59 protein-coding genes and 1 riboswitch (2 of these 60 cut by a window edge) are annotated in these 54,350 nt (G+C 67.2%); of the genes, 37 read left to right on the top strand and 22 right to left on the bottom strand.

The features are described 5' to 3' along the window. From GTH22_RS12415 to fabA, 9 genes are all read right to left on the bottom strand, one after another. Positions 1 to 718: the 5' portion of an alcohol dehydrogenase catalytic domain-containing protein gene (locus tag GTH22_RS12415; protein WP_252945540.1), read on the bottom strand. It extends 365 nt beyond the left edge of the window; only the first 718 of its 1,083 coding nucleotides appear in the window; it begins with the start codon at positions 716 to 718; the stop codon falls past the left edge of the window. A 133-nt stretch (positions 719 to 851) separates the two neighbouring features. Beyond that, complete coding sequence (locus GTH22_RS12410) at positions 852 to 2,042, bottom strand: endonuclease/exonuclease/phosphatase family protein (protein WP_252945539.1); 1,191 nt, start codon at positions 2,040 to 2,042, stop codon at positions 852 to 854. Beyond that, positions 2,039 to 3,028: a threonine/serine dehydratase gene (locus GTH22_RS12405; protein WP_252945538.1), complete on the bottom strand. Its 990-nt coding sequence runs from the start codon at positions 3,026 to 3,028 to the stop codon at positions 2,039 to 2,041. The genes GTH22_RS12410 and GTH22_RS12405 overlap by 4 nt, the downstream gene beginning before the upstream one ends. Further along, complete coding sequence (locus GTH22_RS12400) at positions 3,007 to 3,828, bottom strand: alpha/beta fold hydrolase (protein ID WP_371928349.1); 822 nt, start codon at positions 3,826 to 3,828, stop codon at positions 3,007 to 3,009. Before GTH22_RS12400 ends, GTH22_RS12405 begins: the two co-directional genes overlap by 22 nt. Then, complete coding sequence (locus tag GTH22_RS12395) at positions 3,828 to 4,514, bottom strand: haloacid dehalogenase type II (RefSeq protein WP_252945537.1); 687 nt, start codon at positions 4,512 to 4,514, stop codon at positions 3,828 to 3,830. Before GTH22_RS12395 ends, GTH22_RS12400 begins: the two co-directional genes overlap by 1 nt. A 60-nt stretch (positions 4,515 to 4,574) precedes the next feature. Then, the gene (locus tag GTH22_RS12390) at positions 4,575 to 5,360 is read right to left on the bottom strand and encodes a metalloprotease (RefSeq protein ID WP_252945536.1); all 786 of its coding nucleotides are present in this window, start codon (positions 5,358 to 5,360) and stop codon (positions 4,575 to 4,577) included. 54 nt (positions 5,361 to 5,414) lie between these two features. Then, the gene (locus tag GTH22_RS12385; protein ID WP_252945535.1) at positions 5,415 to 6,203 is read right to left on the bottom strand and encodes an enoyl-ACP reductase; all 789 of its coding nucleotides are present in this window, start codon (positions 6,201 to 6,203) and stop codon (positions 5,415 to 5,417) included. Positions 6,204 to 6,208: 5 nt separating this feature from the next. Continuing rightward, on the bottom strand, positions 6,209 to 7,435 hold the full coding sequence (gene fabB / locus GTH22_RS12380) for a beta-ketoacyl-ACP synthase I (RefSeq protein WP_252945534.1): 1,227 nt from the start codon (positions 7,433 to 7,435) through the stop codon (positions 6,209 to 6,211). Positions 7,436 to 7,465: 30 nt separating this feature from the next. Beyond that, positions 7,466 to 7,975 (bottom strand): bifunctional 3-hydroxydecanoyl-ACP dehydratase/trans-2-decenoyl-ACP isomerase, encoded by a 510-nt coding sequence (fabA, locus tag GTH22_RS12375; RefSeq protein WP_252945533.1) that lies wholly within the window; start codon positions 7,973 to 7,975, stop codon positions 7,466 to 7,468. Positions 7,976 to 8,154: 179 nt separating this feature from the next. Here fabA and irr point away from each other — a divergent pair, with 179 nt between their 5' ends. Then, complete coding sequence (gene irr / locus GTH22_RS12370; protein WP_252947633.1) at positions 8,155 to 8,571, top strand: Fur family transcriptional regulator Irr; 417 nt, start codon at positions 8,155 to 8,157, stop codon at positions 8,569 to 8,571. A gap of 87 nt (positions 8,572 to 8,658) precedes the next feature. Here the strand turns inward: irr and GTH22_RS12365 are convergent, their stop codons facing one another. After that, positions 8,659 to 9,531 (bottom strand): hypothetical protein, encoded by an 873-nt coding sequence (locus tag GTH22_RS12365; protein ID WP_252945532.1) that lies wholly within the window; start codon positions 9,529 to 9,531, stop codon positions 8,659 to 8,661. A 119-nt stretch (positions 9,532 to 9,650) separates the two neighbouring features. On the opposite strand from GTH22_RS12365, the gene miaB reads away from it, so the two are divergent. The 14 genes from miaB (at position 9,651) to GTH22_RS12295 (ending at position 22,220) form a co-directional block, all read left to right on the top strand. Beyond that, positions 9,651 to 10,958: a tRNA (N6-isopentenyl adenosine(37)-C2)-methylthiotransferase MiaB gene (miaB, locus tag GTH22_RS12360; RefSeq protein WP_252945531.1), complete on the top strand. Its 1,308-nt coding sequence runs from the start codon at positions 9,651 to 9,653 to the stop codon at positions 10,956 to 10,958. 209 nt (positions 10,959 to 11,167) lie between these two features. Further along, positions 11,168 to 11,737, top strand: coding sequence for an OmpA family protein (locus tag GTH22_RS12355; RefSeq protein WP_371928348.1), 570 nt, complete (start codon positions 11,168 to 11,170; stop codon positions 11,735 to 11,737). Between the two features lie 14 nt (positions 11,738 to 11,751). Next, entirely contained in the window at positions 11,752 to 12,048 is a 297-nt protein-coding gene (locus GTH22_RS12350; protein WP_252945530.1) for a hypothetical protein, read from the top strand. A 165-nt stretch (positions 12,049 to 12,213) separates the two neighbouring features. Then, the gene (locus GTH22_RS12345; protein WP_252945529.1) at positions 12,214 to 13,248 is read left to right on the top strand and encodes a PhoH family protein; all 1,035 of its coding nucleotides are present in this window, start codon (positions 12,214 to 12,216) and stop codon (positions 13,246 to 13,248) included. 121 nt (positions 13,249 to 13,369) lie between these two features. Beyond that, positions 13,370 to 13,864 (top strand): rRNA maturation RNase YbeY, encoded by a 495-nt coding sequence (gene ybeY, locus GTH22_RS12340; RefSeq protein ID WP_252945528.1) that lies wholly within the window; start codon positions 13,370 to 13,372, stop codon positions 13,862 to 13,864. A gap of 36 nt (positions 13,865 to 13,900) precedes the next feature. Next, on the top strand, positions 13,901 to 14,812 hold the full coding sequence (locus GTH22_RS12335; RefSeq protein WP_252945527.1) for a transporter associated domain-containing protein: 912 nt from the start codon (positions 13,901 to 13,903) through the stop codon (positions 14,810 to 14,812). Next, entirely contained in the window at positions 14,796 to 16,358 is a 1,563-nt protein-coding gene (gene lnt, locus GTH22_RS12330; RefSeq protein WP_252945526.1) for an apolipoprotein N-acyltransferase, read from the top strand. Before GTH22_RS12335 ends, lnt begins: the two co-directional genes overlap by 17 nt. Before the next feature lie 12 nt (positions 16,359 to 16,370). Beyond that, positions 16,371 to 16,419: riboswitch (SAM-SAH riboswitch) on the top strand. 9 nt (positions 16,420 to 16,428) lie between these two features. Then, positions 16,429 to 17,598 carry a methionine adenosyltransferase gene (gene metK, locus GTH22_RS12325; RefSeq protein WP_252945525.1) on the top strand — a complete coding sequence of 390 codons (1,170 nt, stop codon included), beginning with the start codon at positions 16,429 to 16,431 and terminating at the stop codon, positions 17,596 to 17,598. Positions 17,599 to 17,859: 261 nt separating this feature from the next. Continuing rightward, the gene (locus GTH22_RS12320; protein WP_252945524.1) at positions 17,860 to 18,183 is read left to right on the top strand and encodes a hypothetical protein; all 324 of its coding nucleotides are present in this window, start codon (positions 17,860 to 17,862) and stop codon (positions 18,181 to 18,183) included. A 43-nt stretch (positions 18,184 to 18,226) separates the two neighbouring features. Next, entirely contained in the window at positions 18,227 to 18,949 is a 723-nt protein-coding gene (gene trmB, locus GTH22_RS12315; protein ID WP_252945523.1) for a tRNA (guanosine(46)-N7)-methyltransferase TrmB, read from the top strand. Between the two features lie 52 nt (positions 18,950 to 19,001). Beyond that, positions 19,002 to 20,354, top strand: a complete 1,353-nt coding sequence (aroA, locus tag GTH22_RS12310) for a 3-phosphoshikimate 1-carboxyvinyltransferase (protein WP_252945522.1) — start codon at positions 19,002 to 19,004, stop codon at positions 20,352 to 20,354. After that, a complete protein-coding gene (locus GTH22_RS12305) occupies positions 20,351 to 20,755 on the top strand; it encodes a GFA family protein (protein ID WP_252945521.1) in 405 nt (134 codons plus the stop codon). The genes aroA and GTH22_RS12305 overlap by 4 nt, the downstream gene beginning before the upstream one ends. A gap of 74 nt (positions 20,756 to 20,829) precedes the next feature. Then, positions 20,830 to 21,441, top strand: a complete 612-nt coding sequence (locus GTH22_RS12300; protein WP_252945520.1) for a d(CMP) kinase — start codon at positions 20,830 to 20,832, stop codon at positions 21,439 to 21,441. 284 nt (positions 21,442 to 21,725) lie between these two features. Then, complete coding sequence (locus tag GTH22_RS12295) at positions 21,726 to 22,220, top strand: BLUF domain-containing protein (RefSeq protein WP_252945519.1); 495 nt, start codon at positions 21,726 to 21,728, stop codon at positions 22,218 to 22,220. Between the two features lie 35 nt (positions 22,221 to 22,255). Here GTH22_RS12295 and GTH22_RS12290 read toward each other — a convergent pair whose 3' ends face one another. Beyond that, entirely contained in the window at positions 22,256 to 23,143 is an 888-nt protein-coding gene (locus GTH22_RS12290; protein ID WP_252945518.1) for an alpha/beta fold hydrolase, read from the bottom strand. A 242-nt stretch (positions 23,144 to 23,385) separates the two neighbouring features. Between GTH22_RS12290 and rpsA the strand changes: the two genes are divergently transcribed. Beyond that, complete coding sequence (gene rpsA, locus GTH22_RS12285) at positions 23,386 to 25,065, top strand: 30S ribosomal protein S1 (protein WP_252945517.1); 1,680 nt, start codon at positions 23,386 to 23,388, stop codon at positions 25,063 to 25,065. 248 nt (positions 25,066 to 25,313) lie between these two features. Here the strand turns inward: rpsA and GTH22_RS12280 are convergent, their stop codons facing one another. Continuing rightward, entirely contained in the window at positions 25,314 to 25,751 is a 438-nt protein-coding gene (locus GTH22_RS12280) for a GNAT family N-acetyltransferase (RefSeq protein WP_252945516.1), read from the bottom strand. 219 nt (positions 25,752 to 25,970) lie between these two features. On the opposite strand from GTH22_RS12280, the gene GTH22_RS12275 reads away from it, so the two are divergent. From GTH22_RS12275 to GTH22_RS12255, 5 genes are all read left to right on the top strand, one after another. Continuing rightward, positions 25,971 to 27,188, top strand: coding sequence for an MFS transporter (locus tag GTH22_RS12275; protein ID WP_252945515.1), 1,218 nt, complete (start codon positions 25,971 to 25,973; stop codon positions 27,186 to 27,188). A 220-nt stretch (positions 27,189 to 27,408) separates the two neighbouring features. Then, positions 27,409 to 27,690 (top strand): integration host factor subunit beta, encoded by a 282-nt coding sequence (gene ihfB, locus GTH22_RS12270; protein WP_074256588.1) that lies wholly within the window; start codon positions 27,409 to 27,411, stop codon positions 27,688 to 27,690. Between the two features lie 9 nt (positions 27,691 to 27,699). Then, complete coding sequence (locus tag GTH22_RS12265; protein WP_256471582.1) at positions 27,700 to 28,059, top strand: LapA family protein; 360 nt, start codon at positions 27,700 to 27,702, stop codon at positions 28,057 to 28,059. Position 28,060: 1 nt separating this feature from the next. Continuing rightward, positions 28,061 to 28,711 (top strand): phosphoribosylanthranilate isomerase, encoded by a 651-nt coding sequence (locus tag GTH22_RS12260; protein ID WP_252945514.1) that lies wholly within the window; start codon positions 28,061 to 28,063, stop codon positions 28,709 to 28,711. Beyond that, positions 28,708 to 29,154 (top strand): GNAT family N-acetyltransferase, encoded by a 447-nt coding sequence (locus tag GTH22_RS12255; RefSeq protein WP_252945513.1) that lies wholly within the window; start codon positions 28,708 to 28,710, stop codon positions 29,152 to 29,154. Before GTH22_RS12260 ends, GTH22_RS12255 begins: the two co-directional genes overlap by 4 nt. A gap of 48 nt (positions 29,155 to 29,202) precedes the next feature. Here the strand turns inward: GTH22_RS12255 and GTH22_RS12250 are convergent, their stop codons facing one another. The 5 genes from GTH22_RS12250 to GTH22_RS12230 all read right to left on the bottom strand — a co-directional run bounded on the left by GTH22_RS12250 (position 29,203) and on the right by GTH22_RS12230 (position 32,907). Further along, positions 29,203 to 29,865: a GntR family transcriptional regulator gene (locus GTH22_RS12250; protein ID WP_252945512.1), complete on the bottom strand. Its 663-nt coding sequence runs from the start codon at positions 29,863 to 29,865 to the stop codon at positions 29,203 to 29,205. 127 nt (positions 29,866 to 29,992) lie between these two features. Beyond that, the gene (locus GTH22_RS12245; protein ID WP_252945511.1) at positions 29,993 to 31,285 is read right to left on the bottom strand and encodes a flavin-dependent oxidoreductase; all 1,293 of its coding nucleotides are present in this window, start codon (positions 31,283 to 31,285) and stop codon (positions 29,993 to 29,995) included. Between the two features lie 75 nt (positions 31,286 to 31,360). Beyond that, positions 31,361 to 31,762 (bottom strand): hypothetical protein, encoded by a 402-nt coding sequence (locus tag GTH22_RS12240; protein ID WP_252945510.1) that lies wholly within the window; start codon positions 31,760 to 31,762, stop codon positions 31,361 to 31,363. 105 nt (positions 31,763 to 31,867) lie between these two features. Further along, positions 31,868 to 32,350, bottom strand: coding sequence for a hypothetical protein (locus GTH22_RS12235; RefSeq protein WP_252945509.1), 483 nt, complete (start codon positions 32,348 to 32,350; stop codon positions 31,868 to 31,870). Next, positions 32,347 to 32,907 carry a hypothetical protein gene (locus GTH22_RS12230; protein ID WP_252945508.1) on the bottom strand — a complete coding sequence of 187 codons (561 nt, stop codon included), beginning with the start codon at positions 32,905 to 32,907 and terminating at the stop codon, positions 32,347 to 32,349. Before GTH22_RS12230 ends, GTH22_RS12235 begins: the two co-directional genes overlap by 4 nt. A gap of 164 nt (positions 32,908 to 33,071) precedes the next feature. On the opposite strand from GTH22_RS12230, the gene GTH22_RS12225 reads away from it, so the two are divergent. The 7 genes from GTH22_RS12225 to GTH22_RS12195 all read left to right on the top strand — a co-directional run bounded on the left by GTH22_RS12225 (position 33,072) and on the right by GTH22_RS12195 (position 43,012). Further along, a complete protein-coding gene (locus GTH22_RS12225) occupies positions 33,072 to 34,232 on the top strand; it encodes an ABC transporter substrate-binding protein (RefSeq protein WP_252945507.1) in 1,161 nt (386 codons plus the stop codon). A 79-nt stretch (positions 34,233 to 34,311) separates the two neighbouring features. Beyond that, a complete protein-coding gene (locus GTH22_RS22260) occupies positions 34,312 to 37,215 on the top strand; it encodes a methyl-accepting chemotaxis protein (RefSeq protein ID WP_252945506.1) in 2,904 nt (967 codons plus the stop codon). A gap of 1,126 nt (positions 37,216 to 38,341) precedes the next feature. Beyond that, complete coding sequence (gene phnC, locus GTH22_RS12215; protein WP_252945505.1) at positions 38,342 to 39,190, top strand: phosphonate ABC transporter ATP-binding protein; 849 nt, start codon at positions 38,342 to 38,344, stop codon at positions 39,188 to 39,190. 63 nt (positions 39,191 to 39,253) lie between these two features. Then, positions 39,254 to 40,159 carry a phosphonate ABC transporter substrate-binding protein gene (gene phnD / locus GTH22_RS12210; protein ID WP_252945504.1) on the top strand — a complete coding sequence of 302 codons (906 nt, stop codon included), beginning with the start codon at positions 39,254 to 39,256 and terminating at the stop codon, positions 40,157 to 40,159. 68 nt (positions 40,160 to 40,227) lie between these two features. Continuing rightward, complete coding sequence (gene phnE, locus GTH22_RS12205; protein ID WP_252945503.1) at positions 40,228 to 41,100, top strand: phosphonate ABC transporter, permease protein PhnE; 873 nt, start codon at positions 40,228 to 40,230, stop codon at positions 41,098 to 41,100. Next, positions 41,100 to 42,404: a phosphonate ABC transporter, permease protein PhnE gene (gene phnE / locus GTH22_RS12200; RefSeq protein ID WP_252945502.1), complete on the top strand. Its 1,305-nt coding sequence runs from the start codon at positions 41,100 to 41,102 to the stop codon at positions 42,402 to 42,404. Before phnE (GTH22_RS12205) ends, phnE (GTH22_RS12200) begins: the two co-directional genes overlap by 1 nt. Next, entirely contained in the window at positions 42,401 to 43,012 is a 612-nt protein-coding gene (locus tag GTH22_RS12195) for a chloramphenicol acetyltransferase (RefSeq protein WP_252945501.1), read from the top strand. Before phnE (GTH22_RS12200) ends, GTH22_RS12195 begins: the two co-directional genes overlap by 4 nt. 40 nt (positions 43,013 to 43,052) lie before the next feature. Here the strand turns inward: GTH22_RS12195 and GTH22_RS12190 are convergent, their stop codons facing one another. Beyond that, complete coding sequence (locus tag GTH22_RS12190; protein WP_252945500.1) at positions 43,053 to 44,237, bottom strand: alpha-D-ribose 1-methylphosphonate 5-triphosphate diphosphatase; 1,185 nt, start codon at positions 44,235 to 44,237, stop codon at positions 43,053 to 43,055. A gap of 92 nt (positions 44,238 to 44,329) precedes the next feature. Next, positions 44,330 to 45,046 carry a phosphonate metabolism transcriptional regulator PhnF gene (gene phnF, locus GTH22_RS12185; RefSeq protein ID WP_252945499.1) on the bottom strand — a complete coding sequence of 239 codons (717 nt, stop codon included), beginning with the start codon at positions 45,044 to 45,046 and terminating at the stop codon, positions 44,330 to 44,332. A gap of 103 nt (positions 45,047 to 45,149) precedes the next feature. Here phnF and phnG point away from each other — a divergent pair, with 103 nt between their 5' ends. The 8 genes from phnG (at position 45,150) to GTH22_RS12145 (ending at position 51,366) form a co-directional block, all read left to right on the top strand. Further along, positions 45,150 to 45,590, top strand: a complete 441-nt coding sequence (gene phnG, locus GTH22_RS12180) for a phosphonate C-P lyase system protein PhnG (RefSeq protein WP_252945498.1) — start codon at positions 45,150 to 45,152, stop codon at positions 45,588 to 45,590. Then, a complete protein-coding gene (gene phnH, locus GTH22_RS12175; RefSeq protein WP_252945497.1) occupies positions 45,587 to 46,153 on the top strand; it encodes a phosphonate C-P lyase system protein PhnH in 567 nt (188 codons plus the stop codon). Before phnG ends, phnH begins: the two co-directional genes overlap by 4 nt. Positions 46,154 to 46,156: 3 nt before the next feature. After that, a complete protein-coding gene (locus tag GTH22_RS12170) occupies positions 46,157 to 47,242 on the top strand; it encodes a carbon-phosphorus lyase complex subunit PhnI (RefSeq protein WP_252945496.1) in 1,086 nt (361 codons plus the stop codon). Then, a complete protein-coding gene (locus tag GTH22_RS12165) occupies positions 47,239 to 48,075 on the top strand; it encodes an alpha-D-ribose 1-methylphosphonate 5-phosphate C-P-lyase PhnJ (RefSeq protein ID WP_252945495.1) in 837 nt (278 codons plus the stop codon). The genes GTH22_RS12170 and GTH22_RS12165 overlap by 4 nt, the downstream gene beginning before the upstream one ends. A 127-nt stretch (positions 48,076 to 48,202) precedes the next feature. Then, positions 48,203 to 48,973: a phosphonate C-P lyase system protein PhnK gene (phnK, locus tag GTH22_RS12160; protein ID WP_252945494.1), complete on the top strand. Its 771-nt coding sequence runs from the start codon at positions 48,203 to 48,205 to the stop codon at positions 48,971 to 48,973. Position 48,974: 1 nt separating this feature from the next. Further along, the gene (gene phnL, locus GTH22_RS12155; RefSeq protein ID WP_252945493.1) at positions 48,975 to 49,658 is read left to right on the top strand and encodes a phosphonate C-P lyase system protein PhnL; all 684 of its coding nucleotides are present in this window, start codon (positions 48,975 to 48,977) and stop codon (positions 49,656 to 49,658) included. Further along, entirely contained in the window at positions 49,655 to 50,221 is a 567-nt protein-coding gene (gene phnN / locus GTH22_RS12150; RefSeq protein WP_252945492.1) for a phosphonate metabolism protein/1,5-bisphosphokinase (PRPP-forming) PhnN, read from the top strand. Before phnL ends, phnN begins: the two co-directional genes overlap by 4 nt. Next, positions 50,221 to 51,366 carry an alpha-D-ribose 1-methylphosphonate 5-triphosphate diphosphatase gene (locus GTH22_RS12145; protein ID WP_252945491.1) on the top strand — a complete coding sequence of 382 codons (1,146 nt, stop codon included), beginning with the start codon at positions 50,221 to 50,223 and terminating at the stop codon, positions 51,364 to 51,366. The genes phnN and GTH22_RS12145 overlap by 1 nt, the downstream gene beginning before the upstream one ends. A gap of 13 nt (positions 51,367 to 51,379) precedes the next feature. Here GTH22_RS12145 and GTH22_RS12140 read toward each other — a convergent pair whose 3' ends face one another. From GTH22_RS12140 to kduD, 3 genes are read right to left on the bottom strand one after another with little or no spacing between them, the layout of a single operon-like run. Further along, entirely contained in the window at positions 51,380 to 52,627 is a 1,248-nt protein-coding gene (locus GTH22_RS12140) for an AGE family epimerase/isomerase (RefSeq protein ID WP_252945490.1), read from the bottom strand. Further along, a complete protein-coding gene (locus GTH22_RS12135) occupies positions 52,624 to 53,088 on the bottom strand; it encodes a DUF3237 domain-containing protein (RefSeq protein WP_252945489.1) in 465 nt (154 codons plus the stop codon). Before GTH22_RS12135 ends, GTH22_RS12140 begins: the two co-directional genes overlap by 4 nt. A gap of 20 nt (positions 53,089 to 53,108) precedes the next feature. Beyond that, positions 53,109 to 53,843: a 2-dehydro-3-deoxy-D-gluconate 5-dehydrogenase KduD gene (kduD, locus tag GTH22_RS12130; protein WP_252945488.1), complete on the bottom strand. Its 735-nt coding sequence runs from the start codon at positions 53,841 to 53,843 to the stop codon at positions 53,109 to 53,111. A 103-nt stretch (positions 53,844 to 53,946) separates the two neighbouring features. Between kduD and GTH22_RS12125 the strand changes: the two genes are divergently transcribed. Further along, positions 53,947 to 54,350: the 5' end (the start) of an amidohydrolase gene (locus GTH22_RS12125; protein WP_252945487.1), read on the top strand. The gene runs 424 nt beyond the window's last position; 404 of the gene's 828 nt are visible here — the first part of the coding sequence; it begins with the start codon at positions 53,947 to 53,949; its stop codon lies off the right edge, out of view.

The raw sequence follows: 54,350 nt of genomic DNA, 5'->3' as shown, positions 1-54,350 counted from the left end.
GGTCGCGCCAGGGTTTCTCGGCGCTGGCCAGAATGCCGTGTGTCGCGCCGAACTCCATCGCCGCGTCCAGCTTCTCGGCGCTCATGTCGATGGCCACGATCTTCGCCGCGCCGCTGATCCGCGCACCCTGAATCGCGTTCAGCCCCACGCCGCCCGCGCCGATCACCACCACCGTCTCGCCGGGGCGCACCTTTGCCGTGTTCACCACTGCTCCAACCCCGGTGATGACCCCGCAGGCCAGAAGGCAGGCCGAGGTGGCCGGAATATCCTCGGGCAGGGGGGCAAGCTGGCTCTGGTCCACCACCACCCGTTCGGCAAAGGCCCCGGTGCTCAGCCCGTGGTTCACCACCGCGCCGTTCTGGCTGATCGGGCTTTGCGCCTGCCGGTCGTATCCCGTTTCGCAGTAAACCGGCGTACCGCTGGCGCAGCAGCCACAGTGCCCGCAGGCCCGCAGCATCGTCACCAGCACCCGCGCGCCTGCGTCCAGCCCCTGCACGCCCGGCCCCGTCGCGGTGACGCGTCCCACCGCCTCATGGCCATAAACCGCCGGAAGCCCGCCGCCCCAGGCGCCCTCGGCAAAGTGGATGTCCGAATGGCAGATCGCCACGGCCTCCAGCGCCACCTCCACCTGTCCTGCGCCGGGGGTGGCAAGCTCGACCTCCTCGATGGTCAGATCGCTCCCGAAGCTGCGGGCCACCGCTGCCCTGATAGTCGTCATACCACTTTCATCCTGCTAAAATGCCCATGCACGGGGTGTGCACAGGAAGTGTACGAGGTGTGACACCCTGCAATTCGGCACTTTCCGGCATTTGCGGGTTGGTTTGCGCCATCGTCATGCAAACCTGCAAGGCTCAGTCGCGCAACCGAAGATGCGCCATGATCTGCCCGTGGTCCGAGGCCAGCTTGTTGTAGGGCGCTTCGGGGTGGGATCCGTCGGTCAGATGGTCGTTGAAGACGCTGAAATATTCCATGCTTCCAATGGCTTGTTCCGCCTCCGGGTGGAAGTGGCGCGACAGCAGGATCTGGTCGATGCTCTCGTAGACGCCGCCGAAAGCCGCCGTGTAAACCATGTCGCGCAGGCTCTTGCGCACAAACAGCTTCTCCGCCGAATGCAGCCGCATCGAGTCGACGCTTTCGGTAATTTGTGCAGCCTCTTCAACGCTGTAGCGGTCACCCTGGTGCTTGGCGTCATGCCGCCGCATCCAGGCATAATTCTTGAACGGCGCCTCCCCGGTGATGATCTCGCTGCTCACCGCGTTCTCACTGTCGTTCAGATCCCCTAACACGATGACAGGATTGCCTTTTTCCAGCTCCGCCACCACCTCGCGCCGCAGCACCCAGGCCTCTGCCACCCGCCTCAGCGCCGCGCGCAGCGACCCCATCGCCCGCCCCACGGCGTCGTAGTCCAAGAGGTTGGCTTCATTGGCAAATTCCGCCCCCTCCGGGGTGATGAACTCGCCCAGCTTGCTCTTCAGGTGGCAGTTGAACACCGTCACCACATGCGAGCCCACCGGCACTTTCACCTTCAGAATAGGCCGCGAAATCCGGCTCAACCGAAAGCTCCCCGCGCTCCCGCCCCCAAGGTCGCGCAGCGGAATTTCCAGTGGAGTATCAAGCTCTTGCACCACCACCGGCGGCTCCGCGAACCCGTTGCGCGAAAGCACCGCCACCCCCGGCCGCCGCTCGCCCGGCCCGCCGTCATTGAGGTTGGGGGCAAAGGCCAGCGTCGCATCGTGATAGGTCTCATAGGCGAGCTTCCGGAAAATTGCCTTTCGATGGTAGGGCTTATCCCGATCCGGCACCGAAACCGCGTTCGAGGCCTCCCCCATCCGGTCCGCCTGCGCCACCACGGCCTGAAGCGCTTCCTCCTCGAAAATCTCTTGAAAACCAACGAGATCGGCATTCAGCGAGGCAATCTGGTCAGCCAGCCAGTTGGCCTTCCACGCGTATTCCTCGGGCGTGTATTTCTCGTAGCGGTAATACTCTTTCTCCGCCCCGATCAGGTTTTTCACGTTGAAACTGGCAACCGTCCAATCCGTCACGCCGAACCCCCGTAAGTCTTTATGGCATCGGTGAAAATCCCGGCATCGACATTGCCGCCGCTTGCCACCACCACAACATCCTCGCCCTTGATTCCGTCGCCCTGAAACAGCGCCGAGGCCAGCGCCACAGCGCCCCCCGGCTCGATCACGATCTTCAGCCGCAGGAAGGCCAGCGCCATCGCCCGCAGCACCTCCTCCTCGCTCACCGCAAAGCCCGGCCCGCAGAGCCGCTGCATGATCGGAAAGGTCAGATCGCCCGGTTGCGGGGTCACGATCGCATCGCAGATCGAGCCGCTAAGGGATTTGTTTCGCTCAATATTCCCAGCCTCAAGAGAGCGCGCCACATCGTCGAACCCCACCGGCTCCGCGGTTCGCACCCGCAGCCCCGGCGCGGCCTGCTCAAGCGCCAGCGCGATCCCGGATGTCAGCCCGCCACCGCCGCAGCAGGTAATCACATCCGCATCGGACACCCCGACCTCAGCCGCCTGACGCGCAATTTCCAGCCCGCAGGTGCCCTGACCGGCAATCACCAGCGGCTCGTCATAGGGGCGGATCAGCGTGAGCCCGCGCGCTTCCGCCAGCTCGGCGCCAATCACTTCCCGGTCGCCCGTTGCGCGGTCATACGGCACCACCTCGGCGCCGTAAGCCTTTGTGTTTGCCACCTTTACCGCCGGCGCATCCGCAGGCATCACGATCACCGCCTCGCGCCCATGGGCCTGGGCTGCCGCCGCGATCCCCTGCGCGTGGTTGCCCGACGAGTAAGCCAGCACGCCGCCCGGCCCCTCCAGCGCCGACACCGCTGACCATCCGCCACGAAACTTGAAGCTCCCGGTCACTTGCAGGCACTCCGCCTTCACCCAGACCCTGCGGCCAGCGATGGCGTCGAGAAACGGCGAGTTCAGCAGCGGAGTGACCCGCGCATGCCCTTCAAGCCGCGCGGCGGCGGCCGCTATCATCTCGTAATTCAACGCATTTTCTCCAGCCATTGGTCCAGCGCCCGCAGCGCCTCCGGCTCGTCGAGAAACGGGATATGCGCCCGGTCCGGCACCTCGGCAAAGACCATATCGGGGTGCATGTCGCGCATCTTGCGCGCGGCTTCCTGCGTCAGCAGGTCGGAGTTGCCGCCTCGGATCAGCGCCAAAGGCAGGCCCTTAAGTTTCTCGAACAGTGGCCAAGCTTCGGGGATTTCGCCCTCGAAGGCGGCCAGAAACGCCTGCCTCAGGGCAGGATCGTAATTAATTCTCAACCCTTCTGATGTTTCATCATAGTGCTTCCGAGCTTCTTCCAGCCAGCGCTCGGGCGGCACGTTAACGAAACCGGGCATCGCGCCCGGGTAGGCGGCGGCCAGCGCCGCATGTGTCTTGGCGGCGGGGTTGCGGCCCACGTAATCGAAGATCCGCTCCAGCCCGTCGCGGTTCAGCGCCGGGCCAACATCGTTGAGGCAGAGCCCCAGCACGCGGTCGCGGTTCAACGCGGCAAGGCCCATGCCGATGAGGCCGCCGCGCGAGGTGCCGAGGATCGCCACCTTGTCGAGCCCGAGGTGATCGAGCAGCTCAAGCTGGTCCTTCGCCTCGACCGGCACCGTGTAGGTCGCCGCGCCCGACCAGCCAGAGCCACCGCGCCCGCGGTAGTCGGGGCAGATCAGGCGGCAACCGGTGAGGTGCGGCGCCACATAGTCGAAGTCGCTGGCGTTGCGGGTCAGCCCCGCAAGGCAGAGCAGCGGCAGGCCCTCGCCCTCGTCACGGTAGTGAATGCGGGTGCCGTCCGTGGCGGTAAAGCTGGGCATCAGAGCCTCCCTGCAAGTTCGGGGATGGTGGTAAGGTCGGAGAGTTCATGCGCCGGGCGCCAGGGCAGGCGGTCCATCGGCAGGCCGGTGCGGTTGACCCACGCCGTCACAAAGCCGTAGCCCGAGGCCGCAGCGGCGTCCCAGCCGTTGGAGGAGACAAAGAGCACCTCGGCGGGCGCAACATCGAGCGCGGTGCCGACCAGATCGTAAACGCGCCGGTCGGGCTTGAAGACGCTCACATCCTCGACCGAGATGACCTCGTCCAGAACCTCCCCGATCCCGGCGGAGGTCACGGCCCCCAGAAGCATCTCTGGAGACCCGTTCGAGAGGATCGCGGTGGCAAAGCCGGTCTCTTTGAGGTTTCCAAGCATTTCAGGCACTTCGGGGTAGGCGGAAAGCTCGAAGTACAGCGCGAGGAGCCGCTCGCGCAGGGCCGGATCGGCCAGCTTCTGCTCGGCCAGCGCATAATCCAGCGCCTCGCCCGTCACCTGCCAGAAATCGGCATGTGCGCCCGTCACCGCCCGCAGCCAGCTGTAGCCGAGTTGCTTCTGCCGCCATGTCTCGGAAAGCGCCTGCCAGCACCCCGCAAGCGCCTCCTGTCCAGGCTCGCCCGCAGCCTCACGGGCGGCGGCGGACACATCGAATAACGTGCCGTAGGCGTCGAATACGCAGGCTTTGATGGCCATGGTGCTCCCCTTTTCGGGGCGAGACTGGCACAGCCCCGTCGGGGGCGAAAGCCCTCTCCGTCAGGAGAGGTAGCGCGCCAGCAGTGCCCATCCGCCCCAGAGGTGCGCCGCCGTGGTGAAGAGATAGGCGGTCGCCGCCAGCGCGCCCTGGCTGCGGGTCATCGGGCGTTGGTGGCGGGCTTCGTCATGGCCGGCGAAGAGGGATTGCGACGAGAGCAGGGCGAAGAAGAACAGCAGGGTCGATTGCAGCCAAAGGGCGGTGGCGGCAAAGGCTGCGCTCATCCCCATGGCCACGACGCGCCCCAGCGGAGGCCAGAAAGTCTGGGCCAGGATCTTCACGCAGCGGCCACCGTCGAGGGGCCAGAAAGGCAGCAGATTGAAGAAGTTGAGCGCCCCGGTCACGATGGCAAAGACCCATGCCGCCCGGGCGATTTCTGGCGCGCTCCACGCAAAATGCTCGGATATCGCGAAGCCCAGAACCATCGGCGCAATGCAGATGCCGGGCCCCATCAGAGTGATGAAGAAGCTCTCGGCCTGGGTGTCGGGCAGCCGGTTGGAGATGGCCACACCGCCCATCAGCGGCACAAGGCGAAAGCGGGCATCGGCGTGGCCGGCCACGCGGTAGGCGGCGACATGGCCGAACTCGTGCACCACGACCGACAGCGTGAGCGCGATGCCGTAGAGCGGCCCCAGGAACCAGGCCGCCAGTCCAAAGGCGGCAAGCCCCATCAGAAGCCCTTGGGAGTCGAGCGAATGGACGGTCATTCCGCGCGGGGCCACGAGGCCGCCGCGCAGCGAGAAAGCGGTGAACGCGCAGAGCGCGAGGGCGAAGAACAAAAGCGTCATACGCCCGTCATTGCGTTGAAATTCGGCCTGAATTTGGCGCGCGCGAGGAAAAGCCTAGAGGTTTTCCGGCTGCGGCATCGACAGCACATGAAAGCCGCCATCGACCCGCACGATCTCGCCCGTGGTGCAGGCACCGTAGTCGGAGGCGAGGTAAACTGCCGTGCCGCCGACCGCTTCCAGCGTCGCGTTCGAACGCATCGGGGCGTTGGCCTCGGTCAACCGAAACGTCTTGCGCGCCCCGCCAATCGCCGCACCGGCCAGCGTCTTCATCGGGCCGGGAGAGATTGCGTTGACCCGGATGCCATCGGGCCCGAGATCGTTGGCGAGGTAGCGCACCGAGCTTTCCAGCGCCGCCTTGGCCACGCCCATCACGTTGTAATAGGGCGTCACGCGGTTGGAGCCCTGGTAGGTCAGGGTCAACAGGGTGCCACCGTTCTTCATCAGCGGGGCCGCGCGGCGGGCCACGTCGATGAAGGAAAAGCACGAAATGCTGAGTGAATTCTTGAAGTTGTCACGAGTGGTGTTGATGAAACGCCCGGTCAGCTCGTTCTTGTCGGAATAGGCGATGGCATGGACCACGAAGTCGAGCGCGCCCCAGCGTTCGCCGATCAGGCCGAAGGCGGCATCCATGCTCTCGTCGTTCATCACGTCGACATCGAGCAGGAAATCGGAGCCGATGCTCTCTGCCAGCGGAGCAACCCGCTTGCCGAAGGCCTCGCCTTGATAGCTGAACGCCAGTTCGGCGCCCTCGGCGGCCATGGCCTTCGAAATGCCCCAGGCAATAGAGCGATCGTTCGCCACCCCCATGATGAGGCCACGCTTGCCTCGCATCAATTCAGCCATCGTGTTTATCCGTGATACTTGCTCAAAATCAGAGATCCGTTGGTGCCGCCGAAGCCGAAGCTGTTGGACAGCACCGAGTCGAGATCCACGTCAAATTGGGTTTCCGTCACGATCTCGCCGGGGTTCAGGCCCGGGTCGAGTTCGGTGACATTGGCCGAAGCCTGAATGAAGCGGTTCTCCATCATCAGGATGGAATAGATGATTTCGAGCACACCGGTTGCGCCCTGGCTGTGGCCGGCGAGCGACTTGGAGGAGGAGATCGGCGGCGTGTTGCCCTCACCGAAGACCCGGCGGATCGCCTCTACTTCCACCACGTCGCCAACCGGCGTCGCGGTGCCGTGGGCATTGATGTAATCCACCTTGTGATCGCCGATGGTCGAGAGCGCCAGTTGCATCGCGCGCTCGCCGCCCTCGCCGGAGGGGGCCACCATGTCGGCGCCGTCGGAGGTGGCGCCGTAGCCGGTGACTTCGGCATAGATCTTGGCGCCGCGCGCCTTGGCGTGCTCCAGCTCTTCCACCACCACAACGCCGCCGCCGCCGGAAATGACGAAGCCGTCGCGGGTGGCGTCATAGGGGCGGGAGGCCTTGGTGGGCGTGTCGTTGTACTTGCTGCTCATCGCGCCCATCGCGTCGAACAGGCACGAAAGCGTCCAGTCCACCTCTTCGCCGCCGCCTGCAAAGACCACGTCCTGCTTGCCCATCTGGATCTGCTCCACCGCGTTGCCCACGCAGTGCAGCGAGGTCGAGCAGGCGGAGGTGATCGAGTAGTTGATGCCCTTGATTCCGAAGGGCGTGGCAAGGCAGGCGGAGTTGGTGGAACTCATGCAGCGCGTCACCATGAAAGGGCCCATCCGCTTGGGGCTGCCCTTTTCCTTCACGATGGAATGCGCGGTGAAGAAGTTGGAGGTCGAGGGGCCGCCGGAGCCCATGATGAGGCCGGTGCGGACGTTGGACACGTCGGATTGCTCCAGCCCCGCGTCGGCAACCGCCTGCTCCATCGCGATGAAGTTGTAGGCTGCGCCCATCCCCATGAAGCGCAGGTTGCGCTTGTCGATATGCTCGGTCACGTCGATGTCGGGCTTGCCGTGAATGCAGGAGCGAAAACCGTGCTCCACGTACTCCGGCGCAGCCGTGATGCCCGAACGCCCTGTCTTGAGGCTTTCGGTCACTTCTTGGGCGGTGATGCCGATGGGCGAGACAATCCCGATTCCGGTGATGACGACGCGACGCATGAAACCTCGTGTTTTGCGGGGTGGCCCCTGTTACTCGTCGGAGAAAAGTCCGACCTTCATGCCTTCGGCGCTGAAGACGTGCTTTCCGTCTGCAAAGATCTTGCCGTTGGCGATGCCGAGTTTCAACTTCCGGTCCATGACCCGAGTGAAATCGACGTGATACTCGATCTGCTTGATCTCCGGCGTGATCATGTCGGTGAACTTGACCTCACCCACACCCAGAGCCCGACCACGGCCCAGCATGCCGCGCCAGCCGAGGTTGAAGCCGGTCAGCTGCCACAGGCCGTCGAGGCCGAGGCAGCCGGGCATCACCGGGTCGCCGGGGAAGTGGCAGGAGAAGAACCAGAGATCGGGCGTGATGTCGAATTCGGCGCGCACATGGCCCTTGCCGTTCTCTCCGCCGTCGGCCGAAATCTCGGTCACGCGGTCCATCATCAGCATGGGCGGTTCGGGAAGCTGCGGATTGCCCGGCCCGAACAGCTCGCCGCGGGCGCATTTCAGCAGCCCTTCCTTGTCGAATGTGCTCGGATGCTCCGCCATTCGGCCCTGCTCCCCCTTCTGGTGTGCCCTTGGTCGAGCCCCCTCTACCACCCGGCCCCTCGCGGGCGCAATAGCGCCGCAACGCGACCCGGTAGCGCAGTCGCGACCCATTTTCGTTTGAAATCATGCCGAATGCACGGATATAACGCGGGGCAGGCAGGAGTATGGAACCCGACCGAATGCAAATTGAAGCGCATACGCGCGGATCGACGTGGCTTGAAACGGGCGGTTTGCGCCCGACCCGACAGCGTTTGGCGCTTGCCGCCTTGCTGGTGGGTGATGGCCGCAACCGGCATGTGACGGCGGAAAGCCTGTTTGAATCTGCCCGTGCCTCCGGCGAGAAGGTCTCGCTTGCCACGGTCTACAACACGCTGCGGGCCTTCTGCGACGTGGGTTTGATGCAGGAAATCACTGTTGACGGGTCGAAGAGCTATTTCGACACACGCACCGACGATCACCCGCATTTCTACTGGGAAGACACCCAGAAACTCACCGATGCGCCCACGGATCAGCTTCGCCTCGCCTCCATTCCAGATGCCCCCGAAGGCACTGAAATTGCAAAGGTCGATGTGGTGATCCGCCTGCGCCGGGTGTGATGCGATTGGTGGGTTTCACCCACCCTACAACCTGTCATCGCGGTTCGGGCCATCCGTAGGGTGGGTGCCAACCCACCACACGAACGATCAGAACCACTGCCCCGGCTCCATCAGCCCAAGATCCAGCAATTGCTGTGAGTGCCACTCGAACTTGGTCGAGTTGTGCCACTTGAACGTGTCGATGTCATAGCGGCTGCCGGGGTTGCTCTTCAGCGCCTTCGCGGTGCGAAACGAGCAGACCGTCGCCGTCAGGTTATGGTGCCACGGGCAGGCGTAGGTGTTGTACTCTTCGTCCGAAAAACTGTGCGTGGGCAACAGTTTGAGCCCCGGCTTGGCCCGAAACAGAGAGATCCGGTCGATCCGCCGCCGCGCCTTGTCGACATGCTCCTCGAACCGCCAGCGCAGGCCGCCAAAGAAGTCGAGCTGCCGCTCTTTCGGATAATTGTGGTTGGCCGGGTCGGGGCGGGCGAGGGCGTAGTAGCCGGACTTGTCGAGATGGGCATCTTCGATGGAGACGGCGTCGGGAAAGCGGTCGAGATCATCGGCGTAGAGATCGACCACATAGGTCAGCATCGCGTCCCGCCGCTCTTCGACGTGGAACGCCAGCATCTCGCCAACCTTCCGATTCTCGCAGAACGGAAAGAAGAGATACTCGGCGTTGTAGCAGTAATAGAGCCACTGCCCCGGCGTGGTTGCGGCGATGATCGGGTTGAGCGCATCGGTCAGGGCGTTGTCGGCATGCATGTCGTAGGGGATGCGGTGCACCTGGGCTTCCAGCGAGGCGGAAAGTTCAAGGATCTGCGGGGCCAGCAGCACGATTTCGCGAAATCCGGCCATGCGGTGATGGCGAATGGTGGTCTCGACCTCAAGCAGATCCTCGGCGCAGATCACCGCAATCGGCCCCTTGGTCAGCACCTTGCGGCCCTTGTCGAGAAAGTCGGAGAGTGAGGTGTAACGCATGCTATCGGCTGCCCATGCCTGTGTTTTAGCCATTTGTGAGTTAATGAAGCCTTGAGCGCAACCGTTGCGGGACGGTGGGCCATGGGCTAGACACCGCCCGACTTCTCCGGGAAAGCGCCATGACCAAAAAGCTCTACATCAAGACCTATGGCTGTCAGATGAATGTCTATGACAGCGAGCGCATGGCCGAGGCGCTGGAAGGCTACGAGCAGGTCCAGAGCCCGGACGGGGCCGATATGATCCTGCTCAACACCTGCCATATCCGCGAGAAGGCGGCGGAGAAGGTCTATTCGGAGCTTGGGCGCTACAAGGACCTGAAAGAGGCCAAGCCGGATCTGAAGATCGGCGTCGCGGGCTGCGTGGCCCAGGCCGAGGGCGAAGAAATCATGCGGCGTCAGCCGCTGGTCGACCTCGTGGTGGGGCCGCAAAGCTACCACCGCCTGCCGGAGCTCGAAGCCCGGGCGCAAGCCGGGGAAAAGGCGCTCGACACGGATTTTCCCGAAGAGGACAAGTTCGAAAAGCTGAAATCCCGCCCCAAGGCGCAACGCGGACCGACCGCGTTTTTGACCGTGCAGGAGGGTTGTGACAAGTTCTGCGCCTTCTGCGTGGTGCCCTACACCCGGGGTGCCGAGGTGTCGCGGCCCGTGGCGAGGGTGCTGGCGGAGGCCGAGGATTTGGTGTCGCGCGGGGTGCGCGAGATCACCCTGCTGGGCCAGAACGTGAATGCCTATCACGGCGAGGACGGCGGCGAGACATGGGGGCTTGCCCGGCTGATCCGGCGCCTGGCCGAGATCGACGAGCTCAAGCGCATCCGCTTTACCACCTCCCATCCCAACGACATGGAAGACGATCTCGTCGCCGCCCATGGCGATTGCGACAAGCTGATGCCCTACCTGCACCTGCCCGTGCAGTCGGGATCTGACCGCATTCTCAAGCGGATGAACCGCAAGCACACAGCCGCAAGCTACATCGAGCTGGTCGAGCGCATCCGCGCCGCCCGGCCCGACCTGCTGCTGTCGGGCGACTTCATCGTCGGGTTCCCGGAGGAGACCGAGGAGGATTTTCAGGCCACGCTCGACCTGATCGAGCGGGTGAACTACGGGCAGGCCTACTCGTTCAAGTATTCCTCGCGCCCGGGCACCCCGGCGGCGGAGCGGCCCGAGGTGGCGGCGGCGGAGGCCGATGACAGGTTGCAGCGGCTTCAGGCTCTCATCACCCGTCAGCAGCGGGCGGCGCAGGATGCCATGGTGGGCCGCGAGGTGCATGTGCTGATCGAGAAACCCGGGCGGCTTCCGGGGCAGATGGTGGGCAAGTCCGAACACTTGCATGCGGTCCACGTGATGAGCGACAGTCTCGCCATCGGAGACCTCGCCCGCGTCCGGATAACCGATTCTGGCCCGAACTCCCTCGCGGGCACCTTGCTCTGAGGCTCCGCCAAACTTTCGCCCCAATTGCCCCATGCCTGCGCGACAATGCCCGGCCTTGCCGTGAGCTGTTGCCTAAACGGTTACAATATATAGGGAAAAACGCTTTGCCGGCCCACAAAATTTGGTAAATTTGCCAATAATGTGGCCGGAGCTTTTCCTGGTTTTCCACCGCGGCTCCGCATTTCGAAACTGAAAGAGGACGGACGCTCGTGACACAGGGGATTCTCAGGTCGATCCGAACGCTTGCCTGCGGCGCGGCGGCGCTGGTGGTGGCGGTCGGGCTCCAAGCAAACTCGGCGCAGGCGCAGAGCCGGAAGGCCTCGGAGCGCTACGTGCCGACGGTCTGGGTCGACCCGGACGGCTGCGAGCACTGGGTCATGGACGACGGCGTGGAGGGCTACATGACCCCGCACGTCAGCCGGCAGGGCATTCCGGTGTGCCGGCGGGGCAATGTGTGCGGCGTGATGAACTCCGACCAGCTCTTTGCCACCGACAGCTCCGCGATCTCGACCGCGGGCAAGCAGCGGCTTGCCCAGTTCTTCCGCTCCAGCAAAGCCCGCGCCTACATCATTGCCGGCCACACCGATGCGCGGGCCAGCGACGAGTACAACATGAGCCTGAGCTACCGCCGTGCCGCCAGCGTGGCGCGGATCGGAAAGGGCACCGGCGCCAAGATCGTCGATGTGCGTGGCTACGGCGAACGGATGCCCGTGGCTTCCAACCGCACGGCGGGGGGAATGCAGAAGAACCGCCGCGTCGAAATCATCTGCATCAAGTGAGCGGGAGAAGCGCCATGAATATCATCAAGATCACCGCGCTCCTGGCCGTTGCAGGCGCCCTCAGTGCCTGCGGCGACAAGATCGACAAGACGGTTGACCGCGGCTTCGACAGTAAGGATCTGACCCAGCTCAAGGCGGGTGTCTGGATTGACCCGAATGGCTGCGATCACTGGATCATCGACGACGGCGTCGAGGGCTACCTCAGCCAGCGGCTCGACAAGTTCGGCAAGCCCGTCTGTTCTGGGGCCGGGCCTTCGGGAACGGCGGTCGGCGACCCCAAGCGGGGCTCTGCCTTCCCCGACTCGATCTGATCCTGCGGCTGCCGCAGAAAGCATCGGGAGGCTGCGAGACAGGATCTCGCGGCCTCTTTTTGTATCAAATGCGTGAAATCAGGACACGCCCGGCTTGCGCGAAGCGCCCGGGCTTGGCAACGTGGGAGCAGGAGCCACAATATGTAGCCTGTTCGCAGGCCAACCATGGAGAAGCGCTTTTTGGGAATCAGTGCCCTGACCGCCCCGCCTAACCCCAAGGACATTCTGGAAACTCCGCTGGAATTCCCCGACAACATGCTGCTCATCGAGCTTTGCGGCGAGTTCGACCGCAACCTTGCGCAGATCGAACATGCGGTCGGCGTGCAGATCCTGCGGCGCGGCAACCAGCTGGCGATCATCGGGGAGGCCGGGCCGCGCAGCGAGGCGGCGGTGATCCTGCAGGAGCTCTACAGCAAGCTGGAGGCGGGCCGGTCGATCGAGCCGGGCGATGTGGACGGGGCCATACGGATGGGTCGGGAGACCCGCGACGTGGGTGGCGCCCGCGAGGCGGACCAGTTGGAAATGTTTCAGGGCGGACGCGTCGAGATCAAGACCCGCAAGAAAATCGTCGAGCCGCGCACCGAGGCGCAGAAGGCCTATGTGCGCTCGCTCTTCGAGAACGAGCTGGGCTTCGGCATCGGGCCTGCGGGCACCGGCAAGACCTACCTGGCCGTGGCCGTGGGCGTGAACATGTTTCTCGCCGGCCATGTCGACCGGATCATCCTGAGCCGCCCCGCCGTGGAGGCGGGCGAGAAGCTGGGCTATCTGCCGGGCGACATGAAGGACAAGGTCGACCCCTACATGCAGCCGCTCTACGACGCGCTGAACGACTTTCTGCCGAGCAAGCAGGTGGCCAAGTTGATCGAGGAAAAACGCATTGAAATTGCGCCTTTGGCCTTCATGCGCGGGCGCACGCTGGCCAATGCTTTCTGCGTGCTCGACGAGGCGCAGAACGCGACGACGATGCAGATGAAAATGTTTCTGACCCGGCTCGGCGAGGGCAGCCGCATGGTGATCACCGGCGACCGCAGCCAGGTGGACCTGCCGCGCGGGGTGCAGTCGGGGCTGCGTGAGGCCGAGAGCCTGCTGGATGGGGTGAAGGGCATTGCCTTCAGCTACTTCACCGCCAAGGACGTGGTGCGCCATCCGCTGGTGGCGCGGATCATCGAGGCCTACGACAAGCTGGACGCGCAGGGCTGAACCTCGGTTAACAACTGGTCAACTGTGCGGCCGTTGCTTAATTGAGCGCCTGCGGCGCAGGCCATTCATTTGTGATTGGGGGCGCTGCCCCCAAACCCCCGGAGATATTTGAAGCAAGAAAATGGAACTGGACGTTGCCATAGAGGACGACCGCTGGGAGGCCGCGGCGCTGGAGGCCCTGGTGCAGGCGGTGGTTCCGGCGGTTCTGGCGTGGCACGGCCTGCCGACGGATATCGAGGTTTCGGTTCTGGGCGCGGATGACGCCCGGATTGCAGAGCTCAACGGAGACTTTCGCGGCAAGCCCCAGCCGACAAACGTGCTGTCATGGCCGGCGCAGGAGCTTGCGCCCGAGGGCCCCGGCGGAGATCCGCTTGCGCCCGAGGCCGACCCGGATGGCATGATCCCGCTTGGCGACATTGCGCTGGCTTACGAAACCTGTGCCCGTGAGGCCGAGGCGGGCGGGCTGGCTTTGCAGGACCATCTGACGCACCTCGTTGTTCATGGAATGATGCATCTTCTGGGTTACGATCATATTAACGACGCAGACGCGGAGCTGATGGAGGCCCGTGAGGCGGAAATACTTGCCAAGTTGGGTGTTAAAAACCCATATGAGTGACAGCCCCGGCGATGGGGCATTTATTGGAAAGGACCGATGGGCGAAAGTTCGGACGGGTCGTCTAGCGCCGCGCAGAGCGCGCTGGAGACCGAGAGTGGAGAGGGCAAGGGGCTTTGGGGCCGCCTTGCCGAGGCAATTTTTCCCGCAGAAGAGGGCGGCGCCGAAGAGGGCGACGAACCGCGCAGAGGTGCCGGCCGAGAAGCCGTGGCCATGCTCGGGCTTGGAAACCTGCGTCGGATGCGGGTCGAGGACGTGGCCATTCCGAAGGCGGAGATCGTGGCGGTGCCCGTCGATATCGACAAGGAAGAGCTGGTTGCGGTGTTTCGCGACAGCGGCATGAGCCGCCTTCCGGTGTTCGAGGGCACGCTCGACAGCCCGGTGGGCATGGTGCACTTGAAGGATTTTGCGCTGAAATACGGCTTCAACGGACATGGTGAGGAGTTCGACCTGGCGCCGATGCTGCGCCCGTTGCTCTATGCGCCGCCGTCAATGCCGATCGGCGTGCTGCTGCAGAAGATGCAGAGCGACCGGATGCATATGGCGCTGGTGATCGACGAGTATGGCGGCACCGACGGGCTTGTGACCATCGAGGATCTGATCGAGCAGGTGATCGGCGAGATCGAGGACGAGCACGACATCGAGGAGGGCGATCTCTGGACCGAGGAGAAGCCCGGCCAGTATCTCGCCATGGCGCGCACCCCGCTGGAAGATTTCGAGGAAGAGACCGGCGTTGCGCTGGCCGATGCCGAGGATCTTGAGGAGGTCGACACGCTGGGCGGGTTGGTCTTCATGCTCACCGGCCGCGTGCCGACGCGGGGCGAGGTCGTCCCCCATCCGGGCGGCGCGGAGTTCGAGGTGCTGGATGCCGATCCGCGCCGGGTGAAGCGGCTCAGGGTGCGGTTTCCGGAAGCCACTGCACAGCAGGACGACGGTGCCGGCGAAGAGTGATCTGACAGAGCGGATGGCCGGGTGGCTGGCGGGGCGGTGGTCGAGCTTTGGCCTGTTTGCCCTGCTGGGGGCGGTCGTGGGCACGGGGCAGGCGCCCTTGGGCCTTGTCTGGCTTGCGGTTGCCGCGCTGGCACTGGGCTTTGCGCTGTTTGCGCTGGTGCCCGCCCCGAGAGCCGCCGCGTGGCGCGGCTGGGCCATGGGCGCGGGCTACGTGGTGTCGACGATGTTCTGGATCGTCGAGCCGTTTTTCGTGGATCCGTGGCGGCATGGCTTTCTGGCGCCGATCGCGCTGGCGGCCCATGCCGGCGGGTTTGCGCTGTTCTGGGCCATGGCCTTCGGCCTGGCCGCGTGGTTCGGCCGGGGCAGGGTGCAGCGGGCGCTCTGGGGCGCCGTGCTGCTGGCGGCGGTGGAAATGCTGAGGTCGCATTTGTGGACGGGCTTTCCATGGGCGCTGATCGGGCACATCTGGGTGGGGCATCCGCAGATGCATCTTGCGGCACTGGGCGGGCCGCATCTGTTGACGCTGTTCACCACCCTGGTTGCCGCTATTCCGGTGGTGTTCGGCACCCGCCGGGCGGCGCTGGGCGTGCTGGCGGCCCTGGCCGTGCTGGCGGTGCCGGTGCCCTACGGGCTGTGGCGCCTGGGGCAGGAGGTGGAGAGCCGCGCGCCCGCGACGGTGCGGCTGGTGCAGCCCAATGCGGCGCAGCACCTGAAGTGGCAGGAAGAGATGATTCCGGTCTTCTTCGAGCGTTCGCTGGCGCTGAGTGCCGAGCCGCCCGAGGGGCCGATGCCCGACCTCGTGGTTTGGCCCGAGACCTCGCTGGCCTATCTGCTGGCGCCCGGCAACGGCACCGCGCAGGTGGTCGCTGATGCGGCGCAGGGGGCGACGGTGGTTGTGGGGTTGCAGCGCCGGGAGGGCACGGCGGCGCGCAACTCGCTGGCCGTCATCACCCCCGGGGCCGATGTGACGGGCTATTACAACAAGTCGCACCTCGTGCCCTTCGGCGAGTACATGCCCGGTGCGCGGTGGCTGGGAAGCTGGATGCCGGGCGGCATTGCGGAATCGGCGATGTCGGGCTTTGTGCCGGGCAACGGGCTGCGGCTGATCGACCTTGGCGAGGGGCTCGGACAGGTGCTGCCGCTGATCTGCTATGAGGCGATCTTTGCCGAGGAGATCATTGCCGCCCCGCGCCCGGGATGGATCCTGCATATCACCAATGATGCGTGGTTCGGGCGGATCTCGGGGCCCTATCAGCACCTCGCGCAGGCGCGGCTGAGGGCCGTGGAGCAGGGGGTTCCGGTGCTGCGGGCGGCCAATACGGGAGTTTCGGCGGTGATCGACGCGCAGGGCCGGGTGCTCGACAGCCTGCCGCTGGGTGAGGCGGGCTATCTCGACGTGGCGCTGCCGCCGCGGCTGGTCGCAACGCCGCCCTATCGGATCTGGGGCGACTGGGGGATGCTGGTGTTGCTGCTTCTTGCAGGCACCGTACTCTGTGTTGCCCGTGCGGCATCCAAGCCGGTTGACCCGACCGGCCCGAGCGAATAGCACCGAGCCTGTCTGCTGCCACAACGGCTTCCTGGCGTGGCGGTCAATTTCCAATGGAGCACTACCCCACATGTCGTCTCGTTCTGAATACACGTTCACCTCGGAATCCGTTTCCGAGGGCCACCCCGACAAGGTCTGCGACCGGATTTCGGATGCCGTTCTCGATGCCTTCCTCGCCGAAGATCCCGAAAGCCGGGTTGCCTGCGAAACCTTTGCCACCACCGACCGCGTTGTCATCGGCGGCGAAGTGCGCGGCCCCGGCACGGTGATCCGCCGGGTCGAGGAAATTGCCCGCGATTGCGTGAAGGACATCGGCTACGAGCAGCAGGGCTTTCACTGGGCCAACATCAAGGTCGACAACTACCTGCACGCGCAATCGGCCGATATCGCCCAGGGCGTGGATGCCAGCGGAAACAAGGACGAGGGCGCGGGCGATCAGGGGATCATGTTCGGCTATGCAGTCGACGAGACCGAAGAGCTGATGCCGGCGCCGATCCACTATGCCCACGCGATCCTGAAGAAGCTCGCAGAAGTGCGCAAGAACGGCACCGAGCCCAAGCTCGGCCCCGACATGAAGAGCCAGCTCAGCCTGCGCTACGAGGGCGGCAAGCCGGTGGAGGCGACCTCGCTGGTGCTCTCGACCCAGCACCTCGACCCGGCGCTGTCCTCCGCTGACGTGCGCGCCATCGTGGAGCCCTACATTCGCGGCATTCTGCCCGAGGGCTGGCTGACGGATGCGACCGAGTGGTGGATCAACCCGACCGGCAAGTTCGTGATCGGCGGGCCTGATGGCGACGCGGGCCTGACAGGCCGCAAGATCATCGTGGACACCTACGGCGGCGCGGCCCCTCATGGCGGCGGTGCCTTTTCGGGGAAAGATCCGACCAAGGTGGACCGTTCGGCGGCCTATGCGGCCCGCTACCTGGCCAAGAACGTGGTTGCCGCAGGGCTGGCCAGGCGCTGCACGCTCCAGCTTTCCTACGCGATCGGGGTCAGCAAGCCGCTGTCGATCTACGTGGACACCCACGGCACCGGCGAAGTGCCCGAGGCGCAGATCGAGAAGGCGGTGGCCAAGGCGATGGACCTCACCCCGCGCGGCATCCGCACCCATCTGGCGATGAACAAGCCGATCTTTCAGCGCACGGCGGCCTATGGCCACTTTGGCCGGTCGCCGGATGCCGATGGCGGCTTTTCCTGGGAGAAGACCGACCTGGCGGATGCGCTGAAGGCGGCGCTCTGACGGCATCCATTGAGGGATAGGGCGCGATGCCCGGTCTGCAAGAGCCTTCCGCCCAAGGGGGGGGAAGGCTCTTGGCGCGTTCGTCACCGATTTGCCGACACGTGGGGCTGCGAGGCTGCGCTGGCGCGCTTCGCGGTCTCGGGAAAGCCTGTGCCCGATAGGTCGCATTCGGGCGGCATTTTCTCCCCTGCTCCGAAAATGCCGAAGATTAGCCGAATTTTCATGCTTTCCTTTTAGAATGAAAGGCATGGAGGGCTTGGCATGGCGATCAAGTCGGTCGAAATCTTTTACAACGTCAACCGCATCCCCGGCCATTACCCCGGCGATTGGGACGGCGCGCTTGATTTTCGCAACGCCGCGATGGAGCTGATCGAGAACGCGCTGATCGAGGCGCGGGCGGGCGAATGGGCGGGGGCCGAGATTGGCTCCTGCGAGGCCACCGGCGAGCCGGAGGTGAACTTTGGCTTCGACGTGGCCGACTTTGACATGGCCGAAGAGATCATCCGCAACGCGGTGGCGGGCACCCCGTACGAGGGCATCCGCGAGATCACCCGGCAGGAGCACGACGAGGCGGAGTTCAACTGACTCCGGTTGCGCGGGCCGCGGCGGGGCGCTACATCGCCGCCCCATGAGCGAGAACCACCCAGACAAACACCGCAGCGGCGCCCCGTGGCGCAACTTCTATGGCCGCTTCAAGGGCAAGGGCCTGCGGGCGAGCCAGGAGGCCTACCTGGACGAAGACCTTGCGGCGCTCTCGCCGGGCAAGGTCGACTGGGAGGACAACCCCGAGCGCCAGCCGCTGGACCCTGAGGCGCTGTTTGGCGGCAAGGATCTTTGGCTCGAAATCGGCTTTGGCGGCGGCGAGCATCTGGTGCATCAGGCAGCGCAGAACCCCGGCGTGGGGATCATCGGCGCGGAGCCCTACATCAACGGCGTGGCGATGCTGCTGGGCAAGATCCGCAAGGCCGGGGTGGAGAACCTCGCCGTCTATCCCGGCGATGCGCGCAATCTCTTCGATGTGCTGCCCGAGGGTTCGGTGAGCCGCGCCTTCCTGCTCTACCCCGACCCATGGCCCAAGAAGCGCCACCACCGCCGCCGGTTCGTGACGCCCGAGCATCTGGAGCCGCTGGCGAAGGTGCTGAAGAAGGGCGCGATCTTTCGGGTGGCGACGGATATTCCGGACTACGTGCGCCAGACGCTGGAGCAGGTGCCGCGCCACGGGTTCGAGTGGCTGGCCGAGGGGCCGGAAGACTGGCGCAAGCCCTGGGGCGACTGGATCAGCACCCGCTACGAGCAGAAGGCGCTCCGCGAGGACCGCACCCCGCATTATCTGACCTTCCGCAGGGTTTAAGCCGCCCCGGAAAGCGGCTATTCGGGGCCGGAAACCACGAGGAGCCCGCCCCATGTCGTCTCACGGCACACCGATCCCGATGACCTCCCGCAAGGCCGACCCGCTGAAGGGCGTGGCGGAGGTGCCCGGCGACAAGTCGATCTCGCATCGCTCGCTGATCCTCGGCGCGATGGCCGTGGGCGAGACCAAGATCACCGGCCTGCTGGAAGGCGAGGACGTGCTCGACACCGCCAAGGCGATGCGGGCGCTGGGCGCGGAGGTGGTGCAGCACGGGCCGGGCGAGTGGTCGGTGCACGGGGTTGGCGTGGGCGGGTTTGGCGAGCCGGAAGACGTGATCGACTGCGGCAACTCGGGCACCGGGGTGCGGCTCATCATGGGGGCCGTGGCGACCCATCCGTTCAGCGTGACCTTCACCGGCGATGCAAGCCTGCGCTCGCGCCCGATGGGGCGGGTGACGGAGCCGCTTTCGCTTTTTGGAACAGCCTCTTACGGCAAATCCGGCGGGCGGCTGCCGCTGACGATGGTAGGGGCCGAGAGCCCGGTGCCGGTCAGCTACACCACGCCGGTGCCCTCGGCGCAGGTGAAATCGGCGGTGCTGCTGGCGGGGCTGAATGCGCCGGGTGTGACGGTGGTGACCGAGCGCGAGGCGACACGGGACCATACCGAGCGGATGCTGGCCGGGTTCGGCGCGGAGGTGCGCGTGGAAGACACCGCGGAGGGGCGGGTCATCTCCTTGACGGGGCAGCCGGAATTGAAGCCGCAGGTGATTGCGGTGCCGCGTGATCCGTCCTCGGCGGCCTTCCCGGTCTGCGCGGCGCTGATCGTGCCGGGCAGCGATGTGCTGGTGCCGGGGATCGGGCTGAACCCCACCCGCGCGGGGCTGTTTGCCACGCTGCGCGAGATGGGCGCTGACCTGACCTACGAGAACGAGCGCGAGGAGGGGGGCGAGCCTGTTGCCGACCTGCGCGCGAAATTCTCGCCGGATATGAAGGGGATAGAGGTGCCGGCAGAGCGGGCGGCCTCGATGATCGACGAATATCCGGTGCTCTCGGTGGTGGCCAGCTTTGCGCAGGGGGTCACGAGATGCCCGGGCGTGAAGGAACTGCGGGTGAAGGAGAGCGACCGGATCGACGCCATGGCGGTGGGCCTCAGGGCCTGCGGCGTGGAGATCGACGAGGGCGAAGACTGGTTTGCGGTCAAAGGCTTGGGGCCCGAGGGCGTGAAGGGCGGCGCGACGGCGGAGGCGCGGTTGGATCACCGGATTGCGATGAGCTTCCTGATCTGCGGGATGGCGGCGCAAGAGCCTGTGGGCGTGGATGACGCGGGGCCGATCGCGACCTCCTTCCCGATCTTCATGGACCTCATGGGCGGGCTGGGTGCGAAGCTGGAGAAGGCCGGGGCATGAGGCTGACGGGCGGGTGCCTTTGCGGGGCGGTGACATACGCCTCCGAGGGGCCATGGCGGCCGGTGATTGCCTGCCATTGCAGCCAGTGCCGCAAGGCCTCCGGGCACTATGTTTCGGCCACCTCGGTGCCGCGCGAAGGGCTTGAAATCACGGGGGAAGTCCGGTGGTTTCAATCCTCCGAAGAGGCGCGACGCGGGTTTTGCCCGAACTGCGGGAGCCAGTTGTTCTGGGATGGGGCGGGGGCCAATACCTCGATCATGGCGGGCACGCTGGAGGGGCCGACGGGGCTTGCGACCAAGGGCCATATCTTCTGCGCGGACAAGGGGGATTACTATGAAATCCCAGAGGGTTCGCGGCAGGTTGAGGGCAATGACCCGGCCTTGACGACGCGGGTGGATTGAGCGGCCTGCCTGCGGCAGGGTAAGCAAGAGGTTAACCGGGCGCACGGCCGGCCTATGCACAGATGAGGCGAGCGATGAAATTCACGGTGGCCATCGACGGGCCCGCGGCGGCGGGGAAGGGGACAATCTCGAAGGCGGTCGCCAGGGAGTTTGGCCTCGCACATCTTGATACCGGGCTGCTCTACCGCGCGGTGGGGGCGCGGGTGCTGGCCGGGGCCGACCCGGTGGAGGCGGCGGCGGCGCTGACCCCGGACGATCTGACCCCGGAAGACGCGCTGCGCACCTCGGAGGTGGCCCAGGCCGCAAGCCGGGTGGCGGCGGTGCCGGAGGTGCGGGCGAAGCTGCTGGAATTTCAGCGTAATTTTGCCCGCCGCGAGGGCGGCGCAGTGCTGGACGGGCGCGACATCGGCACGGTGATCTGCCCCGGGGCGGAGGTGAAGCTCTTTGTCACCGCCAGCGCCGAAGCGCGCGCGGAAAGGCGCTTTCTGGAGCTGGACGGCAAGGGCCACGAGGTGACGCGGGCGCAGGTTCTGGCCGATGTGAAGGCGCGGGATGCGCGGGATGCGAGCCGCGACACGGCGCCGATGATTGCGGCGGAAGACGCAATGCTGCTGGACACCACCGACCTGAGCATCGCGGAGGCGCTTGACCGGGCCGTGGTGCACATCCGTTTGAAATTGCAGTAGAAAACACGTGGTTAACGGAAGTGTTGCGCAAAACGATCGGCGGGAATCCGCCGTGTCACACCCCGTGCACAACCCGTACACACCCCGTGCATACATGAAATGACATAGCGAGCCCGCCATTAACCCTTTATGGCAAAAAACCTTGACGACCCGGGGGCTTGAGTGGTGTTAGCAAATCGTTAACAATCAACGCTGCGTCTTGCGCACCCCCTGACATGTGACTGCTACCGCTGTGAGACAGGCAGCGCCGACACGACACTGGACTGCACAAGGACACGACTGGAATGCACCAACTTCTCTATCGTTCGATCGCTCGGGACGAAGAATTTGGCGAGACCGATCTCGACATCCTGCTCAAGGCACTTGAGTTCAACGCCGCCGCCGGGCTGACCGGCTTTCTGTGGCGCGGGCAGGGGCAGTTCTTTCAGGCGCTGCACGGGCCGCGCAACGTGGTGCTGGCGCTGATGGAGCGGATCAAGGCCGACGAGCGCCACAGCGATGTGGAAGTGCTGATCTCGGAAGATGGCGATGCGCCTTCGCCCTTTGCCGAATGGGCGATGGGCTACGACTACGTGGCCGAGGACGAGCTGGACATTGCGCTCGACGAGCAGGGCCAGCGCCCGATGATCCCGCCGGCCAAGGCCCGCGAGATCTGGACCGCCATGATCGGGCAATCGCGCACCGAAGCGGAATGGGGCGGCAGCTCGCCCTATGGCCGCAAGCCCTCGGAGCCGGTGGATTCCTGGGTGAAACGGCTGAAGGCCGCGCGCGGGCTGTAAGCGGGCGCGCCTGAGGCGGCCGGGCCGCCTTGCGGCTAGCCGTCGGCCTCGACGAAGCGCAGCACGTGATCGAACAGGCTCTTGCGGGTCAGCAGCAGCAGGTGGCCGTCATCGGCAAAGCCGATGAGTCGCCCGCCGCCGGCCCGCCTGCGCAGGGTGTCGGTCTGACGGGTGGAGAACACCGGGTCTTCCATGCCGATGAAGAAGCCGATGCGGGCATGGCTGAGGTCTGCCCCCTCCGACAGCTCCCAACGCCGCAGCCCGGAGGAATGGGCGCGCACGAGCGCCGGGCTCGGGTCCGCGATGCGGGGGGCGTGCTCTTTGGAGAGGGTCTCTATCTGGTTGGTAAAGCGCGGGTTGTCGCGGTTGTTCCGGCCATAGAGCAGGGTTTTCCAGTACTCGTCCCAGATGGCCTTGCGGGTGAAGCTCCCGGCCCGGGTGGCGGCGGAGATCACGTCGCCCGCGCCGCGCAGGATGGTTTGCAGCCCGCCCGCGTGCTCGGGGGAGGGCGAGATAGCGGCCACGGTCACCGGGCGCGGCGCCAGCAGGGCGGCGGCCTCGAGCGCGATGGCGCCGCCGGCGGAATAGCCCACGAGGGTAAGCTGCTTGTCGGGGTGCTGGCGGGCGTAGCGGGCGATTTCCTCGGCCGCGGCGGTGATGGAAAGCTGGTGATCCAGCTCCAGCCCGTCCATGCCGGGAAAGCGGTAGTAGGCCAGCGCATGGCCCCGCGCCGCCCAGCCGTTGGTGGGCGCGAAGATATCGACCGAGGCGAGCGCGCCGGGGATCATCACCGTGAGGCGGGGCGCCTCTGCGGCGCGGGCGCTGCGGGCGGGATTGGTGGCCAGCGGGCTCTCTCCCACCGGAAGGGTGGGGGGCGCGGCACAGGCGGCGAGCAGGAGCGGGAGGGCGAGAAGGGCACGCATGAGCGCGACATTAGGCCGGCGCGGCACCGCCGAAAAGCGGTGAAACCCCTTGCAAAGCGGGCTCTGGGCGGCTAAACGCCGCTTCGTCAAGCCGCCGTGAGAGCTGCTGACGAAAAACTCAGGCAGGGTCGGGACCGTCCGGCCCTGATTTTGTTTTTCGAAAGTGCACGGCAGAGACCAACCCAAGACCGGCGGAGACAACCGCACGGCCAGAAACCGAAACCTAAGGATTGAAACGCCACATGGCTCAAAACGCAACGATGGAGGAATTCGAAGCCCTCCTGTCTGAAAGCTTCGAAATTGACACGCCCGACGAGGGCTCTGTTGTCAAAGGCAAGGTTATCGCGATCGAAGCGGGCCAGGCCATTATCGACGTCGGCTACAAGATGGAAGGCCGCGTTGAACTGAAAGAATTTGCCAACCCCGGCGAAGCTCCCGAGATTGCCGTTGGCGATGAGGTCGAGGTGTTCCTCGATCGCGTCGAGAACGCCCGGGGCGAGGCCAGCATCTCCCGTGACAAGGCCCGCCGCGAAGAGGCGTGGGACCGTCTGGAGAAGGCCTATGCCGACGAAGAGCGCGTTGAAGGCGCCATCTTCGGCCGCGTCAAGGGTGGCTTTACCGTCGATCTCGGCGGCGCCGTGGCCTTCCTGCCCGGCTCCCAGGTCGATGTGCGCCCGGTGCGCGATGCCGGCCCGCTGATGGGCCTCAAGCAGCCGTTCCAGATCCTGAAGATGGACCGTCGCCGGGGCAACATCGTTGTGTCGCGCCGTGCGATCCTCGAGGAGTCCCGCGCCGAGCAGCGTGCCGAAGTGATCGGCAACCTGACCGAAGGCCAGACCGTGGACGGCGTGGTGAAGAACATCACCGAATACGGTGCCTTCGTTGACCTCGGCGGCGTTGACGGCCTGCTGCACGTGACCGACATGGCCTGGCGCCGGGTGAACCACCCGAGCGAGATCCTGTCGATCGGCGAGACGATCAAGGTGCAGGTCATCAAGATCAACAAAGAGACGCACCGCATCAGCCTTGGCATGAAGCAGCTGCAGGACGATCCGTGGGATTCGGTGGAAGCCAAGTTCCCGCTCGACTCCGTGCACACCGGCCGCGTGACCAACATCACCGACTACGGTGCGTTCGTCGAGCTGGAGCCGGGTGTGGAAGGTCTTGTCCACGTCTCCGAGATGAGCTGGACCAAGAAGAACGTGCACCCCGGCAAGATCGTCTCCACCTCGCAGGAAGTGGAAGTCATGGTGCTCGAGATCGACCCCGCCAAGCGCCGGGTTTCTCTCGGCCTCAAGCAGACCATGCGCAACCCGTGGGAGGTGTTTGCAGAAACCCACCCCGAGGGGACCGAAGTGGAAGGCGAGGTCAAGAACATCACCGAGTTCGGTCTGTTCATCGGCCTGCCCGGCGACATCGACGGCATGGTGCACCTCTCCGACCTCAGCTGGGACGAGCGTGGCGAGGATGCCATTCAGTCCTACCACAAGAACGACATCGTTCAGGCCGTGGTGACCGAGACCGACGTGGAGAAGGAGCGCATCTCGCTCTCCATCAAGGCGCTGGGCGGTGACAAGTTTGCCGAGGCTGTTGGCGGCGTGAAGCGTGGCCAGATCATCACCGTGGAAGTGACGGCGATCGAGGATGGCGGCATCGAGGTGGAATACGAGGGCATGAAGTCCTTCATCCGCCGTTCCGACCTGAGCCGTGACCGTGCCGAGCAGCGCCCCGAGCGCTTTGGCGTGGGCGACAAGGTGGATGTGCGCGTGACCAACGTGGACAGCAAGACCCGCCGTCTGGGCCTGTCGATCAAGGCGCGCGAGATTGCCGAAGAAAAAGAGGCCGTGGAGCAGTATGGCTCGTCGGACTCCGGTGCTTCGCTCGGCGACATCCTGGGCGCCGCGCTCAACAAGGACGACTGATCGTCCGGACGCAGCTGCTGCGTGAGATTGGGGCCTCCGTCTTTGACGGGGGCCCTTTTTCGTTGGGCCGGCGCGGGGCGGGGGCGCTCCCGCCCGCCCACCCCGCGCCCCCGCCCCGCGCCGGGGTGCGCGGGTGCGATCTGCCTCTGGCGGCGGTTTGGTTGGCGCCTTCGGGGTGAGTATTTTCAGCAAGAAAATGCAGGGGTGTGGCGCCCGCGGTTGGGCGGGCGCCACTTTAGGGAGGGCGCTCAGCCCGGAGAGCGCAGGCGGATCACGCGCTGGTCGAAGCGCGGGTCGTGCCGGTCTTGCAGTGGCGTGAAGCCGTAGCGCGCGTAGAAGCGCCGTCCGATCGCGTTGCGGGCGAAGACATCGAGTTCGAGTCTGCCGTGGCGGCGCAGGGCGTCATCCATCAGCGCCCGGCCATGGCCATGGCCGCGATGGGCGGGGTCCATGAAGAAGCCGCCGACCTCGGTTGGGGTGCCGGGGATGAGCGCGATGAAGCCCTGCGGCCCGCTGCCTTCGTCCCAGACATGGGTTTCGGCATGGGGGAGGTAGAGTTTGCGGACGTCTTCGGCGGCGGCGAGGATGAAGGTCTCGCCCAGGAAGCCATGGGCGAGCCGGCTGGCCGCGGTGAAGATATGAACGATGGCGTCGTCGTCGACGCCCGGAGTGTAGGGTCGTATCAATGGATCTGTCCCTTGAGGATGTGTCTGATCTGGGGGCGCAGGCGACCAGCATCCGCCCGGGGGGCGGATTGCGCGTGGGGCTTTGCCCGGTGTGGCACCTCAACGGGGTGCCGACAGAACCATCAGTGCATCAAATCTCCATTGATGGCGTGGTTGTAAAACCTTGCCGGACACACGACAAGTCTGGCGTTCCGGCGCGGAAAATGGCCAGATCCGCGCATGTTGATTGCGCGCAACCGGAACTTTCGCCTGCTGTTTTCCTCGACCTCGGTGTCCAACCTCGGGGACGGGGTGTCGGCCATGGCGGTGCCTTGGCTCGCGAGCCTGCTGACCCGCGATCCGCTGCTCATTGCGCTGGTGCCCTTTGCTGCCTCGCTGCCGTGGATGCTGTTTGCGATCCCGGCGGGTGCGCTGGTGGACCGGTCGGACCGGCAGGCGCTGATGGTGCGGGCGGATATTCTGCGGATGCTGCTGACGGTGGGGATCGTGGCGCTGGCGCTGCGGATGCCGGAGGGCGACAGCGCCTGGCCGGTGCTGGCGCTGGCGGGGCTGGCCTTTCTGCTCGGATCGGCGGAAGTGGTGCGCGACAACGCGGCGCAGACCTTTCTGCCCGCCGTGGTGGAGCCGGGCGACCTTGAAACCGCCAATGGCCAGCTCTGGAGCGCCGAGCAGGTGGCGGGGCATTTCATCGGGCCGCCGCTGGCGGGATTTCTGATTGCCTGGGCGGTGCCGGCGCCCTTTGTGCTTGATGCGGTGACCTTCGCCCTCGCGGCCTGGCTGGTCTGGGCGATTGCCACGCCGCGCCGGGTGCTGCCCGCACGGCGGCGGCTGCGCGAGGAGCTGGCCGAGGGCTGGCACTGGCTTCGGGGGCAGGCGTTGCTGCTGCGGCTGGCGGTGATGCTGGGGCTGATCAACTTCATGCACATGATGTGGCTGACGGTGCTGGTGCTGTTCAGCCAGGAGATTCTGGGGCTGAACGCGGCGGGCCACGGGCTGCTGCTGGCGGTGGGCGCCTGCGGTGCGGTGCTGGGCGGCATGCTGGGCCCGCGGGTGAGCGGGCGGCTCGGGGCCACGGCCACGGTGCGCCTTGCGCTCTGCCTGATGCCGCTGCCCTTCTTCATGATCGGGCTCGGCGCGCATCCGGTGCTGGCCGGGCTGGCGCTGTTCATGGAGGCGGTGGCGGGGATGCTGTGGAACATCGTCACCGTGAGCTGGCGGCAGCGGATGATTCCCGATGCGCTGATGGGCCGGGTGAATGCGCTCTATCGCTTTTTCGGCTGGGGAATGATGCCGCTGGGCGCGCTTGCGGGGGGCGCCGTGGTGGCCCTGGCCGAGCCCGGCCTTGGCCGCGAACTGGCGCTGCGGATGCCCTATGTGATCGGCGGTACGGGGATGTTCGTGCTGGCCTGTTACGGCGCCGCGCGGCTGCGGTTCTGAGGCGGGGGCGATTCGGTTGATGCTGCGCTGCGGCATGTGTGCTGAGAGCATTCTGCACTGCCAAAGCCTTGGTTTTTCAGGCGGAAAATTGACCATGGGCGCGGAAAAGCCGTGAAATGACGCATTCGCCCCGTTTCGGATATTAAATTTTGTGCCTATAGTCGCAGGGCAAATCACGACACGGAATCGTGGGCAGAACACGTCCTGAACGGGGGGAAACATGATCCGATCGGAATTGATCCAGAAGGTCGCTGACGAGAATCCGCATCTCTATCAGCGCGACGTTGAGCGGATCGTGAACACCATCTTCGAAGAGATCATTGGCGCCATGGCCGATGGCGACCGGGTGGAGCTTCGCGGGTTCGGCGCCTTTTCGGTGAAGAAGCGGGATGCCCGCGTGGGCCGCAATCCGCGTACCGGCGACGCCGTGGACGTGGAAGAAAAGCACGTGCCGTTCTTCAAGACCGGGAAGCTCTTGCGCGACCGGCTGAACGGCAAGTAAAACGGGGACATGATCCGGTATCTCCGCTACGGCTTTCTGGCCGCCCTCGCCATTGTTCTCATTACCCTTGCTCTCGCCAATCGCGAGCCGGTGACGCTGAAGCTGTTGCCCGGCGAGCTGGCCGACCTGCTGGGGCTGCCCTATCAGATCACGCTGCCGCTGTTCGTCTCGCTCTTTGCGATGATCGCGCTCGGCATTCTGGTCGGGTTCATCTGGGAGTGGTTCCGCGAGCACAAGCACCGGGCCGAGGCCGCACGCCAGGCCAAGGAGGCGCGGCGGGCGAAGAAGGAACTGGATCAGGTGAAGCGCGAGACCGGGCAGGAGCAGGACGACGTTCTGGCGCTGCTGGACGATCGCAAGGCAAGCTGACATGGCGGACATCCGGGTGAAGATCTGCGGGCTGAAGCGCCCGGAGGACATGCGTGCCGTGGCCGAGGCCGGGGCGGCCTATGCGGGGCTGAACTTCTTCGAGCCCTCGCCGCGATATGTCAGCCCCGAGCGGGCGCGCGAGCTGGCGCTGGTGGCGCCCGAGGGCTTGGCCAAGGTGGGGCTGGTGGTGGATGCGGATGACGCGCTGCTGGACCGGATCATCGAGGCGGTGCCGCTGGATATCATTCAACTGCATGGCAAGGAGAGCCCGGAGCGGGTGGCCGAGGTGCGCGCGCGCTACGGGTTGCCGGTGATGAAGGCGGTGGGCGTGGCCGGCGAGGCGGATCTGTCGGCGCTGGACGAGCATGGCCGGGTGGCGGACATGCTGCTGGTCGATGCCAAGCCCGCGCCGGGCGACGAGCTGCCCGGCGGCAATGGCCTGCCCTTCGACTGGCGGCTCATCGCCGGGCGGCGCTGGGGCGTGCCGTGGTTGCTGGCGGGCGGTCTGCACGCGGGCAACGTGGCCGAGGCGGTGGCGCGGACCGGGGCGCGGCAGGTGGACCTTTCGTCGGGCGTGGAGCGCGAGAAGGGGGTGAAGGACGCCGGGATGATCCGCGCCTTCATGGAGGCTGTCGCGGAGATCGACGGATGAGCCTGCGGTTCCGCGAGGCGCGGCGCGAGGATGTGCCTGCCGTGGTGGCGCTGCTGGCCGATGACATGCTCGGGCAGGGCCGCGAGCGGGCCGGGCTGGAGCCCTATCTTGCCGCTTTCGATGCAATGCAGCGCGAGCCGGGCAACCGGGTGTTCGTGGGTGAGCGCGACGGCGTGGTGGTGGCGACCTATCAGCTGACCTTCATTTCGGGGCTCTCGCTGGCCGCCGCGCGGCGGGCGCAGGTGGAGAGCGTGCGGGTCGCGGGCGCCTTGAGGGGCCAGGGCGTGGGGCAGCTGATGTTTGCCGACATCGAGGCGCGGGCGAAGGCGGCGGGGTGCAGCCTTGTGCAGCTGACGATGAATGCCGCCCGGGTGGACAGCCGCCGGTTTTACGAGGGGCTGGGGTTCGAGGCGAGCCACCTGGGGTTCAAGAAGTACCTGTGAGGCGGTGCCTCGGCGGGGGGCTTCTGCCAAGGCGGGACAAGTCCCGCCCTACGCGATGACCTTGAGGACGGCCTGGGTGGTTCTGTCGATATGCGCGTTCGACAGGCGGATGGCTGTTGGCGTGTCGCGGGCGAGGGTGGCGTCCATGATGGCCTGATGCTCGGCCTGAAGGTCGCGCGCCGGGTCGGGGTGGGTCAGCGAGATGCGGCGGTAGCGTTCGTGCTGGTAGTAGATCAGCCCGCGCAGGCGCTTGAGCCACGGGCTTTCGCAGGCGGCGACGAGGGCCTCGTGGAAGGCGCGGTTCTTGTCTTCCCAGTCGGAGGCCCCGTCCGAGGGGTTTTCGCGGCGGCGGCTGTCGGCTTTGCCCAAGGCGTAGAAGGCGGCGACGATGCCGGCCTCCCAGCTGTCGTCGCCGGCGGCGATGGCGCGCTGGAGCGCCTCGCTCTCGAGGTCGCAGCGCACGCGGGAGATGTCGCGCAGCTCCTCGGCGGAGACCGGCGCGACGGAAAAGCCGCGCTGGGCCTCGAAGATCACCAGAAATTCGGCGGTGAGCTTGGAGAGCGCCTCGCGCAGCGGGCTGGCGCCGATGCCGTAGGTTTCGGAGAGCTGGGCGATGCGCAGGCGGGTTTCGGGCGGGAGGCGGCCTGAGACGATATCGCCGCGCAACATGGCGTGGGCGCGATCTGACAGGGTTTCCTGGGCGATGTTCATGGGGCGGCCTGTGATTTTCCGTGAGGCTAGCAGGCGGCGCGGGGGCGATCAACGACAGAGGCGGCTATCGTCGGAAAACCGGGGATTGTCGATGTTGTCGGGCGGGCCACAGCCGCCCCTCCGCCGCTCAGGCCGGGCTGGGTGCCGCGACCCGGGCACCGGGCGCGATGGTGGGGGCGGCGGCGTTGAGTGCATCGCGTGCAAAGCCTGCCGCCGACTGGTAGCGGGCCATGAACTCGGCCCGTTCGGCGGGCGGGATCACCGCGTCGATGTCGTCGAACTCGCCGCCGCAGCGGTCGTTCACCATGTTCAGCAGGCCGAAGGGTCCGGCCCCGCGGTTGCGCAGGATCACCTCGGAAATCGGGCCGCAGAGCTTGTTGTCGAAGGCGGCCAGCGCCGCGGGGGTGACACCGTGCTCCAGCATCGCCGCGCCGATCTCGCGGGCATCGACCACCGCCTGCGAGGCGCCGTTGGAGCCGGTGGGATACATCGCATGGGCGGCGTCTCCCATCAGCACCACCGGCCCGTCGGCCCATGTTCGCACCGGGTCGCGGTCGATCATCGGGTTTTCGAAGGCCTCGCCCGCGCCCGAGATCAGCGCGGGCACGTCGAGCCAGTCGTAGCGCCAGTCTTCGAACATGTGGATGAAGTCGGAGATCGGCGCGGGGCGGAACCAGCCGGACTTGCGGGCTTCGGCCTCGTCGAAGGTGACTTCGGCGATCCAGTTGATCAGGGCCAGCCCTGTCTCGGGGTCAGGGTGGGAGATCGGGTAAATCACCATGCGCTGGCGATGGGTCCCGAGCCCGATGAAGGAGGAGCCGGTGCGGATGGGCCGCGCCAGCGTGGTGCCGCGCCACATCAGCGCGCCGCCCCAGTGGATCGGCGGCTGCTCGGGGTGCATCTGGGCGCGGATCGCAGAGTGGATGCCGTCGGCCCCGATGAGCAGGGTGCCGGTTGTTTCGGAGGTGGTGTTGTCGGTGTGCTCGATATGGGCGGTGACGCCCGCGCCGCTCTTGCTGTAGCCGGTGACGCGGCAGCCGAGCCGCAGCGCATCGGCCCCGGCGCGCTCGGTGAAGGTGCGGGCCAGCAGCATGTGCAGCTCGCCCCTGTGCACCGCGTATTGCGGCCAGTTGTAGCCGGCATCGAGGCCGCGGGGTTCGGCGTAGACATCGTTGCCGTTCAGCCCGACCAGCGCCCATTCGCGGGCCGGAAGGCCGATGGTGTCGAGCGCCTCGGGGCCGATGCCGAGATCGAAGAGTTCGCGCACCGCGTTGGGTTGCAGGTTGATCCCCACCCCCAGCGGCTTCAGCTCGCGGGAGCTTTCGAACACGGTGCAGGGCACGCCGATCTGGTGCAGCGTCAGCGCCATGGCAAGGCCGCCGATGCCGCCGCCTGCGATGAGAACGTGGGGCTGTGTCATAGGTGCCGTCTCCTCCCGGGGTCGGGAGGTTCTAGCAGGGTGGGGGCGGGGATCAAGCGCGGCGGGGTTTGCGGATCAGGGGAAGAGGCCGCTGCGCTCGACCATCTCCGATTCCATCAGCGTGTAGCGGCGCACGACCTTGCGGGCGTTGAACAGGATCACTAGCTGCTTGCGGGTGCCCTTGGCCGAGCTGCCGAGCTGGTTGATGTAGGGGATGTAGTTGAGCGCGCTCTGCTTCATCTCGGAGTAGTCGTAGGACCAGATGTCATGCCCGCCGGCGCTGAAGGTCACGTTGCCCGGCGCGCCGAACATCTGCCGGACCTCGGCCTGGGTGGTGACCCCTTCGGTCAGCTTGGATTGCACGCTTTCCTCGGTTTCCTCCGAGATCCCCTTGTTGCCGGTGGAATCGCAGCCTGTCAGCGCAAGGAGCGCGGTCAGGGCGGCGGCGATGCAGGGGGTGAGGCGGCGCGTGGGCATGGGGGCTCCGGGGTTGGGTCGGGGTGCTTATACTCCGGCGCAGAGCGGTGCGGCTACGGGGCGTCGGTCACAAGCCCGTGGCTGGCGGCAGCCCGCCGTTGGCGCTCAGAAGAGCAGGCTCAGGCTGCCCACCACCAGCGGGATCGGGAGCGAGATGGCGAGGCGGAGCGCCATGGTGCGGGTGCCCATGAAGGGGATCTCGTAGGCGAGGATCTTGGTCAGGGAGAACAGGCTCCAGGAGGTGACATAGGTGATTGCCGCCGCCGGGGTGGCCCCGGCCTTCAGCGCGGCGGCCGCGAGGGCGAAGCTGACGAAGGCGCCGCCCGGGGTGATCGGGCCGAGGAGCGTGGCGAGCAGCAGGGCGCGCAGCCCGGCGTCGGTGCCGAAGAGCGCCTCGATCCGGTCGGCGGGCATCAGCTCGGCCAGCAGGGCCGCGCCGATCATCGCCACGAAGAGCCGGGGCAGGGAGAAGGCGGCGAGCCGGGCGGTGTCGGCCAACGCGGCGCGGCGCCGGGCGGGGGTGGCCAGCTTGGCCCATGTGAAGGCGGCGAGGGCATAGAGCAGCACGGTGCCGATGAGGATGTTCATGCCCGTTGCCTCCCCACCAGCGCCCGCGCCACCAGCCCCACCGCCAGCGGCACCGGCAGGCAGAGGGCGACCCGCAGCGCGACGAGGTGCCAGTCGAGAAACGACAGCTCCCAGATCAGGGTGCGGTTGAGCGAGAGCAGCGACCAGCCGGTGATGAGTGCGAGCGTTGCGCCAAGGTCGGCCCCGGCCACGAGCAGCGCGGCGGCGAGCGGAAAGGTCATGCCCGGCCCGCCCGGCAGCAGCGCCCCGGCGGCAGAGGCCAGCACCAGCCCGCGCCAGCCGCTCTCCTGCCCGATCAGGGCCGAGACCCTCTCGCGCGGGAGCAGCAGCGGAATTGCCGCCGCCACGAAGAGCCCGGCGCCGACCTTGGGCAGCAACAGCGCCAGAAAGCCGAGCGCCCCGAGGGCGGTGGCCAGCGCGTGACCGGCACCGAACCGTGCCGCGACCAGCCCGGCGGCGAGCAGGGTGACGGCGAGCAGCACGAGAAAGCCGCCGTCGATGATCTTGCGGCGGACCTGGTGGGGCTGATCGGGCGGGGTTTCTGGTGCGGCTGGCATTGCCCTGTCTTGTCGGCCCTGACGCGCCCGGCTGCAAGCCCTGCGGGGCCGGGTGGCGGGAAGATCCGGGCAATTGCGCTGCAATTTTCGGGGCCGGAGTGAACCTTTCCTTAAGGCTCGGGATGCTAGGCGAACCGGGATTTTCTCGTGACATGGAGACCAGGATGAGAGCCCTGCGTAAATTCGCCGCCCCCCTTGCCGCCCTGATGATGAGCAGCCCGCTGATGGCTGCCGACGGGGTGGAGCCGGATGCAGTTCATTTCGCCCAGGTGGCGGCCATGGAGGGCCCGGCTGCGGCGCTCGGGCAGGGGATGCGAAGCGGCATTCTCGCGGCCTTCGAGGAGGCCAACCGCGCCGGTGGCGTGCATGGTCGCATGGTGCGGCTGGAGAGCCTTGATGACGGGTATGAGCCCGATCGCTCGGTGGCCCATGTGCTGCATGTGATCGAAGGGGGCGGGCATATCGGCTTCATCGGCCCGGTCGGCACCCCCACCGCCCTTGCCACCCAGCCCGAGGCGACGGCGGCCAACATGCCCTATGTCGGCCCCTTCACCGGGGCGGGCTTTCTGCGGGCGCCGGAGCTGACGAATGTGGTCAACGTGCGCGCCACCTATGGGGCGGAAACCGAGGCCTGGATCGCCCATCTGGTCGATGAGCTCGGGATGCAGAACATCGCAATTCTCTATCAGGATGACGGCTTCGGCCGGGTCGGCCTCGAGGGGGTGACGGCGGCGCTCGACCGGCGCGGCATGAGCCTTGCCGCCTCGGGCAGCTACACCCGCAACACCGTGGCCGTGAAGTCTGCGCTGATCGAGATCCGCAAGGCCAAGCCCGATGCCGTGGTGATGGTGGGGGCGTACAAGCCGATTGCAGAGTTCATCCGGCTGTCGAAGAAGCTGAAGTTCGAGCCGACCTTCGTGAACATCTCCTTTGTCGGCTCCGAGGCGCTGGCCGGGGAGCTGGGCGAGGCGGGCGAAGGGGTGATCATCAGCCAGGTGGTGCCCTTCCCCTGGGATGCCTCGCTGCCGGTGGTGGCCGAGTATCAGGCCGCAATGCTGGCGATGAGCCCCGATGCGCACCCCGGGTTCGTGACCCTCGAGGGCTATCTGACCGGCCGCGTCGCGCTGCGCGCCCTGGAGGCTGCCGGCAAGGATGTGACCCGCGAGAGCTTTCTGGCGGCGCTGGCCGGGCTTGGCAGCTTCGACCTCGGGGGCCTCGGCTTCAGCTACGGGCCGGGCGACAACCAAGGCTTGGATGCCGTGTTTCTCACCCGGATCACCGCCGGTGGCGGCTTCGAGACGGTGGTGAGCGGTGGCGGTTCCTGACCGGCATGATTTACCCGTCCCGGCCGGCCTCGGTGCCGCGCCGGGACGATTGCAGAGTTTCAAGGCGCGGAGACGCAACGTGACCCGTATCAGATCTTTCTTCGGCGGCATCGCCACCAAGTTCGGCCTCATCTTCATGGCCCTCGGTGCCATGGTCCTGGCGGCTGTGGCGATCGGGATGTTCGTGTTCGGCGCCCTGTCGGGCGCGCTGCAGGCCTTCATCGACGAGAACCTGCCGGGGATCGAGGCGAGCATGGAGGTGACGGCGCAGACCGGCGCGGTGCAGGGCGCGCTGAACGGGGTGCTGCTCGCCGGGGACGCCGGGGCGCTCAAGACCGCCGGCACCGAGCTGCAGGACGGTGTGACCGCGCTCAAGGCCGCCACCCGCCGCCTTGCCCCGGGCGCCCGCGAAGAGATCGACCCGCTCCTGGCCGAACTCGACATCGCCAATGCGGCGATGGTCCGGGCGCTGGAAGAGCGGTTCTCCGAGCAGGACCGGGTGCGCGAGATGGTGGAGGCCTTCGTGACGCTTTCGGACGAGGCGAATGGCGCGATGGTGGGGCTCGGCGATGATGCCTATTTCGAGCTTCAGATCGGCGGCGAGGATACCGTGGAAACGGTGAAGGCCACGCTTGGGGCGCTGGTGAAGGAGGAGTTCAGCCAGATGCTGGCGCTGATGCGCGCGCGGGCGGAGATCAACCTTCTCAGCGGCTTGACCCTGGTGCTGGCGGATGAGCCGGACATGTTCATGGAGGTGATCCTCGGCGACCTGGCGGCAGAGAGCCTCGCCCAGCTCGACACCGCCCTGTCCGAACTGCCCGAGGGCGCGGTGCCTGCCGTGCTGATGGGCGAGATCGCCGCGAGCGCCGAGTTCTTCCGGGCACGGCAGGAGCAGAATGACTACCAACGCGCCGATCTCCGGCAGGAGGTGCTGTCGCAGCGGCAGGCGAGCGCAACGGCGGTGAACGGCGCGATCGAGGCGATGAATGCCGCGCTGACGGAGCGGGCGCAAGAGGCCGCCAGCGGAAACGAGGCGGCGATCCGGACCCTGCTGGACGAGCAGGTGAGCAAGATGCGCACTTCGAGCGAGATCGGCATCTCGGTGAAGGCGGTGCTCGCCAAGGCTCTGCTCGGGGCGGCGGCGCAGGATGTTGGCACCGCGGCCGGGGCGCAGGCCTCTGTCGACGATGCGCTGAACCACCTCGACGGCTTGCTTGCAGGGCACGAGCTGCCCGAGAGCCTCGTGGCGGTGATGGACGAAATGCACCAGATCGTTGCCGCGGAAGGCGGCGTCGTCGACGCCCGCCGTCAGATGCTCGAGGCCCGCAATGCGGCCTTCAGACGGTCGAATGTGTCGGGGGCCGCGATCGCGCAGATCGTCGAGGCGGCACGCGGCAATGCCCAGCTGGCGATGACCGAGGTGGTGGCGAGCAGCGAGGAGATCCTGTCGCAGGCCGATGTAGCGCGCGCGGAGTTCAAGATCATTGCGATTGCGAGCCTGATTCTCCTGCTGGCCGCACCGATCCTGACCTGGGCGCTGATCCTGCGCCCCATGGCGCGCGTGACCCAGGCGACCGAGCGGCTGTCGCGCGGTGACTTGGCGCCGGTGGAGGGATTTGACCGCACCGGGGGGGAGATCGGCCGGATGGCGGGCGCCCTGAAGGTGTTCCGGGACGGGATGATCGAACGGCAGAAGATGCAGGAGGCCGAGGCGGAGCGCGAGGCGCAGGCGCGCGAAAAGGAAAGAGAGGCGGAGGCCCGCGAGCGTGCAAGGGCGGCGGAGGCCGAAGCCGCGGAGCGCAAGCGCGAAGAGGAGACCCGCCAGCGCGAGGCCGCCGAGGCCGAGGAGCGCGAACGCATCCGGGCCGCCGCAGAGGAAGAGCGCAAGGCGCGGGCGGACGAGCAGGAGCTGGTGGTGGAACGCCTGGCCACGGCGCTCGATCAGCTTGCTGCCGGCGATCTGACTGTGAGCATCGACACCGAATTTGCGGGAACCTACGAGAGCCTGCGCCGGAATTTCAACGCCGCCGTGCTTACGCTGGAGCAGCTCATCACCGCCCTCTCGGCCAGTGCCGACACGGTGAAGACCACTTCGCAGGATATTTCTGCGGCGGCGAAGGACCTTGCCCGCCGCACCGAAAGCAGCGCCGCAACCCTCGAACAGACCAGCGCCGCCGTGACCGAGTTGAGCGAAAGCGCCGGTGCCACCGCCGACCGGGCCCGCGAGGCGGATCGCATCATGCAGGTCACCCGCGACAATGCAGAGTCGAGCCAGAGCACGGTGCGCGGCGCGGTGGCGACGATGACGGAGGTCGAGGCCTCTTCTGCCGCCATCTCCAAGATCGTCGACCTGATCGACGACATTGCCTTTCAGACCAACCTGCTGGCGCTGAACGCCGGGGTCGAGGCGGCACGGGCCGGCGAGCAGGGCCGCGGCTTTGCGGTCGTGGCCATGGAGGTGCGCTCGCTGGCCCATCGGTCGTCCGATGCGGCCAAGGAGATCAACGGGCTCATCAATGCGACCCGCGACAGGATCACCCGCGGTGTCTCTCAGGTGGGCGAGGCCGGCGATGCGCTCGACGGGATCCTCGACCTGGTCAGCGAGGTTTCGGGCCAGATCACGGCGATCGCCGGGGCCGCCAACGAGCAATCCTCCGGCGTGCGCGAAATCAGCCATGCGGTGGCCCAGCTCGACCGGGCGACCCAGGACAATGCCGCGATGTTCGAGCAATCCGCGGCCTCCAGCCAGCTGCTGACCGAAGAGGCCCGCACCCTGTTTGATCTTTCCGCCCGGTTCCGCACCCACGAGAGCGCCGCGCCTGAAGGCGCGGCCCCCGTAGGGAGCGCTGCCGCAGGCAGCGCCAAGGCGCCGAAGGGGTCGCGAAGCGGCACCACCGTGCTGAGCGGTTCGAGCTCTTCATCGAGGGGCGCACCCGGTCGTGAGGCAGCAGCGGCACAGACTGTTCTGAAGCGCAGTGCCTAGCCGATAGCGGCACGTGCTGCCGACGAGGGTGCCGCGCCGCAAGGCGTGGCCACCGAGGGTGGCGCTGCCGCAGGCAGCGCCACGGGGCGGGAGGCATTGCCGAAGGGTGCCAGCGGGCTGCCCGCGTCGACCTCCTCGTTGGCGGGCGCATCCGGCCATGAGCCAGAAACGGTACAGACCTTACTGAAGCGGAGTGCCTAGCCGGTAGCGGCACGTGGTGCCGACGAGATCGCCGCGTCGCAAGGCGTGGCCGCCGAGAGGAGCGCTGCCGCAGGCAGCGCCACGGGGCGGGAGGCGTCGCCGAAGGGTGCCACCGTGCTGCCCGCTTCGACCTCTCTGTCGGGCGGCGCGCCCGGTCGTGAGGCAGCAACGGTACAGTCCGTACTGAAGCGCAGTGCCTTGCCGAAGGCACGGCACGTTCTGCAGACGGGAACGCCGCGCCGCAAGGCGCGGCCCACGAAGGGAGCGGTGACACAGGCAGCGCTACGGCGCCACAGGCGGCGCGTAGAGGCTTCACCGTGCAGGGCGGTTCTAGCTCTTCGTTGGTGGGCGCATCCGGCCATGAGCCAGCAACGGTACAGACCTTACTGAAGCGTAGTGAACAGCCGATGGCGCGGCACGTGGTGCCGACGAGATCGCCGCGCCGCAAGGCGTGGCCGCAGAGAGGAGCGCTGCCGCAGGCAGCGCCACATGGCGGGATGCCTCGCCGAAGGGCGCAACCGGGCTTGGAGTTTCGACCTCTCCGTCGGGTGGCGCGCCCGGTCGTGTGGCAGCGGCGGTACAGACGGTACTGAAGCGCATTGCCTAGCCGAAGGCACAGCACGCTCTGCAGGCGGGAACGCCGCGCCGGAAGGCGCGGCTCATATGGAGGGCGGTTCCGCAGGGAGCGCGGAGGCGAAGCGGAACGGCACCATCGGGCTGCCCGCTTCGACCTCCCTGTTTCGTGTGCGCATCCGGTCGTGGGCCATCGTTGGTCCCGACCGTGCTGTAGCGCAGTGCCTGACCGATGGCGGGGCACGTGCTGCCATGTCGTCCTGGCTGCGTGGTGTCATGAAAGCTTTACGGGAGTGTCACACGGGCTTTGCGCCTTCCCTGCTACCTGCCCCGGACTGAACCGGGGGACTGCATGCTCGTCATCGACAAGCTGACCAAGCGCTTTGGCGCAAATACGGCCGTAAGCGCTGCGAGCTTCAGCGTCGACAAGCCGATGATGATCGGGATCATCGGGCGCTCCGGTGCCGGGAAATCGACGCTGCTGCGGATGCTCAACCGGCTGACCGATGCCTCGGAGGGGGCGGTCCGTTACGAGGGCCGCGATGTGCTGTCGCTGAGTGGGGCGGGCCGGCGGGCGTGGCAGGCCGACTGCGCGATGATCTTTCAGCAATTCAACCTGGTGCCGCGGATGGACGTGGTGTCGAACGTGCTGCACGGCACGCTCGGGCGCCGCTCCAGCTTTGCGACCTTCTTCAACCTCTACCCCGCCGCGGACATCCACCGCGCCATCGACATCCTCGACCGGCTCGGCATTGCCGAGCAGGCGCCCAAGCGGGCCGAGGCGCTCAGCGGCGGGCAGCAGCAGCGCGTGGCGATTGCCCGGGCGCTGATGCAGGACCCGAAGATCATTTTGGCCGACGAGCCGATTGCCTCGCTCGACCCGATGAATGCCCAGGTCGTCATGCAATCGCTGCGCCGCATCCACGAGGAAGACGGGCGCACCGTCATTGCCAACCTGCACACGCTCGACACCGCGCGGCGCTATTGCGACCGGGTGATTGGCATGCGCGACGGGCGCATCGTGTTCGACGGGCTGCCCGAGCAGCTCACCACCGACATGGCCCGCGAGATCTACGGCGCTGACCAGAGCTTCAGCGAAGCGGCCACCTCGACCGAGATCGAGAGCGTTGACGCCGCCGCGCCTGACCGCACCGCCCACCCCCGCGCCGACGAAATGGAGCACCCGCCGCTCGGCGCCTGAGTTTCCAACCCGCCCTGCACACGCATGGGGCATCCAGACCAAACCGGAAAGAGAGAGACAGAGATGAAACACCTTATTGCCGCCGCCCTGGCGACCACCGCCCTCGCAGGCGCCGCCGCCGCGCAGGACATCAGCGAGTTCAACATCGGCATCCTCGGCGGCGAAAACGCCCAGGACCGGATGAACAACCATGAATGCCTGAAGAACTACACCGAAGAGGCGCTCGGCGTTCCGGTGAAGCTCTTCGCCCCGGCCGACTACAACGGCGTGATGCAGGGCCTGCTCGGCGGCACGCTCGACATGGCCTGGCTCGGCGCCTCGGCCTATGCCGGTGTTTACCTGCAAGACCCCGAGGCGGTGACCCCGGTGCTGGTGAAGATCAACCTCGACGGCTCCTATGGCTACCACTCGATCGGTTTTGCCCGCAAGGACAGCGGCATCACCTCGCTGGCCGACATGCAGGGCAAGACCTTCGGTTTCGGCGATCCCAACTCCACCTCGGGCTACCTGATCCCTTCGGTCGAGATCCCCACTGCCGGTGAGGGCATCACCATGGAGCCCGGCGCCTATTTTGCCGATGTCACCTTTACCGGCGGCCACGAGCAGACCATCGTTGCGGTGAACAACGGCGACGTCGACGCCGGTGTGACCTGGGCCGACGGTCAGGGCGAGTGGGAAGACGGCTACAACTCCGGCGCGCTGCGCAAGGCGGTTGATGCGGGCCTCGTCGACATGAACGATCTGGTCGAGATCTGGCGCTCCAAGCCGATCCCGGAAGGCCCGATTGTGCTGCGCACCGCGCTGCCCGAAGAGGTGAAGGTGAAGATGACCGCGCTGGTCGACGGCATGTACGAGGCCGACGCCGAGTGCACCTACAACATCTCTGCCGGTGAGAGCCTGGGCTTCGACCCGATCACCCACGAAGCCTACGAGAGCATCGTCGCCGCCCGTCAGGCGAAGAGCAACTAAGCGGCCTCGCCGCAAAAAGGCCCCGCCCCACGAAAGGGCGGGGCCACCTCTTTTTTCAAGGCAGCTCCATGGCAGATATCTCGCAGCATGGCCCGCAGGGGCTGGAGGCCACCCGCGCGCATTACCTCGCGCTGGTGCAGAAGCGCCGCCTTTATGGCGGGATCACGCTGGCGATATTCGTGCTGCTGCTCGTGTCGGGCTTCATGCTCGCCGATGAGCGCAATGCGGGCGGGTTCTGGAACGGGCTGCCCCAGATCTTCGACTTTCCCGCCGATGTGGTGGCCGACACGATCCCGCGGCTGCACCTGCTGCCCGAGCACATCGCCCGCTACTTTCCGGCGCTGATCGAGACCATCAACATTGCCGCCGTATCGACCCTGCTGGGCGCGGTTGCGGCAATGGTGTTTTCGCTCCTCGCCACCCGTGGCCTTGCCCGCTGGCCCCGCGCCATTCCGCTGTTTCGCCGCGCCATGGACATCATGCGGGCGGTGCCCGAGATCGTGATTGCGCTGATGCTGATCTTCGTGCTCGGCGGCGGGCCGGTGCCGGCGATGATCGCCATCGCGTTTCACACCGCCGGGGCGCTGGGCAAGCTGTTTTCGGAGGTGGCGGAGAATGCCGACCTGAAGCCGGTGGAGGGGCTGTCTTCGGTGGGGGCCACGTGGACCCAGCGGATGTGGCTGGGGGTGATCCCGCAGGTGGCGCCGAACTGGCTGAGCTACGCGCTGCTGCGGTTTGAAATCAACATTCGCGCCAGCGCCATCCTCGGCTTCGTCGGGGCGGGGGGCATCGGCTACGAGCTGAAGAACGCGATGAGCTGGGGGCAGGGCAAGTTTGACGAGGCGGCGGCGATCTTCATCCTGCTGTTCCTCACCATCGTCCTGTTCGACCAGCTTTCGAGCTATGCCCGCCACAAGCTGGCCGGACCGGGAGCGCATTGATGGACCTCGCTGCACGATACACCGAAGCCGAGCGGATCATCTCGCGCAAGAAGCTGCTGGCCTTCGCCCTGCCGGGGCTGGTGCTGCTGTATTTCGTCTACATCTTTTTTGCCTTCGACGTGCCGGGCCTGCTCGAGCGGGCCCGCCCGGAGAATGCGCAGATCCTGTTGCGCGACACGTGGAGTTACAAGACCCACGTGGCCCGCGACAACCGCAATGGCGAGCTGAGCTATGCGGTGGAGGGCGAGCGCAAGGGGGCCTATCCCGAGGGCGAGCGGCCCGATTGGGTGAGCGGCACGGGCGAGACCACGGTGATCGACCTTGGCCGGGGCCGGGTGGCGACCTTCCTGCCCGGCAATGCGGTTGAGCTGGTCATTCCGGGCGAGCGCACCATTGAGGCGCGGCTGGACGGGCGGCGGGTGGTGACGAACCTCAGCGAGCCCTATCCCGACTACGTGTCGGTTTCGAACTCGCGACTTCAGGTGACGCTGCCGGGCGCGCGGCTGACCTTCACCCGGTCGCGCAGCGAGACCTTCCGGTATTTCGGCGGCTGGGAGCTGTTTTTCTTCACGCTCGACAGCCCCTATCACGGGCACGGGCTGGGCAGCATCCTGTTCGGCGCGCAGATCGACCCGGCGCGGGGCAATGTTGCAGGGGCCTGGCATGACTTTTGGCAGAACCCGATGTGGATGCATTCGGCGGTGGCCTGGGCGATTTTCGAGACCGTGCTCATGGCCTTTCTGGGCACCTTCGGGGCGGCGCTGATCTCTCTGCCGATTGCCTTTCTGGCGGCGAAGAACTTTGCGCCGCTTCAGTCGCTGCGCTTTGCCTTTCGCCGGGTGTTCGACTTTTTGCGCGGGGTGGACGGGCTGATCTGGACGATTGTTCTGAGCCGCGCCTTCGGGCCGGGGCCGCTGACCGGCTCGCTCGCCATTCTGCTCACCGACACCGGGAGCTTTGGCAAGATGTTCTCCGAGGCGCTGGAGAACGTGGACAAAAAGCAGATCGAGGGGGTGGCCAGCACCGGCGCGGCGCGGCTGCATCGCTACCGCTTTGGCGTGATCCCGCAGGTGGCGCCGGTGCTGCTGAGTCAGGTGCTCTACTACCTGGAATCCAACACCCGCAGCGCCACGATCATCGGCGCGATCACCGGCGGCGGCATCGGCCTGCTGCTGACACAGGCGATGATCACCCAGAAGGACTGGGAAGAAGTGACCTATTACATCGTGCTGGTGGTGCTGATGGTCATGGTGATGGACAGCCTCTCGGGCTGGCTCCGGCGGCGGCTGATCCGGGGCGAATGATGCTGCGCGAGTTCGAGCCGGCGATCGAGCCGGAGTGCGATATCGAAGGGTCCAGCTTTGGTCGCTACTGCGAGGTGAAGCGGGGCAGCCGGGTGGCGTGGTCGGAGTTTGGCGACTACGCCTATTGCGACCGTTACTGCGACATTGCCAATGCCAGCGTGGGCAAGTTTGCCAATATCGCCAGTTTCGTGCGGATCGGGGCGACGGATCACCCGCTGGATCGCGCCTCGCTGCACCACTTCATGTATCGCTCCGATGATCTCTGGGAGGATGCAGAGCGCGATGCCGCGTGGTTTGCGAAGCGGCGGGCGCGGCGGGCCGTGGTGGGGCATGACACCTGGATCGGCCATGGCGCGATGATCAAGCCGGAGGTCACGGTGGGGCATGGCGCGGTGGTGGCGGCCGGGGCGATCGTGACCCGCGATGTGGCGCCCTATGTGATCGTGGCGGGCAACCCGGCGCGGGTGCTGCGGCGGCGCCAGCCCGAGGCGGTGGCCGAGCGGCTCATCGCGCTGGCGTGGTGGGATTGGAGCCATGCGGCGATCCGGGCGGCGCTGGAGGATTTTCGCGCCCTGGAGGCGGAGGCGTTTCTGGAGAAATACGCCTAGGGTCTGCAACCCGTCTTACTCCGGCTGCGCCCGGCCCAGGCTATTCGGCGGCCAGTGCGCGTGCGGCCTCGGGGCGGGCGAGGACGCGCAGGGCGAGGGCGCCCGAGAGATGGGCCAGCTGGCCGCCGGCGATGGTCGCCTCGATCTGGCGGGTCTGCGGATGCATCACCACGAGGTCGGCCCGTTTGCCGGGCGACAGGTGGCCGCGGTCGTGCAGCCCCATGATCGCCGCCGGGCGGGTCGAGATCAGCTCCCATGCGGTGGCGAAGGGCAGGGCCTTCATGTCGGCCAGCGCCCAGGCGGCGGCGGGCAGGCAGGGCAGGTGGTAGTCGCTCACCAGCGCGTCGCAGAGGCCACGGGTGACGAGCGAGAGCGCCGAGACCCCGCCCGATTGCGAGCCGCCGCGCACCACGTTGGGGGCCCCCATCAGCACCGGGTCGCCGTTGGCGCGGGCCACCTTGGCGGCGGCCTCGCGGGTGGGAAACTCGCAGATCGTGGCGCCGAGGATGTGCATCCGCTCGCGGGTTTCGCCATCGGGGTCGTCGTGGGAGCCGTAGCGGACGCCGATCTCGTCGAAGGCCCCGGCGAGGGTGCAGAGATGGCGCGGCACGCGGGGGGCGGTGCTGCGGGCGGCCTGGATGCGGGCGGTGAAGGCCTCGACCGTCTGGCCGCGCTTTTCGGCCCATGAGGCGAGGGCCTGGGGCTGCTCGGCCAGCCGGTGCTCGGCCTCGGGGAGGTGATTGTTGAACACCACGTAGTCGACGCCCCAGCAGCGGATCGCCGCCAGCATCCGCTCGGCGCTGTCGGGCATGTGGGTTTCGCAGCGCAGTTGCACGCGCATGTCGGTGAGCAGCGAGGGGCGGGCCTGGGCCAGCGCGGCCATCAGCTCTTCGGCGAACTCGGGGCTGCGGCGGCCGCCTTCCCAGCCCCAGCCCTGCGCCAGCCAGAGCGTGGTGACGCCGTTGGCCGCGGCCTCGCGGTCAGCCGCCAGCAGGGCCGGGCCGAGCGGAAGCTGGGCGGAGGCGCGGGGCGCGATCTGGTGCTCGAAGCCGTCGCCGTGCAGGTCGATGATGCCGGGCAGCACGAGGTAGCCCGAGAGGTCGACCTCGGGGGCGTTGCCATCGGTGAGGATGCCGTCGGCAAGGGTGAGGGCGCGCTCCTCCAGCGCGGGGCCGGTCAGAACCTGGCCACCGGTGAGACGGAGGGGAGGGAGGGGATGTGCCATGGCGGTGCCTGCTCTCGCTTTTGCCGGCAGTCTGCGCCCGGATTGTATCGGTTACGTGACGAAAAGGTTAACGATTCCGGGAGGCTGGCGGATCAGTGCTCATCATGGGCGACGGTCAGCACCACCCTGTCGCCGGCGAACCATGTTTCGCCATGCTCCACCGGGCGGCCCGAGAGGTCGCGGTTGAGGCCGGTGGTCTTGAGCAGCGGATCGCCCTCGCGCAGCCCGAGGTGGAGCGCCTGCGTGGGGCTGGCGCGCTCGGCGGTGAGCCGGGTTTCGGCGCGGATGTAATCGGCCAGCCCTTCGAGCCGCAGCGCCTCGGTGACGGAGGCGGTCTCGGCAAGCCGGGCGGCGAGGCCGGGGAAGCGGGCGGCGGGGAAGGTGGAGGTGAAGTGGGCGATGGGCGCGCCGGAGGAGAGCGACAGCCCCTCGTAGACCACCACCTGCGCGTCGGGCGCAAGCCCGAGCGCATCGGCCTCGGCCTTGGTTGGCGGGCGGGTTTCGACCCTGAGCACGCGCTTTTCGGGCAGGCGGCCGGAGGCGCGGATGTTCTGGTGGAAGCGCACGCGGCGGCCGATGGGATACTCGGTGGGCGGGGCCTCCACGAAGACCCCGGCGCCGCGCCGGGCCCGCACCACCCCCGCCTCGGCCAGCGCGCCGAGCGCATGGCGCACCGTGTGCCGGTTGACCCCGAAGCGGGCCGAGAGCGCGGCCTCGGTCGGCAGCTTGTCGCCGGTGCGGTAGAGGCCCTGGGCGATTTCGCCCTCGAGCGTGGCGGCGATGGACTTCCAGACGGGTGTGCGGGCCATTCCTGTTACCGAAACTTCATGAAACGGCACTGGACGCGGCGGGCGACTCGGGCCATGATTTGTCTAGTTGTATAGATCACTAGACAAATCGGCAAGTTGTCTCATGAACGAAGATCGCAAGACATGGATGGCCACCCTCGCGGTGGCAGGACCGGCGGCGCTGGAGGCGGGAGTGGCCGCGCTGGGCGCGCTGCCCGGCTTCACCTGGCTGCGCCGCCCCGAGGTGGGTGGCGTCATGGTGCCGGGCAGGATGGGCGGCACCGGCGCCCCCTTCAACCTCGGCGAAATCACCGTGACCCGCTGCGCCCTGAAGCTGGAGAGCGGCGAGGTCGGCCATGCCTATGTGCAGGGCCGCGACAAGGCCCATGCCGAGCGCGCCGCCCTGATGGATGCTCTGATGCAGACGGGGCGGGCGGGCGATGTCAGGCGCCTGGTCCTGGGCCCGCTGGACGCGGCCCGGAAGCAGGCGCGGCAGGCCCGCGCCGCCCGGGCCGCGGCCACGAAGGTGGAGTTCTTCACGCTTGTCAGGGGAGAGGACGCATGAGCCCGGAAGCAGCCCTCGAGGGCGGATTTGCCAATGCGCCGGAGCAGGCCTCGCGGGCGTTTCGCGCGGTGCTGGAAGCCATGGCGCGCCCCGGCCGGATCGAGCGGGTGGAGGGGGCGCAGGCCCCGGGCCTTTCGGTTGCGGCCTCGGTCGTGCTGCTGACGCTGGTCGATGGCACCACCCCGATCTTTCTCGCCGAGGACATCGACAGCCCTGCCCTGCGCCAATGGCTCGCCTTCCACTGCGCCGCCCCGGTGGTGCCGCGCGGCGAAGCGGTCTTTGCCCTTGGCGGCTGGGCGGCGCTCGCCCCGCTTTCGGCCTATCCGATCGGAACGCCGGAATACCCCGACCGCTCCACCACGCTGATCGTGGAGGTCGAGCGCCTTGCCCATGAGGGCGCAAGGCTCACCGGCCCCGGCATCCAGACCGAGGCGCAGCTGAACCTGCCCGCGCCCGAGGCCCACCGTGCCAACCGGGCGCTGTTTCCGCTTGGGCATGATTTCATCTTCTGCGCGGGCGACCGGCTGGCCGGGGTGCCGCGCAGCACAAGGGTAAAGGGCTAGGCCATGTATGTTGCGGTAAAGGGCGGCGAGCAGGCGATCGACGCGGCGCATGAATGGTTGGCCGAGGAGCGGCGCGGCGATGTGACCGTGCCCGAGCTGAGCCTTGCGCAGATCCGCGAGCAGATGGCGCTTGCGGTCAACCGGGTGATGGCCGAGGGCTCGCTTTACGACCCCGACCTTGCGGCGCTGGCGATCAAGCAGGCGCGGGGCGACCTGATCGAGGCGATCTTCCTGATCCGCGCCTATCGCACCACCCTCCCGCGCTTCGGCTCTGCCGAGCCGGTGGAGACCGGCGAGATGGCCTGCGACCGGCGCATCTCGGCCACCTTCAAGGATGCGCCGGGCGGGCAGGTGCTGGGGCCGACCTTCGATTACACCCACCGCCTGATCGACTTTGCGCTGGCCGCCGAGGGCGAGCCGCCGGTAGCACGGGAGGGCACGGCCAGCGGGGCCCCGATGCCGCGCATCACCGAGATGCTGGGCCGCGACGGGCTGATCCAGCAGGAGGCCGCGAGCGACGAGAGCCCGCCCGACCTCACCCGCGCGCCGCTGGAATTTCCCGCCACCCGCCCGCTTCGGCTTCAGGCGCTGACCCGGGGCGACGAGGGCTTCGTGCTGTCGATGGCCTATTCCACCCAGCGCGGCTACGGGCGCAATCATCCGTTCGTGGGCGAGCTGCGCATCGGCGCGGTGCCGGTGGAGATGGAGATCCCCGAGCTGGGCTTCGCGGTAGAGATCGGCGAGGTCACCCTGACAGAATGCGAAACCGTAAACCAGTTTACAGGAAGCAAGACCGAGCCGCCCCAGTTCACCCGCGGCTACGGGCTGGTCTTCGGCCAGACCGAGCGCAAGGCAATCTCGATGGCACTGGTCGACCGGGCGCTGCGCTGGGAGGAGCTGGGCGAAGACAACCTCGGCGCCCCGGCGCAGGACGAGGAGTTCGTCATCGCCCATTCCGACAACATCCAGGCCACCGGCTTTCTGGAGCACATCAAGCTGCCCCATTACGTCGATTTCCAGTCCGAGCTGGAGCTTGTGCGCAGGCTTCGGGCCGAGGCCATGGCCGAGCACAGGGAGGCGGCAGAATGACCGACCACGCCTACAACTTCGCCTACCTCGACGAAGAGACCAAGCGGATGATCCGCCGCGCGATCCTCAAGGGCGTGGCGATCCCGGGCTACCAGGTGCCCTTCGCCAGCCGCGAAATGCCCATGCCCTACGGCTGGGGCACCGGCGGGGTGCAGGTTTCCGCCGCCTGCCTGACCCCGGAAGACTGCTTCAAGGTGATCGACCAGGGCGCGGATGACACCACAAACGCCGTCTCGATCCGCAAGTTCTTCGAGCGCACGGCGGGGGTGGCCACCACCGAGCGCACCGCCGAGGCAACGGTGATCCAGACCCGGCACCGCATCCCCGAAACCCCGCTCACCGAGGGGCAGATCCTCGTCTACCAAGTGCCGATCCCCGAGCCGCTGCGCTTTCTGGAGCCGCGCGAAACCGAAACCCGGCGGATGCATGCGCTGGAAGACTACGGGTTGATGCACGTGAAGCTCTACGAAGACATCGCCCGCCACGGCGAGATCGCCACCGCCTATGCCTACCCGGTGAAAGTCGAGGGCCGCTACGTGATGGACCCTTCCCCTATCCCCAAGTTCGACAACCCCAAGCTCGAAATGGCCGCCCTGCAACTGTTCGGCGCCGGCCGCGAGCAGCGCATCTACGCGATCCCGCCCTACACACAGGTGGTCAGCCTCGACTTCGAGGATCACCCCTTCGAGGCCAGCAAGGCGCCCCACAGCTGCGCCCTCTGCAACGCGCCTGACACCTATCTCGACGAGGTCATCACCGACGATGCCGGCAGCCGTCTCTACGTCTGCTCCGACACCGACCATTGCGCCACCCGGCAGGAGGCAGCGGCATGACCTGTTCCATTTTCTTGCTGCAAATATCTCCGGGGGGGTCGCCACTGTGGCGCCACTGGTTCGAGCCCAGTGGCGACGGGGGCTGGCCCCCCACTCCGACCCGCGCCACCAGAGGAACCGCCGGATCATGACCCCTCTTCTCGCCGTCCGCGACATCCGCAAGACCTATGGCGCCCGTATCGGCTGCACCGATGTCTCCTTCAACCTCTACCCCGGCGAGGTCATGGGCATCGTCGGCGAAAGCGGCTCCGGAAAGTCCACGCTGCTCTCCTGCCTCGCCGGCCACCTCGCGCCCGACAGCGGCTCCGTTACCTTCGACACCCGCGCCGAGGGCCCGCGTGACACTGTCACCATGTCCGAGCCCGAGCGGCGGATGCTCTCGCGCACCGATTGGGCCTTCGTCCACCAAAACCCGCGCGATGGGCTGCGGATGAGCGTCAGCGCCGGCGGCAACGTGGGCGAGCGGCTGATGGCCGTCGGCGCACGGCATTACGGGCAGATCCGCGAGACCGCGACCGACTGGCTGGGCCGCGTGGAGATCACCGAAGACCGGATTGATGACCGCCCCCGCGCCTTTTCGGGCGGGATGCAGCAGCGCCTGCAGATCGCCCGCAACCTCGTCACCGGCCCGCGCCTTGTGTTCATGGACGAGCCGACCGGCGGGCTTGACGTATCGGTGCAGGCCCGCCTGCTCGACCTGCTGCGCGGTCTCGTGCGCGAGATGGGCCTTTCTGCGCTCATCGTCACCCATGACCTTGCAGTGGTGCGGCTTCTGGCCGACCGTCTGATGGTGATGAAATCGGGCCGCGTCGTCGAGACCGGGCTGACCGACCAGGTGCTGGACGATCCGCAGCATCCTTATACCCAGCTGCTCGTCAGCTCCGTTCTGCAGGTGTGACATGATCGAGATCTCGAACGTTTCCAAGAGCTTCACCCTCCACAACCAGGGCGGCGCGACAATCGAGGTGATGCGCGGGGCCTCGCTTTCGGTGGGGCCGGGCGACTGCGTGGCGCTCACCGGCGCGAGCGGGGCGGGCAAGAGCACGCTGATGCGGATGATCTGGGGCAACTACCTTGCCGCCTCGGGTTCGATCCGCGTCGGGCAAACCGATGTGGCCCGCGCCGAGCCGCGTGAGATCCTTGCGCTGCGGCGCGAGACGCTCGGCTATGTCAGCCAGTTCCTGCGGGTCGTGCCCCGTGTGCCGACCCGCGAGGTGGTGGCCGAGCCGCTGTTGGCGCTGGGCGTTGCGCGCGATGAGGCCCTGCAACGGGGCGAGGAGCTGCTGACGCGGCTCAACATTCCGCGCACGCTCTGGGGCCTCTCGCCCACCACCTTTTCGGGGGGCGAGCAGCAGCGGGTGAACATTGCCCGCGGCTTTGCCCACCCCTTCCCGGCGCTGCTGCTCGACGAGCCCACCGCCTCGCTCGATGCCACCAACCGCGAGGTGGTGCTTTCCCTCATCCAGGAGGCCAAGGCGCGCGGCGCGGCGATTGTGGGCATCTTCCATGACGAGGAGGCGCGGGCGCGGGTCTGTGACCGGGTGGTGGATGTGACCGGCTTTACCCCGGCGAGGGCGGCATGAGCCCGCTTTCCGCCTCTGCCGAAGGGCGCATCTTTGCCGTTGTCGGCCCTTCGGGCGCGGGGAAGGACACGCTGATGGAGGCGGCCCGGGCGGCGCGGCCGGAGATCCACCTCGTGCGCCGGGTCGTCACCCGCGCGGCCGCCACCGGCGAGGATCATCGGCCCGTCACCGAGGATACCTTTCGCCAGCTTCGCGCCGATGGGGCGTTTTCGCTGAGCTGGTCGGCCCATGGCCTTTCCTATGGCATTCCGCGCGAGGCGACCGAGCGGGCAGGGCGGGGCGAGGTGGTGCTGTTCAACGGCTCGCGGGCCATGCTGGAGGCGGCTGCGGCCGCCTTTCCGGGGCTGCGCGTGCTGCATGTCACCGCCCGCGAGGAGGTGCTGCGCGAGCGGCTCACCGCGCGGGGCCGCGAGAGCAATGCCCAGATCGAGGGCCGTCTGGCCCGCGCCGACCTGCCCCTGCCACAGGGGCTGGACGTGACCACAATCGACAATTCCGGCGCGTTGGAGGCCTCTGTTGCCCAGCTCCTCGCCGCGCTCGACCTCAAGGAGACGACCCCGTGATGGACATGCAGGCCCCCGCCGAAACCGTGCTGAGCAATGCAAGGATCGTGCTGGATGGCGAGGTGATGACCGGTGCCGTGCGGATGCAGGGCAGGGAGATTGCCGATGTGTCGCCGGGCGCCGCGCGTGGCGAGGACATGGGTGGCGATCTGCTGATCCCCGGATTGATCGAGCTGCACACCGACAATCTCGAGCGCCATATCCAGCCTCGCCCGCGTGTGAACTGGCCCCATGACGCGGCGATCCTCGCCCATGACGGCGAGCTGGCCAGCGTGGGCATCACCACCGTGTTCGACGCCATGCGCGTTGGCTCGGTGCCCAGCGAGCACGGCGGTTACGAGGCCTATGCCCGTGGGCTGGCCAGCGAGCTGATGCAGCTTCGGGCGGCGAATGCGCTGAAGATCAGCCATTTTCTGCACCTGCGGGCCGAAGTCTGCTCGGCGACGCTGGCCGACGAGCTGGCGCAGTTCGGCCCCGAGGACCGGGTGGGGATTGTCTCGCTGATGGATCACACGCCGGGGCAGCGGCAGTTTCGCGACATGAGCAAGCTGAAGGCCTACGTGCAGGGCAAACGCAGCCTGACCGAGGCGCAATGGCAGGAGCATGTGGCCAACCTCAAGGCGCTGCGCGAGGCCAATGGCGCGGCCCATGAGGCGGCGACGGTGGCGGCGGCGGGGCGGTTCGGCGCGGTGCTGGCCAGCCATGACGACACCACCGAGGCGCATGTGGCGACCTCGGCGGGCTATGGCATCCGGCTTGCCGAGTTTCCGACGACGCAAGAGGCCGCACGGGCCTGCAAGGCGCATGGGATCGCGGTGATGATGGGCGCGCCCAACCTGATCCGGGGCGGCTCGCATTCGGGCAACGTGGCGGCGCAGGCGCTGGCGGAGGCCGACCTGCTCGATATCGTCTCGTCCGACTACGTGCCCTCGGCGCTGCTCACCTCTGCCTTCCGGCTCGCGCGGATGTGGGACGACCTGCCCCGCGCCATCGCCTGCGTGACCGCCACCCCTGCAAAGGCCACCGGCCTTACCGACAGGGGCCGGATCGCGCCGGGGATGAAGGCCGACATGGTGCGGGTGACGATGCTGGGCGACACGCCCGTGGTGCGGGCGGTCTGGAGCCAGGGGCGGCGGGTGGCCTGAGCCGGCGGGGCGCCTAGCCCCCGGTGATGAGCGGCAGCGACGTGCCCTGCCGCGAGAGGCCGGGGGCCAGCGGGTAGAGCGTGGCCTGAAGCGCGTGGTAGATGTCGGGCTTGCCCTTGAACTGGCTTTCGGTCGGCTTGCCCTTGGCATCGAGCCCCGGATACCAGCCGCCATTCTTGTGGTCGATGTGGTGATCGGAGGCGAAGGTCCAGAGCCGGCGATACCAGACTTCGTCGGCCTCCTGCCGCTCGAGCTTGATGAGCGAGGCGAGCGCCCCGATGCCCTCGCTCACAGGCCACCAGTAGCGGTCGGTCAGCAGCGGCGCGCCGTCGAAGCCGACGGTGTAGTGCAGCCCGCCCTCTTCGGCCCAGCCATCGGCCAGCGCCCGCTCGACCAGTGCGCGGGCGGTGGCGGGCACGTCGTTTTCGGGGCGTCCGGCAAGCTCCCAGTGTTGCAGCAGCAGGCGGGCAAACTCGAGGCTGTGGCCGGGGGTGGTGCCGGCGGGGCGGAACATCGGGTCGCCGTCGTGGGCGATGTCGACGGTCCAGTCGGCGTCGTAGTGCTCGGGGATGCGCCAGCCGTATTGCGGGGCCATCTGGCCGAGGAAGAACCACAGGATGTTGCCGGCGCGGTTGAGGTAGATCTCCCAGCCGGTGGCCTCGTAGGCGGCGAGCAGGGCCTCGACCCCGTGCATGTTGGCGTTCATGCCGCGGTAACCGTCGAGGGGCTGCCAGTCGGGGCCGAAGTCGGCGCCGATCAGGCCGGGGTCGTCCTCCCAGAAATGCTCCCAGAGCACCTCTGTCACTTCGTTGATGACCTGCGCCGCATCGGGGTGGCCGATGAGATGGGCGGAGGAGGCGGCGAGGAGCACGAAGACGTGGCCGTAGCCCATGCGCCGCCGGTCGGTGGGGGCCGAGCCCTCGGCGCCCCAGGCCCAGCCCTCGCCGTCGCGGTGGCCCTGCGCGAGATACTCCATCCCGTGGCCGACGATCTCGGCCCCGCCCGCGCCGCAGAGTTCGGCCAGCGCGTAGCTGTGGATCATCCGCGTGGTGCAATGCAGCTCCTGCAGCGGGTCGCGGCGGGGCTTGCCCTTCCAGTCGAGGGAGAAGAAGCCGCCTTCGGGGCGCATGGCCTTGCGGAAGAAGTCGAACTGGCGGACCGCATCGGCGGCGAGCCAGCTGCGGTGGGCCTCGTCGTCAAGCCAGAAGCCGGGGGCCTCCGGGTCGCCGGGGGCGGGCTTTGCGGATTTTCTGAGGATCATGAGAGTTCGTAGACCGAGATTTCGACGCGGGTGGCGCGGCGTCCGCCGATGCCGACGAAGAGCTGCTTGTTGACCCAGGCGTAGCGCGGATCGCCGGTTTCGAGGCGGCAGTGGGTGCGCATGTAGTAGTCGAGCGGGTCGACATCCTCGCCCGCCGCGACGCGGGCCATCACCTCGGGGGGGCCGTGGCGCAGGCCGAAGTTGATGATCTCGATCACCGCGCCGTCGTGGGTGCGCATGGCGTAGCGGGTATCGAGCTCGGCCAGTCCGCCCTCGAAGATGGTCTGCCAGTCGGCGCCGAGGTTGAGCACCTCGCCGCTGATCCGGTCGCCGGTGACGGTGCCGCCGATGATGGGGATGATCCGCCGCTGCCCGGCGCGGCCCGGGCCCATCTCCATGATCGGGTCGAGCTCGACGGTGAGGTCGAAGGCGTGGGTGAGGGGCGGGGCGTTGAAATACATCGGTGTCTCCTGTTCAGACGTTACCGGGCGAGCCATCCGCCGTCGACGTTGATGACCGCGCCGTGCAGGTAATCGGAGGCCGGGGCGGCGAGGAAGACGGCGGTATCGGCGATGTCCTCGGGCTGGCCCCAGCGGCCTGCGGGGATGCGCTCGAGGATGGCGGCGTTGCGGGCGGTGTCGGCGCGAAGGGCCTCGGTGTTGGCGGTCTCGATGTAGCCCGGCGCGATGGCATTCACGTTCACCCGCCGCGCCGCCCATTCGTTGGCCATGAGCTTGGTCAGCCCCGCCACCCCATGCTTGGCGGCGGTGTAGGAAGGCACGCGGATGCCGCCCTGAAAGCTCAGCAGCGAGGCGATGTTGATGATCTTGGCGGGCCGCTCTTCGGCCAGCGCCGCCTTGGCGAAGGACTGGCAGGTGAAGAACAGCGCCTTGAGGTTCACGTCCATCACCGCGTCCCAATCGGCCTCGGTGAACTCCACCGCATCGGCGCGGCGGATGATGCCGGCGTTGTTGACCAGCACGTCGTAGCCCGCGCCTGCGAACACATTGCGGGCGGCCATCGGGTCGGCGAAATCGAGCAGCATCTCGTCGGCCCCGCCGCCGATCATCGCGAGGGTTTCGGCGCAGCTGCGCCGCCCGGCGCAGGTGACATGGGCCCCGACGCGGGCCAGCCCCACGGCAATGGCCTGACCGATGCCGGCATTGGCGCCGGTGACGAGCGCCTTGCGGCCTTCGAGCGAAAATCTGTCGTGCATCCTGTCCTCCGTCCGGGCGCACCATGGCCACCTGCCCGGCGAATGGCAACGCCGGTTGACAGCACCGCGCCGGGCGGAAAACGTGGCGCAGGGGAGGGCCGCGATGATTATCGACGCACATCAGCATTTCTGGCAGATCGGCCGGGGCGATTACGGCTGGATGGACGAGAGCGTGGCCGCGATCCGCAGGGATTACGGCCCCGAGCAGCTTGCCCCCATGGCCGCGGCCTGCGGGGTAGGCGGCACGGTGCTGGTGCAGGCGGCGCCGACCGTGGCGGAAACCGAATACCTGTTGGCGTTGGCCGATGACAGCCCGCTGGTGCAGTGCGTGGTCGGCTGGATCGACCTCGAGGGCGACGTGCCGGGGCAGCTTGCCCGCATCTCCCACCCGGCGCTGAAGAGCCTGCGCCCGATGTTGCAGGATATCGAGGATACCGAGTGGCTGCTGCGCCCCGCGGTGGTGGAGGGGTTGCGGCTGGTGGCCCGCGCCGGCCTGCGGTTTGACGC

This window comes from Oceanicola sp. 502str15 (assembly GCF_024105635.1).
Lineage (GTDB): Bacteria > Pseudomonadota > Alphaproteobacteria > Rhodobacterales > Rhodobacteraceae > Vannielia.
The sequence above is the reverse complement of the archived record's forward strand: the minus strand, read 5'-3'. Positions and strand labels throughout refer to the sequence as shown.

Bases quoted from the DNA above. Each gene is read 5' to 3' on its own strand.
- GTH22_RS12405 (WP_252945538.1), bottom strand. From the start codon at position 3,028: ATGGCTGGAGAAAATGCGTTGAATTACGAGATGATAGCGGCCGCCGCC.
- GTH22_RS12400 (WP_371928349.1), bottom strand. From the start codon at position 3,828: ATGCCCAGCTTTACCGCCACGGACGGCACCCGCATTCACTACCGTGAC.
- GTH22_RS12395 (WP_252945537.1), bottom strand. From the start codon at position 4,514: ATGGCCATCAAAGCCTGCGTATTCGACGCCTACGGCACGTTATTCGAT.
- GTH22_RS12390 (WP_252945536.1), bottom strand. From the start codon at position 5,360: ATGACGCTTTTGTTCTTCGCCCTCGCGCTCTGCGCGTTCACCGCTTTC.
- GTH22_RS12385 (WP_252945535.1), bottom strand. From the start codon at position 6,203: ATGGCTGAATTGATGCGAGGCAAGCGTGGCCTCATCATGGGGGTGGCG.
- fabB (WP_252945534.1), bottom strand. From the start codon at position 7,435: ATGCGTCGCGTCGTCATCACCGGAATCGGGATTGTCTCGCCCATCGGC.
- fabA (WP_252945533.1), bottom strand. From the start codon at position 7,975: ATGGCGGAGCATCCGAGCACATTCGACAAGGAAGGGCTGCTGAAATGC.
- irr (WP_252947633.1), top strand. From the start codon at position 8,155: ATGCAAATTGAAGCGCATACGCGCGGATCGACGTGGCTTGAAACGGGC.
- GTH22_RS12365 (WP_252945532.1), bottom strand. From the start codon at position 9,531: ATGCGTTACACCTCACTCTCCGACTTTCTCGACAAGGGCCGCAAGGTG.
- miaB (WP_252945531.1), top strand. From the start codon at position 9,651: ATGACCAAAAAGCTCTACATCAAGACCTATGGCTGTCAGATGAATGTC.
- GTH22_RS12350 (WP_252945530.1), top strand. From the start codon at position 11,752: ATGAATATCATCAAGATCACCGCGCTCCTGGCCGTTGCAGGCGCCCTC.
- GTH22_RS12345 (WP_252945529.1), top strand. From the start codon at position 12,214: ATGGAGAAGCGCTTTTTGGGAATCAGTGCCCTGACCGCCCCGCCTAAC.
- ybeY (WP_252945528.1), top strand. From the start codon at position 13,370: ATGGAACTGGACGTTGCCATAGAGGACGACCGCTGGGAGGCCGCGGCG.
- GTH22_RS12335 (WP_252945527.1), top strand. From the start codon at position 13,901: ATGGGCGAAAGTTCGGACGGGTCGTCTAGCGCCGCGCAGAGCGCGCTG.
- metK (WP_252945525.1), top strand. From the start codon at position 16,429: ATGTCGTCTCGTTCTGAATACACGTTCACCTCGGAATCCGTTTCCGAG.
- GTH22_RS12320 (WP_252945524.1), top strand. From the start codon at position 17,860: ATGGCGATCAAGTCGGTCGAAATCTTTTACAACGTCAACCGCATCCCC.
- trmB (WP_252945523.1), top strand. From the start codon at position 18,227: ATGAGCGAGAACCACCCAGACAAACACCGCAGCGGCGCCCCGTGGCGC.
- aroA (WP_252945522.1), top strand. From the start codon at position 19,002: ATGTCGTCTCACGGCACACCGATCCCGATGACCTCCCGCAAGGCCGAC.
- GTH22_RS12305 (WP_252945521.1), top strand. From the start codon at position 20,351: ATGAGGCTGACGGGCGGGTGCCTTTGCGGGGCGGTGACATACGCCTCC.
- GTH22_RS12300 (WP_252945520.1), top strand. From the start codon at position 20,830: ATGAAATTCACGGTGGCCATCGACGGGCCCGCGGCGGCGGGGAAGGGG.
- GTH22_RS12295 (WP_252945519.1), top strand. From the start codon at position 21,726: ATGCACCAACTTCTCTATCGTTCGATCGCTCGGGACGAAGAATTTGGC.
- GTH22_RS12290 (WP_252945518.1), bottom strand. From the start codon at position 23,143: ATGCGTGCCCTTCTCGCCCTCCCGCTCCTGCTCGCCGCCTGTGCCGCG.
- rpsA (WP_252945517.1), top strand. From the start codon at position 23,386: ATGGCTCAAAACGCAACGATGGAGGAATTCGAAGCCCTCCTGTCTGAA.
- GTH22_RS12275 (WP_252945515.1), top strand. From the start codon at position 25,971: ATGTTGATTGCGCGCAACCGGAACTTTCGCCTGCTGTTTTCCTCGACC.
- ihfB (WP_074256588.1), top strand. From the start codon at position 27,409: ATGATCCGATCGGAATTGATCCAGAAGGTCGCTGACGAGAATCCGCAT.
- GTH22_RS12265 (WP_256471582.1), top strand. From the start codon at position 27,700: ATGATCCGGTATCTCCGCTACGGCTTTCTGGCCGCCCTCGCCATTGTT.
- GTH22_RS12260 (WP_252945514.1), top strand. From the start codon at position 28,061: ATGGCGGACATCCGGGTGAAGATCTGCGGGCTGAAGCGCCCGGAGGAC.
- GTH22_RS12255 (WP_252945513.1), top strand. From the start codon at position 28,708: ATGAGCCTGCGGTTCCGCGAGGCGCGGCGCGAGGATGTGCCTGCCGTG.
- GTH22_RS12250 (WP_252945512.1), bottom strand. From the start codon at position 29,865: ATGAACATCGCCCAGGAAACCCTGTCAGATCGCGCCCACGCCATGTTG.
- GTH22_RS12245 (WP_252945511.1), bottom strand. From the start codon at position 31,285: ATGACACAGCCCCACGTTCTCATCGCAGGCGGCGGCATCGGCGGCCTT.
- GTH22_RS12240 (WP_252945510.1), bottom strand. From the start codon at position 31,762: ATGCCCACGCGCCGCCTCACCCCCTGCATCGCCGCCGCCCTGACCGCG.
- GTH22_RS12235 (WP_252945509.1), bottom strand. From the start codon at position 32,350: ATGAACATCCTCATCGGCACCGTGCTGCTCTATGCCCTCGCCGCCTTC.
- GTH22_RS12230 (WP_252945508.1), bottom strand. From the start codon at position 32,907: ATGCCAGCCGCACCAGAAACCCCGCCCGATCAGCCCCACCAGGTCCGC.
- GTH22_RS12225 (WP_252945507.1), top strand. From the start codon at position 33,072: ATGAGAGCCCTGCGTAAATTCGCCGCCCCCCTTGCCGCCCTGATGATG.
- phnC (WP_252945505.1), top strand. From the start codon at position 38,342: ATGCTCGTCATCGACAAGCTGACCAAGCGCTTTGGCGCAAATACGGCC.
- phnD (WP_252945504.1), top strand. From the start codon at position 39,254: ATGAAACACCTTATTGCCGCCGCCCTGGCGACCACCGCCCTCGCAGGC.
- phnE (WP_252945503.1), top strand. From the start codon at position 40,228: ATGGCAGATATCTCGCAGCATGGCCCGCAGGGGCTGGAGGCCACCCGC.
- phnE (WP_252945502.1), top strand. From the start codon at position 41,100: ATGGACCTCGCTGCACGATACACCGAAGCCGAGCGGATCATCTCGCGC.
- GTH22_RS12195 (WP_252945501.1), top strand. From the start codon at position 42,401: ATGATGCTGCGCGAGTTCGAGCCGGCGATCGAGCCGGAGTGCGATATC.
- GTH22_RS12190 (WP_252945500.1), bottom strand. From the start codon at position 44,237: ATGGCACATCCCCTCCCTCCCCTCCGTCTCACCGGTGGCCAGGTTCTG.
- phnF (WP_252945499.1), bottom strand. From the start codon at position 45,046: ATGGCCCGCACACCCGTCTGGAAGTCCATCGCCGCCACGCTCGAGGGC.
- phnG (WP_252945498.1), top strand. From the start codon at position 45,150: ATGAACGAAGATCGCAAGACATGGATGGCCACCCTCGCGGTGGCAGGA.
- phnH (WP_252945497.1), top strand. From the start codon at position 45,587: ATGAGCCCGGAAGCAGCCCTCGAGGGCGGATTTGCCAATGCGCCGGAG.
- GTH22_RS12170 (WP_252945496.1), top strand. From the start codon at position 46,157: ATGTATGTTGCGGTAAAGGGCGGCGAGCAGGCGATCGACGCGGCGCAT.
- GTH22_RS12165 (WP_252945495.1), top strand. From the start codon at position 47,239: ATGACCGACCACGCCTACAACTTCGCCTACCTCGACGAAGAGACCAAG.
- phnK (WP_252945494.1), top strand. From the start codon at position 48,203: ATGACCCCTCTTCTCGCCGTCCGCGACATCCGCAAGACCTATGGCGCC.
- phnL (WP_252945493.1), top strand. From the start codon at position 48,975: ATGATCGAGATCTCGAACGTTTCCAAGAGCTTCACCCTCCACAACCAG.
- phnN (WP_252945492.1), top strand. From the start codon at position 49,655: ATGAGCCCGCTTTCCGCCTCTGCCGAAGGGCGCATCTTTGCCGTTGTC.
- GTH22_RS12145 (WP_252945491.1), top strand. From the start codon at position 50,221: ATGGACATGCAGGCCCCCGCCGAAACCGTGCTGAGCAATGCAAGGATC.
- GTH22_RS12140 (WP_252945490.1), bottom strand. From the start codon at position 52,627: ATGATCCTCAGAAAATCCGCAAAGCCCGCCCCCGGCGACCCGGAGGCC.
- GTH22_RS12135 (WP_252945489.1), bottom strand. From the start codon at position 53,088: ATGTATTTCAACGCCCCGCCCCTCACCCACGCCTTCGACCTCACCGTC.
- kduD (WP_252945488.1), bottom strand. From the start codon at position 53,843: ATGCACGACAGATTTTCGCTCGAAGGCCGCAAGGCGCTCGTCACCGGC.